General features: G+C 46.4%; 75 protein-coding genes, 1 tRNA gene and 1 CRISPR repeat array (1 of these 77 only partly in view). Of the genes, 69 read left to right on the plus strand and 7 right to left on the minus strand.

Going from position 1 to position 54,871, the window contains the following annotated elements; genetic code table 11:
* The 54 genes from CZ379_RS06540 to CZ379_RS06795 all read left to right on the plus strand — a co-directional run.
* A protein-coding gene (locus tag CZ379_RS06540; protein ID WP_234404841.1) for a DnaA ATPase domain-containing protein crosses the window boundary here: on the plus strand, positions 1–426 show its 3' portion. Its footprint begins 309 nt before the window's first position; only the last 426 of its 735 coding nucleotides appear in the window; its start codon lies beyond the left edge, outside the window; its stop codon occupies positions 424–426.
* A gap of 9 nt (positions 427–435) precedes the next feature.
* Positions 436–675: a hypothetical protein gene (locus CZ379_RS06545; RefSeq protein WP_110930925.1), complete on the plus strand. Its 240-nt coding sequence runs from the start codon at positions 436–438 to the stop codon at positions 673–675.
* Between the two features lie 208 nt (positions 676–883).
* The gene (locus tag CZ379_RS06550; RefSeq protein WP_110930926.1) at positions 884–1,072 is read left to right on the plus strand and encodes a hypothetical protein; all 189 of its coding nucleotides are present in this window, start codon (positions 884–886) and stop codon (positions 1,070–1,072) included.
* Positions 1,069–1,617 (plus strand): RuvC family protein, encoded by a 549-nt coding sequence (locus tag CZ379_RS06555; RefSeq protein WP_110930927.1) that lies wholly within the window; start codon positions 1,069–1,071, stop codon positions 1,615–1,617. Before CZ379_RS06550 ends, CZ379_RS06555 begins: the two co-directional genes overlap by 4 nt.
* Before the next feature lie 227 nt (positions 1,618–1,844).
* On the plus strand, positions 1,845–2,387 hold the full coding sequence (locus tag CZ379_RS06565; protein WP_110930929.1) for a dUTP diphosphatase: 543 nt from the start codon (positions 1,845–1,847) through the stop codon (positions 2,385–2,387).
* Positions 2,377–3,027 (plus strand): hypothetical protein, encoded by a 651-nt coding sequence (locus CZ379_RS06570; RefSeq protein ID WP_110930930.1) that lies wholly within the window; start codon positions 2,377–2,379, stop codon positions 3,025–3,027. The genes CZ379_RS06565 and CZ379_RS06570 overlap by 11 nt, the downstream gene beginning before the upstream one ends.
* 158 nt (positions 3,028–3,185) lie before the next feature.
* Entirely contained in the window at positions 3,186–4,034 is an 849-nt protein-coding gene (locus CZ379_RS06575) for a hypothetical protein (protein ID WP_110930931.1), read from the plus strand.
* A gap of 12 nt (positions 4,035–4,046) precedes the next feature.
* Positions 4,047–4,220, plus strand: coding sequence for a hypothetical protein (locus CZ379_RS25985; RefSeq protein WP_199925499.1), 174 nt, complete (start codon positions 4,047–4,049; stop codon positions 4,218–4,220).
* Entirely contained in the window at positions 4,213–4,398 is a 186-nt protein-coding gene (locus CZ379_RS06580; RefSeq protein WP_110930932.1) for a protein NinF, read from the plus strand. Before CZ379_RS25985 ends, CZ379_RS06580 begins: the two co-directional genes overlap by 8 nt.
* 11 nt (positions 4,399–4,409) lie before the next feature.
* Complete coding sequence (locus CZ379_RS06585; RefSeq protein ID WP_110930933.1) at positions 4,410–4,721, plus strand: hypothetical protein; 312 nt, start codon at positions 4,410–4,412, stop codon at positions 4,719–4,721.
* 24 nt (positions 4,722–4,745) lie between these two features.
* Positions 4,746–5,555: a DNA adenine methylase gene (locus tag CZ379_RS06590; RefSeq protein WP_234404842.1), complete on the plus strand. Its 810-nt coding sequence runs from the start codon at positions 4,746–4,748 to the stop codon at positions 5,553–5,555.
* Between the two features lie 17 nt (positions 5,556–5,572).
* On the plus strand, positions 5,573–5,791 hold the full coding sequence (locus tag CZ379_RS06595; RefSeq protein WP_110930934.1) for a hypothetical protein: 219 nt from the start codon (positions 5,573–5,575) through the stop codon (positions 5,789–5,791).
* A 5-nt stretch (positions 5,792–5,796) separates the two neighbouring features.
* Positions 5,797–6,267, plus strand: coding sequence for a hypothetical protein (locus tag CZ379_RS06600; protein WP_110930935.1), 471 nt, complete (start codon positions 5,797–5,799; stop codon positions 6,265–6,267).
* On the plus strand, positions 6,264–6,539 hold the full coding sequence (locus CZ379_RS06605; protein WP_110930936.1) for a hypothetical protein: 276 nt from the start codon (positions 6,264–6,266) through the stop codon (positions 6,537–6,539). Before CZ379_RS06600 ends, CZ379_RS06605 begins: the two co-directional genes overlap by 4 nt.
* A 16-nt stretch (positions 6,540–6,555) precedes the next feature.
* A complete protein-coding gene (locus CZ379_RS06610) occupies positions 6,556–6,792 on the plus strand; it encodes a hypothetical protein (RefSeq protein WP_110930937.1) in 237 nt (78 codons plus the stop codon).
* Between the two features lie 17 nt (positions 6,793–6,809).
* Positions 6,810–7,067: a Lar family restriction alleviation protein gene (locus CZ379_RS06615; protein ID WP_110930938.1), complete on the plus strand. Its 258-nt coding sequence runs from the start codon at positions 6,810–6,812 to the stop codon at positions 7,065–7,067.
* A 50-nt stretch (positions 7,068–7,117) separates the two neighbouring features.
* Positions 7,118–7,372 (plus strand): hypothetical protein, encoded by a 255-nt coding sequence (locus CZ379_RS06620; RefSeq protein WP_110929726.1) that lies wholly within the window; start codon positions 7,118–7,120, stop codon positions 7,370–7,372.
* A gap of 172 nt (positions 7,373–7,544) precedes the next feature.
* Positions 7,545–7,673, plus strand: a complete 129-nt coding sequence (locus tag CZ379_RS26930; RefSeq protein ID WP_267890458.1) for a hypothetical protein — start codon at positions 7,545–7,547, stop codon at positions 7,671–7,673.
* 181 nt (positions 7,674–7,854) lie between these two features.
* On the plus strand, positions 7,855–7,995 hold the full coding sequence (locus tag CZ379_RS25990; protein ID WP_199925500.1) for a hypothetical protein: 141 nt from the start codon (positions 7,855–7,857) through the stop codon (positions 7,993–7,995).
* Positions 7,988–8,422, plus strand: a complete 435-nt coding sequence (locus CZ379_RS06625) for a hypothetical protein (protein WP_110930940.1) — start codon at positions 7,988–7,990, stop codon at positions 8,420–8,422. The genes CZ379_RS25990 and CZ379_RS06625 overlap by 8 nt, the downstream gene beginning before the upstream one ends.
* The gene (locus CZ379_RS06630) at positions 8,419–8,796 is read left to right on the plus strand and encodes a BC1872 family protein (RefSeq protein WP_110930941.1); all 378 of its coding nucleotides are present in this window, start codon (positions 8,419–8,421) and stop codon (positions 8,794–8,796) included. Before CZ379_RS06625 ends, CZ379_RS06630 begins: the two co-directional genes overlap by 4 nt.
* A gap of 297 nt (positions 8,797–9,093) precedes the next feature.
* Positions 9,094–9,294, plus strand: a complete 201-nt coding sequence (locus tag CZ379_RS06640) for a hypothetical protein (RefSeq protein ID WP_110930943.1) — start codon at positions 9,094–9,096, stop codon at positions 9,292–9,294.
* Positions 9,278–9,484, plus strand: a complete 207-nt coding sequence (locus tag CZ379_RS06645) for a hypothetical protein (RefSeq protein ID WP_110930944.1) — start codon at positions 9,278–9,280, stop codon at positions 9,482–9,484. The genes CZ379_RS06640 and CZ379_RS06645 overlap by 17 nt, the downstream gene beginning before the upstream one ends.
* A 298-nt stretch (positions 9,485–9,782) precedes the next feature.
* Positions 9,783–10,232 (plus strand): ArpU family phage packaging/lysis transcriptional regulator, encoded by a 450-nt coding sequence (locus tag CZ379_RS06650; protein WP_234404843.1) that lies wholly within the window; start codon positions 9,783–9,785, stop codon positions 10,230–10,232.
* A 553-nt stretch (positions 10,233–10,785) separates the two neighbouring features.
* A tRNA-OTHER gene (locus tag CZ379_RS25995) sits at positions 10,786–10,905 on the plus strand.
* Positions 10,861–11,256: a sigma factor-like helix-turn-helix DNA-binding protein gene (locus tag CZ379_RS06655; RefSeq protein WP_199925501.1), complete on the plus strand. Its 396-nt coding sequence runs from the start codon at positions 10,861–10,863 to the stop codon at positions 11,254–11,256. Before CZ379_RS25995 ends, CZ379_RS06655 begins: the two co-directional genes overlap by 45 nt.
* A 143-nt stretch (positions 11,257–11,399) precedes the next feature.
* Positions 11,400–11,792 (plus strand): hypothetical protein, encoded by a 393-nt coding sequence (locus CZ379_RS06660; RefSeq protein ID WP_110930946.1) that lies wholly within the window; start codon positions 11,400–11,402, stop codon positions 11,790–11,792.
* A gap of 36 nt (positions 11,793–11,828) precedes the next feature.
* Complete coding sequence (locus CZ379_RS26000; RefSeq protein ID WP_199925502.1) at positions 11,829–11,999, plus strand: hypothetical protein; 171 nt, start codon at positions 11,829–11,831, stop codon at positions 11,997–11,999.
* A gap of 234 nt (positions 12,000–12,233) precedes the next feature.
* Complete coding sequence (locus CZ379_RS27145; protein WP_199925503.1) at positions 12,234–12,491, plus strand: HNH endonuclease; 258 nt, start codon at positions 12,234–12,236, stop codon at positions 12,489–12,491.
* A 190-nt stretch (positions 12,492–12,681) separates the two neighbouring features.
* Entirely contained in the window at positions 12,682–13,272 is a 591-nt protein-coding gene (locus CZ379_RS06670) for a P27 family phage terminase small subunit (protein ID WP_110930948.1), read from the plus strand.
* Entirely contained in the window at positions 13,265–15,034 is a 1,770-nt protein-coding gene (locus tag CZ379_RS06675) for a terminase large subunit (protein ID WP_110930949.1), read from the plus strand. Before CZ379_RS06670 ends, CZ379_RS06675 begins: the two co-directional genes overlap by 8 nt.
* Positions 15,035–15,038: 4 nt before the next feature.
* The gene (locus tag CZ379_RS06680; protein WP_110930950.1) at positions 15,039–15,218 is read left to right on the plus strand and encodes a hypothetical protein; all 180 of its coding nucleotides are present in this window, start codon (positions 15,039–15,041) and stop codon (positions 15,216–15,218) included.
* A 9-nt stretch (positions 15,219–15,227) separates the two neighbouring features.
* Positions 15,228–16,559: a phage portal protein gene (locus tag CZ379_RS06685; RefSeq protein ID WP_110930951.1), complete on the plus strand. Its 1,332-nt coding sequence runs from the start codon at positions 15,228–15,230 to the stop codon at positions 16,557–16,559.
* The gene (locus tag CZ379_RS06690) at positions 16,480–17,115 is read left to right on the plus strand and encodes an HK97 family phage prohead protease (protein ID WP_110930952.1); all 636 of its coding nucleotides are present in this window, start codon (positions 16,480–16,482) and stop codon (positions 17,113–17,115) included. The genes CZ379_RS06685 and CZ379_RS06690 overlap by 80 nt, the downstream gene beginning before the upstream one ends.
* A gap of 38 nt (positions 17,116–17,153) precedes the next feature.
* A complete protein-coding gene (locus tag CZ379_RS06695; RefSeq protein WP_110930953.1) occupies positions 17,154–18,341 on the plus strand; it encodes a phage major capsid protein in 1,188 nt (395 codons plus the stop codon).
* Positions 18,342–18,398: 57 nt separating this feature from the next.
* Positions 18,399–18,587 carry a hypothetical protein gene (locus CZ379_RS06700; protein WP_110930954.1) on the plus strand — a complete coding sequence of 63 codons (189 nt, stop codon included), beginning with the start codon at positions 18,399–18,401 and terminating at the stop codon, positions 18,585–18,587.
* Positions 18,568–18,858, plus strand: coding sequence for a head-tail connector protein (locus CZ379_RS06705; RefSeq protein ID WP_110930955.1), 291 nt, complete (start codon positions 18,568–18,570; stop codon positions 18,856–18,858). Before CZ379_RS06700 ends, CZ379_RS06705 begins: the two co-directional genes overlap by 20 nt.
* 5 nt (positions 18,859–18,863) lie before the next feature.
* A complete protein-coding gene (locus tag CZ379_RS06710) occupies positions 18,864–19,199 on the plus strand; it encodes a phage head closure protein (protein WP_110930956.1) in 336 nt (111 codons plus the stop codon).
* Positions 19,199–19,645, plus strand: coding sequence for an HK97 gp10 family phage protein (locus CZ379_RS06715; RefSeq protein ID WP_110930957.1), 447 nt, complete (start codon positions 19,199–19,201; stop codon positions 19,643–19,645). Before CZ379_RS06710 ends, CZ379_RS06715 begins: the two co-directional genes overlap by 1 nt.
* Before the next feature lie 4 nt (positions 19,646–19,649).
* Positions 19,650–20,039, plus strand: coding sequence for a DUF3168 domain-containing protein (locus tag CZ379_RS06720; protein ID WP_110930958.1), 390 nt, complete (start codon positions 19,650–19,652; stop codon positions 20,037–20,039).
* Positions 20,036–20,467 (plus strand): phage tail tube protein, encoded by a 432-nt coding sequence (locus tag CZ379_RS06725; RefSeq protein ID WP_110930959.1) that lies wholly within the window; start codon positions 20,036–20,038, stop codon positions 20,465–20,467. Before CZ379_RS06720 ends, CZ379_RS06725 begins: the two co-directional genes overlap by 4 nt.
* Positions 20,468–20,515: 48 nt before the next feature.
* Entirely contained in the window at positions 20,516–20,845 is a 330-nt protein-coding gene (locus CZ379_RS06730; protein ID WP_110930960.1) for a hypothetical protein, read from the plus strand.
* Between the two features lie 373 nt (positions 20,846–21,218).
* Positions 21,219–23,753, plus strand: a complete 2,535-nt coding sequence (locus tag CZ379_RS06740; RefSeq protein WP_110930962.1) for a phage tail protein — start codon at positions 21,219–21,221, stop codon at positions 23,751–23,753.
* Positions 23,754–23,765: 12 nt separating this feature from the next.
* On the plus strand, positions 23,766–24,125 hold the full coding sequence (locus tag CZ379_RS06745; protein ID WP_110930963.1) for a DUF6711 family protein: 360 nt from the start codon (positions 23,766–23,768) through the stop codon (positions 24,123–24,125).
* Between the two features lies 1 nt (position 24,126).
* The gene (locus CZ379_RS06750; protein ID WP_110930964.1) at positions 24,127–25,962 is read left to right on the plus strand and encodes a hypothetical protein; all 1,836 of its coding nucleotides are present in this window, start codon (positions 24,127–24,129) and stop codon (positions 25,960–25,962) included.
* 54 nt (positions 25,963–26,016) lie between these two features.
* Positions 26,017–26,583 carry a stalk domain-containing protein gene (locus CZ379_RS06755; protein WP_110930965.1) on the plus strand — a complete coding sequence of 189 codons (567 nt, stop codon included), beginning with the start codon at positions 26,017–26,019 and terminating at the stop codon, positions 26,581–26,583.
* A 57-nt stretch (positions 26,584–26,640) separates the two neighbouring features.
* Positions 26,641–26,868 carry a hypothetical protein gene (locus tag CZ379_RS06760; protein ID WP_110930966.1) on the plus strand — a complete coding sequence of 76 codons (228 nt, stop codon included), beginning with the start codon at positions 26,641–26,643 and terminating at the stop codon, positions 26,866–26,868.
* 221 nt (positions 26,869–27,089) lie between these two features.
* Entirely contained in the window at positions 27,090–27,293 is a 204-nt protein-coding gene (locus tag CZ379_RS06765; RefSeq protein ID WP_110930967.1) for a hypothetical protein, read from the plus strand.
* On the plus strand, positions 27,280–28,125 hold the full coding sequence (locus tag CZ379_RS06770) for a hypothetical protein (protein WP_110930968.1): 846 nt from the start codon (positions 27,280–27,282) through the stop codon (positions 28,123–28,125). The genes CZ379_RS06765 and CZ379_RS06770 overlap by 14 nt, the downstream gene beginning before the upstream one ends.
* Position 28,126: 1 nt before the next feature.
* Positions 28,127–28,363: a hypothetical protein gene (locus tag CZ379_RS06775; protein ID WP_110930969.1), complete on the plus strand. Its 237-nt coding sequence runs from the start codon at positions 28,127–28,129 to the stop codon at positions 28,361–28,363.
* Between the two features lie 158 nt (positions 28,364–28,521).
* Entirely contained in the window at positions 28,522–28,803 is a 282-nt protein-coding gene (locus CZ379_RS06780; protein WP_110930970.1) for a hypothetical protein, read from the plus strand.
* 19 nt (positions 28,804–28,822) lie between these two features.
* Positions 28,823–29,017 (plus strand): holin, encoded by a 195-nt coding sequence (locus tag CZ379_RS06785; protein WP_110930971.1) that lies wholly within the window; start codon positions 28,823–28,825, stop codon positions 29,015–29,017.
* Positions 29,014–29,670, plus strand: coding sequence for an N-acetylmuramoyl-L-alanine amidase (locus CZ379_RS06790; protein WP_110930972.1), 657 nt, complete (start codon positions 29,014–29,016; stop codon positions 29,668–29,670). Before CZ379_RS06785 ends, CZ379_RS06790 begins: the two co-directional genes overlap by 4 nt.
* Positions 29,671–29,939: 269 nt before the next feature.
* Positions 29,940–30,659 (plus strand): BRO family protein, encoded by a 720-nt coding sequence (locus CZ379_RS06795; RefSeq protein WP_110929732.1) that lies wholly within the window; start codon positions 29,940–29,942, stop codon positions 30,657–30,659.
* Between the two features lie 42 nt (positions 30,660–30,701).
* Here the strand turns inward: CZ379_RS06795 and CZ379_RS06800 are convergent, their stop codons facing one another.
* From CZ379_RS06800 to CZ379_RS06820, 6 genes are all read right to left on the minus strand, one after another.
* Positions 30,702–30,923, minus strand: a complete 222-nt coding sequence (locus CZ379_RS06800) for a hypothetical protein (RefSeq protein ID WP_110929733.1) — start codon at positions 30,921–30,923, stop codon at positions 30,702–30,704.
* 19 nt (positions 30,924–30,942) lie between these two features.
* Positions 30,943–31,107, minus strand: coding sequence for a hypothetical protein (locus CZ379_RS26005; protein ID WP_199925379.1), 165 nt, complete (start codon positions 31,105–31,107; stop codon positions 30,943–30,945).
* 113 nt (positions 31,108–31,220) lie between these two features.
* A complete protein-coding gene (locus CZ379_RS06805; protein ID WP_110929734.1) occupies positions 31,221–31,466 on the minus strand; it encodes a helix-turn-helix domain-containing protein in 246 nt (81 codons plus the stop codon).
* On the minus strand, positions 31,459–31,920 hold the full coding sequence (locus tag CZ379_RS06810; RefSeq protein ID WP_110929735.1) for an HNH endonuclease: 462 nt from the start codon (positions 31,918–31,920) through the stop codon (positions 31,459–31,461). The genes CZ379_RS06805 and CZ379_RS06810 overlap by 8 nt, the downstream gene beginning before the upstream one ends.
* The gene (locus CZ379_RS06815; RefSeq protein WP_110930973.1) at positions 31,920–32,306 is read right to left on the minus strand and encodes a hypothetical protein; all 387 of its coding nucleotides are present in this window, start codon (positions 32,304–32,306) and stop codon (positions 31,920–31,922) included. Before CZ379_RS06815 ends, CZ379_RS06810 begins: the two co-directional genes overlap by 1 nt.
* 131 nt (positions 32,307–32,437) lie before the next feature.
* Positions 32,438–32,842, minus strand: coding sequence for a YhjD family protein (locus CZ379_RS06820; protein ID WP_110930974.1), 405 nt, complete (start codon positions 32,840–32,842; stop codon positions 32,438–32,440).
* A 738-nt stretch (positions 32,843–33,580) separates the two neighbouring features.
* Between CZ379_RS06820 and CZ379_RS06830 the strand changes: the two genes are divergently transcribed.
* Together CZ379_RS06830 and ychF are read left to right on the plus strand one after the other, a co-directional pair.
* Complete coding sequence (locus CZ379_RS06830) at positions 33,581–33,865, plus strand: hypothetical protein (RefSeq protein ID WP_110930976.1); 285 nt, start codon at positions 33,581–33,583, stop codon at positions 33,863–33,865.
* 43 nt (positions 33,866–33,908) lie between these two features.
* A complete protein-coding gene (ychF, locus tag CZ379_RS06835) occupies positions 33,909–35,009 on the plus strand; it encodes a redox-regulated ATPase YchF (RefSeq protein ID WP_110930977.1) in 1,101 nt (366 codons plus the stop codon).
* 375 nt (positions 35,010–35,384) lie between these two features.
* Positions 35,385–35,682: a CRISPR direct-repeat array (repeat unit 32 nt; unit sequence GTCGCACTCTATGTGAGTGCGTGGATTGAAAT).
* A gap of 1,202 nt (positions 35,683–36,884) precedes the next feature.
* On the opposite strand, the gene CZ379_RS06845 is transcribed toward ychF, so the two are convergent.
* Positions 36,885–37,826 (minus strand): sugar-binding transcriptional regulator, encoded by a 942-nt coding sequence (locus CZ379_RS06845; protein WP_110930979.1) that lies wholly within the window; start codon positions 37,824–37,826, stop codon positions 36,885–36,887.
* Between the two features lie 253 nt (positions 37,827–38,079).
* Here CZ379_RS06845 and CZ379_RS06850 point away from each other — a divergent pair, with 253 nt between their 5' ends.
* From CZ379_RS06850 to CZ379_RS06915, 13 genes are all read left to right on the plus strand, one after another.
* A complete protein-coding gene (locus CZ379_RS06850; protein ID WP_110930980.1) occupies positions 38,080–38,814 on the plus strand; it encodes an MBL fold metallo-hydrolase in 735 nt (244 codons plus the stop codon).
* Between the two features lie 77 nt (positions 38,815–38,891).
* Positions 38,892–39,860 (plus strand): HAD family hydrolase, encoded by a 969-nt coding sequence (locus tag CZ379_RS06855; protein ID WP_234405027.1) that lies wholly within the window; start codon positions 38,892–38,894, stop codon positions 39,858–39,860.
* Positions 39,861–39,880: 20 nt separating this feature from the next.
* Positions 39,881–40,987, plus strand: coding sequence for an ABC transporter substrate-binding protein (locus CZ379_RS06860; protein WP_110930982.1), 1,107 nt, complete (start codon positions 39,881–39,883; stop codon positions 40,985–40,987).
* A gap of 19 nt (positions 40,988–41,006) precedes the next feature.
* Complete coding sequence (locus tag CZ379_RS06865; RefSeq protein ID WP_110930983.1) at positions 41,007–42,761, plus strand: ABC transporter permease; 1,755 nt, start codon at positions 41,007–41,009, stop codon at positions 42,759–42,761.
* Complete coding sequence (locus tag CZ379_RS06870; protein WP_234404845.1) at positions 42,758–44,110, plus strand: ABC transporter ATP-binding protein; 1,353 nt, start codon at positions 42,758–42,760, stop codon at positions 44,108–44,110. Before CZ379_RS06865 ends, CZ379_RS06870 begins: the two co-directional genes overlap by 4 nt.
* Before the next feature lie 28 nt (positions 44,111–44,138).
* Positions 44,139–44,960, plus strand: coding sequence for a Cof-type HAD-IIB family hydrolase (locus CZ379_RS06875; RefSeq protein WP_110934267.1), 822 nt, complete (start codon positions 44,139–44,141; stop codon positions 44,958–44,960).
* A gap of 1,096 nt (positions 44,961–46,056) precedes the next feature.
* Entirely contained in the window at positions 46,057–47,124 is a 1,068-nt protein-coding gene (gene prfA, locus CZ379_RS06885) for a peptide chain release factor 1 (protein ID WP_110930984.1), read from the plus strand.
* 4 nt (positions 47,125–47,128) lie between these two features.
* Complete coding sequence (gene prmC, locus CZ379_RS06890; protein ID WP_110930985.1) at positions 47,129–48,025, plus strand: peptide chain release factor N(5)-glutamine methyltransferase; 897 nt, start codon at positions 47,129–47,131, stop codon at positions 48,023–48,025.
* A gap of 212 nt (positions 48,026–48,237) precedes the next feature.
* Entirely contained in the window at positions 48,238–49,596 is a 1,359-nt protein-coding gene (locus CZ379_RS06895; RefSeq protein ID WP_110930986.1) for an FAD-dependent oxidoreductase, read from the plus strand.
* A 51-nt stretch (positions 49,597–49,647) separates the two neighbouring features.
* A complete protein-coding gene (locus tag CZ379_RS06900; RefSeq protein ID WP_234404846.1) occupies positions 49,648–50,940 on the plus strand; it encodes a transporter permease in 1,293 nt (430 codons plus the stop codon).
* A 59-nt stretch (positions 50,941–50,999) separates the two neighbouring features.
* Positions 51,000–53,147, plus strand: coding sequence for a hydantoinase/oxoprolinase family protein (locus tag CZ379_RS06905; RefSeq protein WP_110930987.1), 2,148 nt, complete (start codon positions 51,000–51,002; stop codon positions 53,145–53,147).
* Positions 53,148–53,234: 87 nt separating this feature from the next.
* Positions 53,235–53,888: a hypothetical protein gene (locus CZ379_RS06910; RefSeq protein ID WP_110930988.1), complete on the plus strand. Its 654-nt coding sequence runs from the start codon at positions 53,235–53,237 to the stop codon at positions 53,886–53,888.
* A gap of 103 nt (positions 53,889–53,991) precedes the next feature.
* Complete coding sequence (locus tag CZ379_RS06915) at positions 53,992–54,852, plus strand: MurR/RpiR family transcriptional regulator (RefSeq protein WP_110930989.1); 861 nt, start codon at positions 53,992–53,994, stop codon at positions 54,850–54,852.
* The last annotated feature ends 19 nt before the right edge of the window (positions 54,853–54,871 follow it).

Raw genomic sequence — 54,871 nt, forward strand, 5'->3', positions numbered from 1 at the left:
CTTGGTCGCCCCGGATGTGGAAAAACACATCTTCTCATGGCGATATCAAACAACTTGATTTCAAAAGGAGTGGGCGTGATTTACTTCCCTTGGGTCGAGGGGTTCAACGAGCTTCGCAACAATCTGGATTCTCTTGACGATAGAATCCGGGTTCTGCAACAAGCGGACGTGCTTTTCCTGGATGATCTTTTCAAAGGACAAGACAACACTCCTGAAAAGCGGCCTACTAGATTCCAACTTGAACAGCTATTCGCAATTATCAATTATCGCTATCTAGAAGATAAGCCTATCCTGATCAGTTCGGAAAAGACTATATCGCAGTTATGCCAAATGGACGAAGCGATAGGCAGCCGCATAAACGAAATGTGTCGAGACTACAAAGTAACCCTAACAGGTGGAATAGAGCTAAATTACAGACTGCAATAGGAGGTAACCATGGAACACATTGACGATTACGAATTGTTCGACAAGGACTTTGCGGAATTTGTTCGCCGGGGACGGGAAGCATTTGGATTTGATGCGGAAGAAGTAGCCCAGGACACAAGTCGGAGCTGGGATGAACGGATAAGAGCTACAGCAGAGATATTGCATAAAGAGAGGGGTGCGGAAATTGCCTACAGGTTACAGGATGGAAACACAGTTCGTATCCCGAAGGAAAATTTACTTAGCCTGTGAAGAACTAAATTTTGTTTGGGACAGGACGGAGGTTAGCAATTTCCGCAACATGTGGGATGACGGGAAAAGTATACGCCAAATAGCCGAGGTCTTAGGTCGAGACCCAGACGAGGTTTTGATACTGGCAATAGATCAATCGAAGCGTGATCTGATACAACCACGAGACGGCGGATTACTAGGAAGAATGGCGTAAAGGGAGGGCGAGGACATGAACCGTTGTAAGATGCCGAAGTGCAGAGGGGTTGCAACGAAAACATGGGCGATGATGGGTTTGTGTAAACAGTGTCATGCGGATATCAAGAAAGAAACGAACTTATTCTATAGCGGAAAGATTCTGGCAAATGATCGGGTTTTTCATAAGAAATTGCAGATGGCAAAAGGGGAGAGGATTGTATGACACGTTTTGTAGGGATAGACCCGAGTACAAATACCGGGGTTGTGGAGTTAGATGCACTAGGCAACGTTATTCGCGAGGAAGAGATCACACTCGAAACCGGAATGCACTCGACAGTAGCTGAGATAAGGAAATACGGAAAAGAGATAGTTAACTATTTAGAGCAAGATAGCCTAGTTTGCGTGGAAGGCTTCTCCTTCAACTCCAAAGGGCAAGCGGTTAGCACGCAATACGGAATCGGATATGCGATTAGGTTTGCATTGATCGAGCGTGGGATGGTTTGGATCGAGCCAACACCGAGCCAAGTCAAAAAGTATGCAACGGGCAAAGGGAATGCTCACAAAAGCGAGATGATTTTACCCTTGTATAAACGGTGGGGATACGAGCATAAGTCAGACAACGTGCGAGACGCATTTATTTTAGCTCAGATCGCACGGGCGGTGCGAATGGACACAGCAGATACTAAACAGCAGAAAGAGGTTGTAAAAGCCATCCTAGAGCCTCAGGAAACGAAAGAAAAATCGAAGAAATCTAAGAAGGCGGTGTAAAGCATGCAGATGGTTATAAGATTTCTCGTTTGCTTGGGTTTAGCCTTAATACCAGTAAGTTTCTACATGTTCGTGTTGGGCGTGTTTTTGAATAAGGAATCGGCGGTGATTGCTGGGATGAATGTAGTAATTGGAATTATGTCAATTGCTCTCATTCCAATGTACAAGGCAGAGGCGAAGAACATCTGGCGAAATATCAAACGTAACTTTTGGAAAGGGAGATAAACATGGACATTGTAAAACTATACAACATGCAAAGAGAACTAGACGAGAGGATTATAAAGCAACACGGGCTGGAAGGGCAGGACTTATTGCCGCAAAAGATTCTAGCGTTGCAAGTGGAGCTAGGAGAATGCGCAAATGAATGGCGAGGTTTCAAGTATTGGAGTAAAGACCAGCAGCCGCGATATATAAAAAATTCAATTGCATTCGCCAATCCCGGAGGTCCATTTGAATACACAACCTACCCACTCCTAGAAGAATACATTGATTGCCTACACTTCATTTTGTCGATTGGCATTGAAATTGGAATCGATATTTATGAATTCGGATTTGTAGCAGTGGTGGACGCAACAACTACCGATACATTTCTCTCAGTTTTTGAAAAGATAAGCGAATTTTCTTACACCCCTGACTCTTGGAATTATGAGGGGATGTTCAATAGCTTCGCTGGACTTGGTAAAATGCTTGGCTTCACTTGGGAACAGATCGAAGAGGCATACATGAGCAAAAATTCGGAAAATCATAGGAGGCAAGACAATGGGTATTGAGAGGCCAATATATATATGTCAATGCGGTTGCGATGAGGAAATACCTTATTCACCAAGACATCAATATCCATCAAAAAAGCCTAAATATAAAGTCGGTCATTTTCATCGTAATAAGTTTTTTCTAAATCGAAATACAATCGAAAATGAATACAAAAAGGCTGGAAGTGGGGCGAAGTTGGCGGAGAAATATGGTATTACTCCAGTCGCAGTTTACAACATGCTGAGGAAAATAAAAGCTTCAACCATACCTAAGGAAGAGCTTGCTGAACCAAAACAAAGGACAGGTAGGTATTGGGAATTGAAATGTCTTGATTTTTTGGAAGGGGCCGAGGATTTTTCAGGAATGGACTGGCGATCTCCATTCGATTTGATATTTAACGGATATAGAGTGAATGTAAAAGTCTCTAACCCAGTAAATCAAGGAAAAACATGGACATTTAATACAAGATCAAAACAACAGATAGATTACTTTTTGTGTATTGGGCTTAACGAAAGTGGAGAAGTCGAAAAGTTGTATTGGATACCATCTGACAAGGCGAAAAAACAAACAACTATCAGACGTGGTTCAAAAACCAAATATGACGAATATGCAACAACATTTGAATTATTAAACCACAAACGCCAAGACACAGGATATTAATAACACGCCGTCTGAGCGCCAAGAACGCTGATTCTAGCGACTTACAGATCGAATGAGTATAAATGGAAGGGTAGAGACTTAGAGGGGCTTAAACAAGCTCCCAGGACGCGCGCAAATGTAAAGCTGAGTTTTCGGGGAAGAATAGGAGGTTGAAAAAGATGGATAAAGAGACTATTCATGTCGGGTTATACGGTGGAAAAGGGTTGTTCGGGGGCAAAGAAAAGCCGCTGGAAGCCAGTGTCATACATTGCGATAAACACAGCAAATGCTCTTATTACAATAATAATCAATGTCTAAGAGTGCGGAGCTTCGGCGGTATGGGGTGTAAATTCGGACGAAATACGACTCATACGGGGTATACCAGCCGAGCGAGGAAATACGGAGAATTCAAGGCTCAATGGCAGGGTCATGAATGCTATGGAAAATTGAATTATCCACCTAGAAAGTTGGGTTTGGTCAATGGTTATGTGGTATTTCCTTACCCTCATATCAAGATTTCAGAAGAGGAAGGATATGAGGTTGAATCTCCTTTTCTATTCGCAAGTGACGGAGCATTTATACAAGAACGGTATTTCACGGTGGAACTGATTCGGAAGATATGCCTGTTTAGACCACAAGCGGTTTTTGGTGGAGAAATAACAGATTATCAAAACAAGATTGTTCCCTTGTTTCTCTCGCACCTGAAGGAAGTTATGCCGGTAAGGTATCAAGAATATATCCAAACTTATCCTAGCGAGGAGCAAAGCATTAGTTATGTGGGAAGAAGGGCGAAATTGAAAACCGTAGCACCATCCAAGGTTAATTATGAATCTTCGCAATACCCACAGTTCAACGAGGCGTGGAATTGGGACGGGGAACGATTGATATATGAATCAGGCAATCTAAGTGGATTCAAAGTGATAAAAGATTACACCATTGAAACTTTAAGCATCATTCCAGGCGATCAGTCCATTATCACCATTACGAGCAATGATCAAGTAACGGATAAAACTGTATTTGTTGATTAAGGAGGACTGAGCATGTTAGGTAAAGCAAGTGAAATCAAAATATCAGACGCTCTCAAAGGCGCTGGATCGGTAAGAGGATGGATAAATGATCATCCAACGGCAATGGTCGAAGATATTAAAGTAGCTGCTACAGAGGACGGAGATTATTTTTACATCATTTTCAAGGAGGCTAAAGAGGATGAATAAGCGGCAGCGGAAGAAAGTGCGAAAAAAGGCTGCAATTCAACATTACAAGGAATCAGGAGAAGACTTACTCCATTGCGAACAGTGCGGAAAAAAACTTGATGTGCTGAATGAATATCACTGGAAATGGGGTACATGTGGCAGTTATTGCTACGGGAAATTAGTAGGAGTCTATTACTAGGAGGGATACCCATGAGTAACCATATAGACCGGATACAAGAAGTTAAAGACTTAACAGAATATGCAGAAAGAAATACATGCAGCGCAACAATGGTTCCGACAGAAGCGTTAAGAGCGCTCCTATCCGAATATAAACGACTACAAACGATCATAGAGACACAAGGTAAATTGATTGAATCATATCAGCGGATTGAGATGGACATGGAAAGCGATCACGTACAACTGTTGGAGCTCATAAAAAGGAATGAGTTATGCACACACATGAGAAAGACAGAAACTTATAAACTCGTTGATTCTGCTTTATCCCACCTGAAAGGGGAATAAACAACAGAGAGGGGAGAGAAGAACGTGAGCGTCGTATCTCCACTGATTTGGTTTGGTGGAAAGGGGAAGCAAGCCGAGCGCATCATTAACAAAATGCCAGCTCATAAGGTTTATATTGAACCGTTCGGCGGAGCTGCGCACGTGATTTCCCAAAAGCCAAGAATCAACCACGAAGTGTACAACGACATAGACGGGATTGTTGTGAACTTCATTATGCAAAGCATAGAGAATACGGAAAGATTGATTGAAAAATGCGCTGCGCTTCCTTATAGCAGAGAGCTTTATGAGAAGTGGCGGCGCGAGGAGCTCCCTTCGGATCCGTTAGAAAAGGCAGTCCGATTCTTTTATCTCAACCGCTCGGCCATCTCGAAAGGAAACGCGGAACAAGTGCCGCGGACAGGATGGAGACATTCAACAACATCAAGTCAAAATCCATCAAAGGGGTATGCGAACGCTTGCCAACGAATAAGGGAATTCGCTGAAAGAATGAAAGGCGTAATGATTGAACGATTGGACTTTAGAACAATAATCGAGAAATACGACTCAGAAGAAGCGCTGTTCTATGTGGATCCTCCATACGTTGGGCGTGAAAAATTCTATGCTGGTGGTTTCGCTCTAAATGATCACTATGAACTAGGTGAGATGTTGAATAAATGCAAAGCGAAAGTGATTGTCTCGTATTACGAGGATCCGATCATCCATGAGTTGTATGGGAATTGGAATATCGAGCGTCACGAAGCATTCAAACAGGCTGTAGGCGATCAAAATGTAGGCGGCAAGGCAGAGGAGCTTTTGATTATGAATTTTGACAATGGCCAGCTAACTCTATTTTAGAGGGGAGAGGTAAAGAAATGAAAAGACAACCAAAGTATAAGAAATCAGGATTAAAACCCGGCGATCAAGTGGTGATGCACACCTGTTATGAATCGCGGAAAGAAAAATACAAGGATAAGGTATGGACGGTAGAATCTGAGCCTTGGGATTTGTGCGGATCGGAAGTAGTGCGTCTGGATGGTTTTAGTGGTGGTTTCGCTACGGAATATCTCAAAAAGGTTAGAGGGGAGAGGTGAAAAGGATGTCTGAAAAAGGAAGCTATGCACATGTAGGATTACCGGGGTTAGGTCAGTTATTTGCTTATGTAGAGGGGAAGCCGCTGGAGGAAGAAAAACGCGATTTAGAAGCGGATTTGAAGGTACTGACAATCATACCTAAAGATCCGAGGGGGCCCGTTAACATGGTGCATGACGTTGTAGCTCCTCATGCGCTCCGTAGAGCCATTGAAGCAGAGCGGCAGCTTACCGAGAAGGACGCAATCATACAGCGTGAATACGCTTTGAAGCACGAGGCATACAACAATATAACTCGCGCACATGAAACGATGGCGGACAATGCAGAAGAAATCGCCAATCTACGTAAAGCGCTAGAAATACAACAGAACTATCTCATGGAATTAAGAGACGTTACACCTTACGAGCTATATCAAGAGCAGATAACGAATGTTTTAAATGAGTCTAACGCTGCTTTAGGGGAAGGGGATAAGGAATGAACTATTACATTCTTAGTCTTAAGTGGTCAGAAGGAAAAGGCGAGTACGTTTGGTGGCGTCCAGATAACAGCGGATACACCAACAACTTAAATCAGGCTGGGATCTACAGCGAAGAAACGATAAAGGCAATGCCGCATTACTACAAAAATACCTCAACCTATCCAATTCCAGTTGAGACGGTGGAAAAGATGATCATAAGCAAGGTTGTTCCTACGCTAGACGACAATTGGAGCTTGATGGGGATCGATCTAGGGGCACTACAACATTATTGAGGGAAGGTGATAAGGAATGAAAGAAGGAGATCGCGTTGTACTGAATGCCGACATAGACTGCTTCCACATGTTCCCCAAGAAGTACACCGACCCCGACCAAATAACTTTACCATCCGGTTCAATTGGCACGGTTACATCCGCTTATTCTAGCGGAGGTGGAATTGTACAGATGGATGCAGGAAAGAAGATATTCTCATTAAATTTAAGCGGATCTTTTAGCCCCTATACGGCTATAGAAGGGGAGACACAATAAGTAAAGGGGATGAAAATATGAAAGAATATCTTAAACCATGCCCGTTTTGCGGCGGAGAAGCGAAATTTGGTGTAACTGATCACGAAGGAAATGATAGAGATGATGAATACGAAAACGATCCGTGGTCAGGGCTGGCATTCCGTATCCTCCACATTCACGAAGAAAATGAAGGTTGCCCAATAGCTAACTATGAAATCGACGGGGCTGCAATAGGCGTGTATCTGTACGATAGCCGAAAGGAAGCTGCTGAAGCTTGGAATAAACGACAAGGGTAATGTCACCTTACGGCCTCGGGGCCAATAAACCAAAGGGAGAGATAAAATGTATGGCAAAAGAATTGATTTGGTCGGAAGAGAGCGATTTTGTATATGGCAGAGCAGTAGAATTTGAGAACAAAGAAGACTTTATCAATACAGTTAAAGATCAGTACGAAGACGGAGAATGTGAAGTGGCTGACGTTAAAATTCAGCCTTGTGTCTGGACTGAAAGGACTATACCTAAAGAGTGTCTCGTAACTCTTTCTTCAGCATATGCAGTAATTGAAAACTACTACACGGCATCTGTAAGCGATATAGAGTAAAACAGCCGAAGGCCCTCGACTCGACCGCAATACCCAGCGAAGCGGGGGCCGATAATGGTGCATTTACTTTAGGAGGACAACCAATCTATGAAGATCCTGAATATATCAGTGAAGAATGCGAAGTGATAGGCACACGCTTTGACAATCCAGAGCTATTAGGGGAGGTAAGAATATGAACGAGCTGTTAGAAGAAGGTGTGTGTCCTGTATGCGGCGGCGATATAAAACACTGGAATCAAGGGATATATGAATGCCAGGATTGCGGCGCAATGATTCCGGACGATGACGAAGATGATGAGTAGGGGAGGTAAGAGAGTAATGAGAGTGACAGTAGATCGTCAATGTAATTGCCATAACTGTTTTAGATTCTCGCATTATGTGATTGAAATATCGTATGGAACTAGCGGCTGTTTTTATCTATGTGCCAGATGTGCTGACGCGCTAAAGGACGAGTTGAAAGAGATTAGGGAGGAATAGAGAGTAATGGATAAAAGAGAGTGTTTGGAATGCATACATGCCGCTTCGAACGATAATGACGAAATGGTTTGTATGGTCGATGAAAAACATGTAATTGTTGCAGACGATTACTGCTGTGACAGCTTTAAGGAGGTATCCCATGACTGAGGTTAGAGACTGGCATAAGGATAAAGAACTGGTCAAAGAGTACGGAAACAGCGACATGCCATACAACCTAACGGAGTTTGCTAAAATGCTTCCCTATTATCTCCAACAATACGGCGTTGAATTAAGGGGCAGAAAGAGATGGGCAGCAGTCGCGAAAGGACTTAATGATGATCTAAGCGCAGCAGAAGCCCGGGAAAAGAAACTACGTGAAGCGATAGAAGAGGCAATCAACGAAAAATCGCAATGGGGTGATGCGGAGAATGCGCTAGACGTTGTGACAAGACATTTGTCTAAAACGTTGACATCCCTTTATCCAGAGAAGGAAGGACCTGAGATCATATCCTCCATAGAAGGGAAATTAACTCCTGATAAGGCGCGGATCATCAACGCTGCAATCAATGCGGCATTTGAGGAGGATGAATCATGACACGTGAAGAGATCGAAGCCAAATGGGAAGGCATGACACCGCGCGAACGTGATGCCTGGATTGCTACGGATGTAATGGGATACGAGAGAGTCAGGGGAAATGACTCATATGTGCGAAAAAACAACATGGCAAGTTTCCCTAAAATGTACAGTTCCGACATATCCGCAGCATGGGAAGTGGAGGCGCGTATTCTTGAAACATACCGACTTTCATATGCGATGTCATTAGCGGAAGTAGTAAGCGGAAAAAGGGTGAATCTCCCTGATGAACTTGATGACTTTATAACAGAATGTTCAGATAACTTGCTTGCACTTATCCACGCAACCCCGGCGCAACGTTGTAAGGCTGCTTTATTAGCTGTATTGGAGGGATAGATATATGAGATGTGTAGATTGTGGAATGAAAGAAGCGCCTCACGAACAGGAGTTATGCGACGAATGCTATGAAAACAACAACACAGATACAGTGATATATAAAATACCGTGGCAGAAATACGATCCAGAGAATCCGCCAGAGTTGGGGAAGACGTTTCTGGTGTGCATAGGATCAAAAACGATGGAGGCGGAGTTACGAGTATCATTTAACGGCAGGTTGCTTTGGTGGACAGATCACGGTTTTGATGACACAGTGTCGCATTACGCACCTATTAACCTACCAGGGGAGGAATAAACATGGCTCAATGGTGGAGAGAGGTAAAAATACCAAACGAAACGCCGGAGCAGCGAGAGAGAGCGCTGCGTGAAGCTTTAGAGGAGATATGGATACAAGGTAAAGACCGTGGCACATCATCTATACCGTGGCGTATGGCTTACAAGGCAGAAAAAACATTAAAACTACTTTACGGGGAAAAACCATATGAAAATATCAGCTAAATCGTATTGGGTGTGGACGGAGAAGGCCGAGAAGGAGAATCCGCAACGTTCCCGAGCGGGCGAGATGATTCGGCCTCACTATGCCAAGGAAGCGCCGAAAGAATGGCTAGAACAGGGTCTAATCGTGGACAAGTCCGAATATGCAGCAGAGGGGCAAGTGGAGCTGTTTGATTTATTGGAGGAGGTGTAAGAGAGTGAGACGAGGATTAAATAGGCATTTACGTATACAGTCGGTTGTTAATTTTTCATATGTCGTTAATGGAGAATTGAGAACTGGACGAATGTCAGCAGCTGTGACAGGATCGGTAACACAAAGAACTTACAAAATCCTACAAGATGCTATTGCTGAACACGCTGATATAAGAGGTGTTGTTGTATCATCTATCATTCCGATTGTTTAGCGATATGTAGTATAATACAAGTAAATGACCAGAAAAATGACTGTTGTATCAATAAACATGTAAAAAAGTACAAACGGGGGTGAGACGATGGGAGCAAAACAACTCACAATGGGTATTTACGAGGTAGATGAAAAGGCAACAACAGCGGCGGTGGAAGAATACTTAAATGACGCAAGAGAGTACAGCATAACCGAGTTTGTCCCAATCGAGCCGACAACGACAGCAGAATACAGCGACATGCCAAGGGGCTACACAGGCACTACAAGTGATCAAACAGGCGACATAGCAATATACAACACAGACGAGCAGGAGCGGCGCAAGAGGCACATAGAACGGGTAGAGAGAGCGGTTAGTAGACTACCGCAGCGGCAACAGAAGTTAATACGCACTAAGTACCTGGAGGCGGACGGGGAAGAAAAGTGGGATTACGAAATAGCAGATGAAATAGGATACAGTTACAGGCACTATAAGCGCATCAAATCCTTTGCGATATACCGCTTAGCTACATCGTTAAGGCTAATTAAGCTGAAAGAATAAAAATGGCCCTTTTTTGTCAGTACCAAGTCAGTTTTTATGAAATTAACCATGGTACAATGATAGTGTGGGAGATTGACCAAAGGACACCGATAGGGCATGAATGCCCTGGATACCCGCATGGACGGTAAAAGGATTCGGTGCAAAGTTCCTTATCATTTCCCAGCACGATTGATTATGTAAAATCCGATATGTAGTGTGCAAACTCATTCGGGAGGTGTAATCAATCAATTAATAGCTACACGCAGCAGTTGAAATAGTAACTTGTGTAGTGTGGCTAACAAGCCCGAAGCCCGGATGGTACGACAGGAGCGCGTATTGTCCGGTGTGGGGCACATACGGTGATAACGTGACTAGGCTTACCTGGGCACGATTCACATATAAGCCAAGAGAGGACGAAACAGAACGCCCTTGTATATGGGCAGGGAGTTAAATTCCGCAGCACCAGAGTGATAATCCAGAAAGCGATATACGGCGAGTATGGGAAGGATCGTGGGGTTCACGGTCGGCGCGGCTCCTGGGAGGAAAGGTTCTGCCTTGAGGCTCATTCGTTATCGATGTGGTGGCGGAATGGTAGACGCAACAAGGAACACAGTGGATAGTACGTTGAGTCAGTCATTTGGCTGGTAGCGTGAGTACAAATCTATCCGTGCAGGTTCGAATCCTGCCCACATCATTAATTCTAACCTTTTTTCTTGGCCGCTCCTTTGGGGGCGGTAATTTTGTTTCTTCGGAGGTGGTTAATATCGATAAAAAGCAGCTTACGAAAAAACTAGAGCGCTATCACGCTTACAAGTTTGCAAACAGTCCTATAGCTAGTCTAATAGAGCAGGCGATAGATACTTTAACCGATGAAGAGGAACAAGTGGTTAAATTAGCCTACATGAGTAAAAAACGCTGGTACGAATGGGAAATAGCTGGCGAACTGGGTGTGAGCGATAGAACCGCGAGAAGGATAAAGGCGAGTGCCTTAAACAAATTAATCATAGCCTTATCTGAACGCCTAGAGGAGGTTGAGAGCGCGTGATGGGACTTGAACATGCGATATTAAACCAAATGCCTTGGTATCACAAACTATGGTTTATACCTGGGGTATTGATTGGTTTAATCGTGCTTACATTATGGGAATTCATTAAATCAAAGTTGAATGTCATTCGAGGTGGTGTTTGAATGTGTACCCACGGAACAACCCGACTTGTTAAGTTAAAAAAACGTCGATCGGTCTCCGGAAGTTTGTCCGTACCGGTGGATGATTGCATTGCAGATGAGATTCAATCTTTAAACGATAACGGCGTTATTACTTTGGGGTGTTGTTGCGGGCATGGTCAAGCTGGTAAAATCATTGAGTGGACGAATGAAGTTGGCAAATGGAAAGGATATGAGTCTCCGCCTCATGCGCTAGTTGACCAGAAGAGTATAGAAAAATGCAAGGAGCTGGGATATCGCCCGTTCCCCTATTATTATGCAGATGGAAGTCAAAATGGAGTATGGCAAATACAATTAAAAACTGGGTGTTTAACTCCTGAAGATGTAGTTATGTGGGAATTGGGTGGTCGCCAATAAGGCGGCTTTTTTATTTTATATGAGAGGGTGAAGGTGATGAAAAAACCAACAGTACTTCCGCCACCAGGACACCAGCCAAAAGGAGAAGCGGAAAAGGAAGAAACGGTGTCAAGCTACGCCGCAGAATGGTGTGGAATGGTTATCTTTATGTGCATTGCTGTATTAGCTGTAGCGGGAACGTATAAGCTCCTGACGATGATGTTCTAACAATAGTAATTAACATGGGGTGATAAGGTTGGTTGATATTATAGCTGGTGCGATGTTTTCCATGAATGTGGCCGCTTTAGTCTTTTTAGCCTACAACAAGCATCAAGGATAAAGATGGACGCGATGGCTCTTAAACGATTCTGTTCCAAGTCTGGATGCAAGAGACTGACAGAGGGAAGGTACTGCTCAGAACACAAGGATTTTGTAGCAGAGGATAAGGCAACGCGCAATAGAATGTATGACCAACACATAAGAGACCAAGACGCAAAGAAGTTCTATAACTCCAAAGAGTGGAAGGCAGCAAGGGTAGAGAGACTACGTAAGGACAAGGGACTATGTCAGCAGTGCTTAAGAGAACGCCGCATCAAGACAGCAGACATGGTACACCATAAGAAGCCCATAAGAGAGTATTGGGAGCTGCGCCTTGTTGTGGCGTACATGGAAAGCTTGTGTAATAGGTGCCATACTAAGATTGATCATAGCAAACTTTAACCAACAACGCTTTACAGCGGTAAAGCATGAAATCAAAATAGGGTAAAAATAGAGTAGAAAAAAATGGAAAATAGAGGGAGGGGGAGGGGCAAAAAGTTTTCGAAGGGCAACCCGAAGACCGCGTCCCCCCTTTTTTCACGCATAAATTCGTTTTTTGAATTTTTCAATGACTTTTTAGGAGGTGAACCCTGTGGGAAGGAACGCAAAACCAGTGTCTCTGCAACTTGCGCAGGGGAATCCAAACCGACTCACAAAGGAAGAAATCGCAGCTAGGTTGGAAAGTGAAGTTAAGCTTGGGAAGACAGAACTAGATCGCTTGAAACCCCCGTCATTCGTGAAAGATGACACTATAGCCTTCGCGTATTGGAAACAGTTTCTGAAAGAATATAGAGAGGCTGCCAAACAAGGGATTGAATTGTTGACGAGTTCTGATGTCAGCATGTTGGCACTTTATTGTAAGACATATTCTGAGTATGAAAGACTGTTAAAATCGTACCAAACTATCGATAAAATCGCTTATAACAGCGTTGAATTGGATGAATATATCGAGGAAAGTGAAGAGTTTAATACCCGTGTTAAAAAGCAATTGAGGGCGATGGTTGCCGTAGATGGATTGCTGAGAATAGAAACAGCCATCAACAAAAAGATGGACATGCTCATCAAAATGCAGGATCGTTTATTCCTGAACCCACTTGCTAAAGTGAAGAACGTACCTAAACCTAAGAAGGAAGAAAAACCACCAAGCAAGTTTAGTAAGTTCGGTGGTGGACGCATTGGATAATTATCCTTTAAACGTCTTAGATTACGATGATAGAGTTACTAGGTACGCTCTTGATGTGGTAAACGGACGACTGAATAGACGTGTAGGGCAATCTGAAATACAAGCCTGTCAAAGACATTTGAATGATCTCGAAAGGCAGGGTTCTGATGATTTTCCTTATGTATGGAATCCGACAGCGGGACATGAATTAATTGAGTTTGCAGAAAGTCTGACATTAGCAGAAGGTGAAGAACCTAAACCATTAACTCTATGGGGATTTCAAGATTTTATATTTGGATCGTGGCATGGTTGGAGAACGCTTGATGGTTATAGGCGGTTCCGCACTTCATATGTACAAGTTGCTAGGCAGAATGGTAAGTCTATTGGAAATGCAATACCGGCTAAATACTATGGTAATTTTGACGAGTATCAGTACCCGCAGGTTTACTGTACAGCTACAAAAGAGTTACAAGCTAGGATTGTTCTAAAAGAGTGTATTAAGTTCATAGATGCAGATCCTGAACTGAGTGGTAGTAAATACGAAGAAGGGCTATTCACAGTAAAAGAATATGCAGGAAAGATCGAATGTAACCTTTCAAAAGGTGAAATAAGAGCCCTTGGTCGTGACACTAAGTCGATAGACGGCTTTAGACCATACTTTGCCAGCGTCGACGAATATCACTTGCATAAGGATAACCAGATGTACAAGCTCCTGTCGGACGGTACGAAGAAGCTCAAGCAGTGTCTTATATCCGTTATTACAACGGCTGGATTTGATCTTAATGGGCCCTGTTACGAGCTATATCAATACTGCAAAAAGATACTTGCAGGAGTGGTTGTTGACGAGACTCAGTTCGTGTTCATCTGTGAACTTGATAGGGAAGACGATCTATGGGATGAGGACAACTGGGGCAAGGCTAATCCGCTTTGGACTGACCAAACATTAATCAGCCTTCGTACTGATGCTATCAAAGCAAAGGAAATGCAAGGCGCTGAGCTGCGAAACTTTATGACCAAGTCGCTTAATGAGTGGGTGCAGTTCGCAGATGATCAGTACATGAATCTTGAACATTGGAAGAATTGCGAATCCGACATGACACTAGAAGATGTTCGAGGTCAAGATTGCTATTTAGGGCTTGATTTATCGAGTGGCGGTGACCTTACATCCGGGGTATTGGAGTTCCCGTTAACTATTGATGGGGAAAGAAAATACTTCATTCATTCACATAGTTTCATCCCGGTGAAGCGAGTAGTTGAGCACGTTAGGACAGACCATGCCCCTTACGACATGTGGATCAGGGCTGGACTGTTAACGCCCACGGAAACAATGGGCGGCGTAAAAACAGACTACAAATATATTCTCAGTTACTTCAAAGGACTTATAGACGAATACGATCTACAACTCAAAGGCATCGCTTATGACCCTCATAATGCGGATGCTTTTTTATCTGACTTGGATGAAACGTTTGGTGTTGATTGCATCGAGATAAAACAAAGCGCGCGCAGTCTGAATGATGCCACTGTCGATTTTAAGTTGGAAGTCGAAGCTGGAAACGTGATCTATAACAAGGGCGAAAAACTTCTGTCGTGGAGTATAGCGAACGCTAAGACGGAAAGTAACAGTTTCGGAGAAATTAAGATCGTGAAGGGCGAACCCGGAAAACGAATCGACCCTGTGGATGCTGTTATTGATGCGCACAAGCTTACTTTAAGTATGGTGGAAAGTGAAGTTGATGTTTCGGAATTTGCTGAATCTGATTTCTTAGACAAACTTTGGGGGTGAGGATTTGAGAAACATTATTTATTTACTACGGGATTTTGCGGAAGACATTTTCATCCTTGCTGGGATGGCGTTAATTAACGTGGCGACATTCCAACTTCATCAAACGGCTGGCATGTACTCTTTAGGAGTGACATTAGCCGTCATTGGGTTAACCATTGCTCGGCAGCCGCCAAAAAAGGAGTGATGGATATAAATGCTTTTCAGACGAGCAGTAAAAACCGAAAAGAGAGAGCGCGAGGTTCTAGAACTCAATGTAGATGAGAGGCGCTTACTTGAGGTTCTTGGTGTTGATCCTGACGGTATCAATGTTAAAGGAAAGAATGCCCTCAAAATCGACACTGTATATGCATGTATTAGAATTCTGTCTGAGTCTGTCGCAAAACTACCGATCAAGGTATACCAGGAAGACGAAAACGGGGTGCAGCGATCAGCGAAGCATCCTGTGCATCAATTGCTTAAACTGCGACCAAACCCATATATGAGCGCTTATGATTTCTGGAAGTGTATTGAAGCTCAAAATGATTTATATGGAAATGCTTATGCGTCGATTGAGTTTAATCGAAAAGGTCAAATCGTGGGTTTATGGCCGATGGATACTAATCTAGTCAAGATAGTAGTAGATGATGATACGGCGGCTAGTGGGCTTGTTACAAACCGTTCTAACGTGGCATATCAAGTTAACCTTGGATATGAACAGCGGAAATTAACACCACATGAAGTTCTTCACTTTAAAGGTGGAGTAACACTTGATGGAATCGTGGGTTTATCACCCTTGGACTACCTTAAGGGGACGCTTGAAAATGGAGGCGCTGCGAGTCAATTTGTCAATAAATTTTTCAAGCAGGGTCTACAAGCACGTGGTATTGTGCAGTACGTTGGTGATCTAGACGAGAAAGCGAAGAAAAACTTCCGGGATAAATTCGAATCTATGGCTAGCGGACTAAACAATGCTCACCGCGTGGCTCTCTTGCCGATTGGGTACCAGTATCAACAAATCGCACTAAACCTAGTGGATGCACAGTTTTTAGAGAACACACAACTAACAATTCGTCAGATTGCAGCGGCCTATGGGGTTAAAATGCATCAGTTAAACGACCTGTCCAGGGCTACGTATGCCAATGTGACGGAAACGCAAAGGGAATTTTACACGGATACCTTGCAACCCAAATTGACTGGTTACGAGCAGGAGTTAACTTGGAAGTTGTTTCTGAACGAAGAAATCGACGCTGGGGTGTTTATACGGTTTAATGTCGATGCAATCCTTCGGGCTGACCTTAAGACTCGATACGAGGCATACCGCATGGGAGTCCAAGGAGGATTTATTACACCCAATGAGTCGCGTGCGCTTGAGAATCTTCCACCTAAGGAAGGAGGCGACCAGCTTCTTGTAAACGGAAGCTACGTTCCAATTACACAAGCTGGAGCTGCTTATAAGAAAGGGGGTGATGGAACTGGACAAGGAGAAGAGGATGACGGATCAGAAGGAAGTTCGGGCGCTTCCGATAACTTTGGAAGTGAGGAATAGCGAAGGTGAAGAGGGGAAGCGAACCATCACTGGGGCGATTAAATATAGCACGGAAAGTGCTGAGATGCGAGATTATTGGGGCGATTCATTCATCGAGACGATTGACAAAGAGGCTTTCAAGGATAGTTTGGCCGCTCGAAACGTTGTGGGGTTGTGGAGTCATGACACTGCACAGGTGCTAGGAAACACAAAATCAGGAACCCTTCGTTTGACCAATATGGAAAACGAATTACGTTTTGAACTTGATATCCCAAATACAACCGTAGGAAACGATGCTTGGGAGCTTATCCAGCGAGGCGATGTTGATGGAGTTAGTTTCGGGATGAAAGTAACCAAGGATAAGTGGTCAAGCGAGAAGCGAGAAAATGATCGCCTATACAAACGCAACATCTTAAGCGCCGAACTATACGAAATAAGCCCCGTTGCCTTCCCTGCGTATCCTGCGAACGAAGTAGCAACTAGATCGTTAGCTGAATTTAAAGAGTCGGAAAAGCGATCAGCGGATGAACAACAATTAAAAGAAAAGTTACTTATTGAGCTTGACCTAATTGGTTAGGCTCTTTTTATTTCCCAAAAATTATATGAGGTGATCAAATGACTAAGGAATTACGTGCACTCTTGCAAAAACTTGAAGGGGCAAAAGGAGAAGTAAGAACGCTTTTGGCCGAAGATAAGACGGCAGAAGCTAAGGATAAAATGGATGAAGTTCGTTCGCTGCAGACGAAAGTTGATTTGCAACGCGAGTTGGAGGAGACAGAAGCGCGGGGGCTTGGCGGAAAAGAGTTGAACGATGTAGGTAATATCGAAGAACGTGACATGAAAGAACTGGAACAGGAATATACAGGTTTGGTGTTGCGTGGCATACGGCGAAGAAAAGTATCAGAAGAACAACGCAGCGTTATTGCCGAATACGAGAAACGAGCATTGATGAATGAAGGTGGGACAGTACCAGCTATCACTGACGGTGATGTAGGTATCCTTGTGCCGCAAGATATTCAAACAAAAATTAATGCGTTAATGCGTGCGCACGGCGACCTTGCTCAATACGTAAATATCCAAAATGTAACCACGCTTTCGGGTACGCGTGTCCTAGAAAAAGACGAAGACATGACACCTTTGGCGGACGTGGACGAGTACGGCATCATTCAGGAAACGGACAACCCGAAATTCACACCAGTAAGTTACAAAGTAAAAAAGCGTGCTGGTTATTTGCCGCTTACCAACGAATTGTTGGCTGACAATGATGTGAATCTGTGGGATTACGTCGTGAACTGGATGGCGAGAAAAGCAGCGTTTACCCGCAACTATCACATTATTAACCTATTACGAACGCTACCGCCGCAAACGCTGGCGGACGTTAAAGCAATTAATACTGTGTTAAATGTAGGACTTGACCCAGCGATCAGCTTAACATCTATGTTGTTGACAAATCAGGATGGATTTAATTGGCTGGATAACCAAGAAGACGGAAACGGCAAACCTATTTTGCAAGAGGATATTACAAAGCCCGGGCGCAAACTATTCAAAGGGCGACCAATTGAGGTTGTGCCGAATCGCTTGCTTGCAACAACAGGCGATCAAGCACCTTTGGTAATCGGTAATATGAATCAATTTGAAGTACTGTTCAATCGCCGCTTCTTCGAATTGGCATCTACTCGCGAGGGCGGGGATGCGTGGAGACGAGACACGACTGAAATGCGCTTGCTGATGCGTGATGATCATGTGAAGTGGGACGACAAGGCGGTTGTATTTGGTCAGATTGATCTAACGCCAACGCCATAATTTGAGGAATTAGGAGGCCGAGAAATCGGCCTCTTTTAATATTCGGAGGTGATACCTATGGCGATTGTCATTCAAGCATTTAGAGAGCGTTTTGAAAACTATAAGCGCTATGAAATCGGCGATGAATATCCAGAGACCAATAAAGAGCGCGTAAAATATCTAGCAAAATTAGGGTTTATAGAAGTCGTAGGAAAGCCGAAGCGCGTAAAGAAAGGCGCTGATGCAAATGGCGATACTGACGCTTGAAGAAACAAAGATGTGGCTGCGAGTTGACGATGACGAGGATGACATTGTCGAAATCCTTAAAGGTGCGGCGGAAACATACTTACACAATGCTGTGGACGTAGAGTTCGACGGCACCAACCAACTTGCAAAGCTATATTGCCTTGTCTTGTGCGCCGATTGGTACGAAAACCGAGATCTAATAGGCCAGCAACCATCGGAAAAGGTAAGGTTCACAGTTCAATCCATTATGACGCAATTACAAAACGCCTACGATCCTACAGATACGGGGTGATTTAAATGAGTTATAAGTTACTAGTAAATCGCCTTGATAAGCGTGTGGAGTTCCTGCGCCCACCAGGAGTGGATGATGTGGACGAATACGGCGAACCGTTGGATGATCTAATACCCGTTTGCACTACATGGGCGGCAATAGAACCGTTAAGAGGCCAAGACAGGTACGCTGCGAAACAAGAAAATGCAGAGGTAACAACGAGAATACGCATTCGTTACAGGAAAGACGTTGATCGAACGATGTTTGCACAGTACCAGGATCAAACATTTGAAATACTTTACATCATACATCCGCATCTAGCTAAAAAAGAATTACAACTCATGTGTAAGGAGCGTCAGTGATGGCTAGAGGGACTAAGATCGAAGGAATGAAAGAGCTTCAAGCGATGTTTAAGAAGCTTGAGAGAGTTCCTCAGACCGTAGCGACAAAGTCGGCTAGAGCTGGCGCCACAATCGCATTAAGAGCAGCTAGAGCGAACGCTCCAGTTGATGAAGGTAACCTAAAATCAGGGATGATCCTAAAGCGAGAACGTAGAGTGAAGCCTGGGAAAGCTGTTTATGATGTCATGATGGATCCAGCCAAGAATGATATTTTTGTTAAAACCACAGCGGACGGCAAGAGATACTATTACCCCGCGTCACAAGAGTATGGTTTTCTCACGGCTGATGGTGGATATATACCGGGTTATCGCTATCTTCGTAAATCCATAACAGATAACGTAGATACCATCGAAAAGAAAGTCATAGATACAGCCAAAGTTACAGTAGAAAAGATTTTGAGGGGGTGATGGAGTGGATTTTGAAGCCGCGCTGACAATGGAGCTTAAAACAGTCCCCGAGGTTGAGAACAGGGTTTATCCACTCACCGCTCCAGAAAAAACAACTAGCCCCTATATCATCTACACATCATCTGATGGTTTGAGGGTAAACACCGTTACAAACGGTTACCTTCCTGACAAATCAGTTGAAGGAGAAATCAACATAATCGCTCCTAGGTATTCTACCATGAAGCAAATAACTAGCCAGGTGATTGATTTGCTAGTTAGCATGAGTCAACGAGAAATCGGAACGGGCGGCCCTTATATCAATGAAATGATCTATGAAAAGCCAGTTGAACTATACGAAGCGCAAGTAAATCTCTATAGATGCTTAATAGACTACAAAGCACATTTTAAGGAGTGATCAAATTGACACAAAGAGCACTAGGAACGAAGTTAAAAATCGGTGATGCAGCATCGGCAGTACCTATCGGATTCCTGACCTCTATTTCTTCCCCGTCTATGTCCCAGGAGACAATTGACGTAACGACCTTGGACAGCGATGGTGAATACCGTGAGTTTATCGGCGGGTTTAAGGATGGCGGCGAGGTATCCGCATCAGGTTTCTTTAACCCGGACGACCCTGGACAAGCGGCTGTATATGATGCATTAGAAAACAGTACAACTGAGGACTTTACAATAGAGTTTCCAGCAGAGATGGGAGCTAAGTGGATATTTAAGGGCGTTGTAACTGCTTATCAAACCTCGGCAGAGTTGGAGGATGCTATTAGTTTTGAAATAACAATTAAAGTATCTGGAAAGCCTGTTTTGGAAATTACACCAACACCATAACAAAGTCGGGATATGATCCCCGGCTTATTTTGATAGGAGGACTTTAATTTGAGCACAGATAAAAACGATGTTGTAATTGTTGAGCTTGATCGACCGCGAGAACTGCGTTTTGGACATAAAGCGCTTAAGAAGATGTCCGCGCTAATGGGAAAAAGCGTAGAGGATATCGGCGGGGATGAATTGAATCTGGAGGAAATTGAAAAAGTCTTTTTCTACGGTTTGTCCAAGGATGCCAGCGACAACGGGGAAACACTCACACTTGAAATGATGGAGGATATCCTCGATCATGCACCTTCATACCCATATCTAATGCAGAAAATGAATGAAGCTTTTGCTGTTGCTTTCGGCGGAATGGGTGACGAGGGAAACCAGCAGTAGCCGGAGAAGAATCCGGCACAAAATCAAAATTTGATTGGCAGGAATCTAAAAAGGCGGCGTTTGCAGTCGGATTGTCGCTTAGTGAATACGACGAGTTGACGCCGCATGAACTTAATTTACACATACAGGCATACAACGAGAAATTAACGAGAGAGAGCAAGGAAAGAATAACTGCTGCTTATTTGGTTGCCGGGTGGAGCAGAACGAAGAAACTTCCAGACTTAAAGAAGATTCTTGGAGAAGATAAGCGAAACAATCAAACGGATAAGCAAATGTTACAAACAATCAGAATGCTAAACGCTGCCTTTGGTGGTGTTGTCAGGAAAGACGGTTAACAGCCGTCTTTTTTTGTTGTGTGCAAGGGGGTGAGTAGATGGCAGTAGTAAAAAACCTAATGGTGCGCGCGGGAGCCGATTTTTCCTCGATGCGCAAGGAAATGCAGAAGGCACAAAAAAGCCTGGATGCATTTAAATCAAACGTTTCAATTGCAGTTAAGGGCATTGTAGCGGCACTAGCAACTATTGGTGTTGGCGGAGCTATAAAGGATGCCACGAAGGATGCTATGCAGTTTGAAGCAGCTATAACACAGATAAACCGCACTTTGGGGAGTAGCGCCGGGGCTTTCAGGAAGTGGTCAAAGGAAAACGCTTCTGCTTTAGGTATGAGTCAGTTGGAAATGGCAAAGTATGGCGCTATTTATTCCAACCTCCTAAGTTCGTTCACTGGCGGCATGGAAGAGACTGCCCAAAAAACACAAGATCTCTTGAAAGCTTCGGCGGTGGTCGCGGCAGCTACAGGGCGAACCATGGAAGACACCATGGAACGTATCCGCTCCGGTTTGCTAGGTAACACAGAGGCAATTGAAGACCTTGGGATAAACGTTAACGTTGCCATGATCGAGTCTACGAAAGCATTCCAACAATTTGCGAACGGTAAGAGCTGGCAACAACTCAATTTCCAAACCCAGCAACAAATTAGGCTTATGGCGATCCTGGAGCAAGCTAATGTGAAGTATGGCGACACAATAGCCAGTACCACAATCGCAAGACAAAACCAATTTATAGCCCAACTAAAAAACGTCAAGTTGGCACTTGGTCAAGCCTTTTTGCCAATCTACAATGCTGTGCTCCCTGCCTTAATACGTATGGCAACAGCGCTAGCAACGGTCATGAACTATATAGCACAATTTACAACTGCCTTGTTCGGTGGGTCTGTTAAGACTCAGCAAGCGCAGTCGAAAGCCACAAACGCGCAAGCATCGGCAGTGGCTGGATTAGGCGATGAATACAAGAAGGCTGGTAAGAGCGCTGAAAAGGCGGGGAAGAAGGCTAAAGGTGCTATAGGTTCCTTTGACCAGCTCAACCTAGTCGGCGGCACTGATTCTGGAGGTAAGAAATCCAAGGATGATGACGACGGAATAGGTGACATTGGCGGGGCTGGAGGAGGGTTATTCGGTGATCTGACTGATGGCATGATCGATGTCTCCCAAGAAGCGCAGACGATGGCCAATAGGGTGAGGGATGCTTTTTCCAATACCTTCAATTCATTAAAATCGAATTGGCAAAATCTAATGCGTTCGCTCTACCCATCTTTACAGCAAGCATGGAGTCAAATCCAACCCGAGTTAGAGGCTTGGAAATTGCAATTTGGAAAGATGTTTACCGACATCCTATCTCTTGGTGAACCCCTGAAAAACTGGACTTTGACAGGATTGATTCCAAATTTAAGGCAAGGCATTGAGTTGGCTGGTCATGTATTAGCCGGTCTATCGGAAAGCTTTAGATCGGTAGTGGGCAGTTTGTGGGAGTTTGCGTTCCCTATCCTGGATAAATTCGTGCAAGAAGGTTTGCCGCGCCTATCTGAATTTGCCGATGGCGTCATGAGTATATTTAGAGGCTTGTTTGATCTCGCAAAACAGATTTTCGATGACATCTGGAAAGATGCCGTTGACCCTGCAATGCAATTTGTTTCGAAAATAATCAGGGATACGCTAGACATCATCTTTAAATGGTGGGATGACTGGGGCGGAAAAATAATTGATGGGTTAAAAAGGGCTCTCGATAACATCAAGCAGCTCTGGAATAACCTTTGGGTTAACTTTTTGGAGCCGTTTGTGAAAAACATGCTTGAAATGTTGCAGTGGCTTTGGGATAAGCACCTTAAAGACCTAATCGCAGAAATCGGCAATTTCATCGGCAAACTAATAACAGCCGCTACGGACATTTACAATGAGTTTATCATGCCAATCGTCAATTGGTTGGTAAAAACTCTTGGCCCTACTTGGGCAAACATGGCATCGTTTATCGGTGATGTTATCGGTACCGCGCTTGGGGTTATATCTGATGTGGCAAAGGGCATCATCAAATCTCTTGGCGGCATTGTGGATTTTGTTGCTGGCGTGTTTACAGGTGACTGGAAACGTGCCTGGAACGGCATCCAGGACTTTATGGGCGGTTTCTCCGACGCTCTGGTCGGCATCTTTAAAGGCGCGGTCAATTTGATTATTGACGCACTTAATTACATGATTAGACAGGTCAACAAAGTTAAGATCGACGTACCGGAATGGGTGCCGGGGATTGGTGGGGAGACATTAGGTTTTACTGTCCCTGAGATTCCTAAACTCGCAAAAGGCGCACTTGCGTTCGGGCCGACTCTAGCAGTCGTCGGAGATAACAAAGGAGCTGCTGCTGATCCAGAGGTAATTGCCCCACTTTCGAAACTCCAAGATTATATGGATGGTGGTGGAGATAATCCACAAACACTATCGGCACTTAATGCCATCCTATCTGCTATTAAATCCGGTCAAAACATAAACGTCACTATCAGTCAAAGGGATGTAGCTCGTGCTGCAATCAACGGAATCAATGACGAAACACGAAGAACGGGAGTCATACCAATCACGGTATAGGAGGGTTGAATCATGCAACTAAAGGTGAATGGAACGCCGCTTGTAGCGTCCCCAAGTGAGTTCAAAGTCACTCTACTTGACCTGGACGATGCGGATTCAACTGTCCGCACTTCGGATGGTAGATTAAACCGTGATAGAGTTCGGGTTATTAGACAGGTTGAAATTGGTTGGAACGCTTTAACTAGCATTCAAATCAAGCAAGTATTAGACGCTATGGAAAATGTATTCTTCGACTTTACCTTTCCCGACCCTAAGGCCGGGGGATACATTACACGTCGCATGTATGTAGGTGACCGCCCTTCTCCTGTTGCATTTGAGCGCAACGGTGTGCTGTGGTGGAAAGACTTAAAATTCATTTTAACGGAGCAATGACATGTATCCAATATCACCGCTTTATGCTGATTTCTTAAGAAAACCGGATCGGGAATTTAAAGTTAAAGTTAATATAAACGGCAAGGAATACGACAATCGAACAATCGTTGATTTTGTAATAGAAAACGATTTAAGTAATATAAATGAATTTACTATCGGTACAGCTATCCCGTCCAAACTAGTAATCACGCTTCGGACATTCGATGAAATACCAGCAAACGCTAAGTTCATTCCTTATGTATCGTTATCAACTGCTTCTATGACGTGGAATGAAGCGACATATCCATGGAATCAAATGAATGTGCCGTGGAACGGCGGGGGTACAGACTGGTTACCGCTTGGTGAGTTTTATGTAGATTCCCGTGAAAAATTACATGACGTATGGACATTTACCTGCTATGACAAGCTTGTGTTCGCCGATCAAGCCTATGTATCTCAACTTACCTATCCAACAACACAAAAGGCAGTGTGGGACGAGATCATAGGACGGCTAGGATGGATGTATGACAGCAGTGTAGTTATTAACCCATCCTATACCATTCAAGCGGGGCCAGCGGGCTATAGTATGCGTCAGGTGCTTGCGTACATTGCCGGGGCTAACAATGCTAGTATTTACATTAATAAGGCTGGAACGCTCAAATTCAAGCGTTTTAGCGCGTCTGAACAGCCTGTATTCCGTATGACGCTCAGCGACTACATCCGAGCCAAACAGACTAACCCGGTTAAGATGTACACTAGGGTTGTGGTTACGTATAACACCGAAGATCAACTCACATTTGAGGCTGGAACAGGCGACGAGAATCACACGCTATATTTAGAGAATCCATTTGCAACACAAGCCATTACCAACAACCTTCTATCATCTTTGAATGGGTTTGCCTATATACCGCTTCAAATGGACGCTAGAGGCTTCCCGCAGCTAGAACAGGGGGATATCATAGGGTTCGAACAAGACGACGGTGCAACATGGCTGGAGACCGTTACAGCATGGAAAGACACTCATATACCATGGAACGGGATAAGAGAATATAAATCCATTATCTTACACCAGTCGTTTGGATTTAAAGGCGGACTGAAAATGAGCATCGAAGCGCCGTCTGTGAGCGAACAGCAAAGAGAGTTCCAGGTGGATGGTACACTTACAACAGCGGTCAATAATCTTAACAAAACGGCAGTAAAAGAAGGCAAACCATATTACGGAGCCACCATTACACGCACTGAGGGGGTTTTAGTCCAGCGAGAAGATCAGCTTTCTAAAGCCGTGTTTAACTCCGATGAACTGAGCTTTTACGCTAACGGACAACGCGCCTTGTGGTTCGATCTTCCAAACCGCAAGTTTAAGTTCTCAGGCGATTTAGAAGCAGCAACAGGCACGTTCTCAGGCAACCTATCAGCAGCTGGCGGTACATTCAAAGGCACCTTACAGGGGGTTAATGGTACTTTCAGTGGATCACTACAAGCAGCAACAGGCACGTTCTCAGGCAACCTATCAGCAGCTGGTGGTACGTTTACCGGGACATTAGTCGGGGTTAATGGCACTTTTTCCGGGACGCTTAACGCTGCTACGATTAACGGCGGCACCATTACCGGGGTAACTGTTACTGGTTCCACAATTAGCACACGAAGCGGCAATGGTAAAGGTATTGTGATGAATTCTGGATGGGCAGACCTTGAAGTTTATTCTGGTGTTTCTAGTATCGGTTTAACTTTTGCGATAGAAGACTTGGCTAATGATGTCGGATTATGGTTTGCTAGGGACGGTAAAATAAGAGCAGGGAGAGAAATTCACATCAACGCCCCTGGGGGAGTATTTGTTAATGATGTACAAATAGGATGATTTTCCCTGTGTGATAATGTACAATGTTGTCAAAAGCACAGGGAGGATTGTCCTATGAAAAAAACAATTCACATTATTATTGCACTATGTTTGGGTATGATGATTGGCATGACTACAACGGCGCTAGGCGCTCCAATAAAAGAGACTGTACAAGCGTCATTTGAAAAAATTAAATTCGTAGTCAATGGCGAGGAAAAACCGCTCGACGCAGATCCATTGGTATACCAGGGTAGTACTTATTTACCAGTTAGAACCGTTTTAAATACACTTGGATATGACGTTGGTTATAAAGCTGACACGAAGACGGTTACGGCGGATAAAAGTTTAGACGCCATTCTAAGTGAAATGGACTCCCTAAAAAAAGAGGAGGGAGAACAAATGGATGTGAGTTCGAATAATTCTCAAAGTGTTGAAAAACAAATCGAAACTTTAAACCACTTGATAACCAGAGAACGAGAATTGATAGAAAATATTGAAACAATGATACAAGAATCTAAAAAACGTACAGATGTTTCTGAGGAATCGAAAAATGAAAGAATAAAAGAATTTAACGAACGTATAGAACGATCAAATGAAATTATTAAAAGGCATCAAGACAAACTAACTGAATTGCAGAAATAACACATAAGGTCTCCACGCAGTGGGGGCCTTTTATTATGCCTTGAAAGGGTGAGGAAAATGGAAATCATAGGCGGAACAATTAAGGGTAGTGTAATTCAAAAATCACAATATGAATTGGACAAGGAAAAGGATTGCCCGTTGCGGGGCTACATTCGGGAAATCGTGAGAGAAGAAATAGCCGCTCGCGAGGAACGGCTAATTGATGATGTGAAGAAATCACTACATTCGGATGTTACTGATTTTCTTGCTGTGACAGATGGAATTCTTCGTGGTACTTCTGAATAGCGACGACGGCCACACGAGCGGCTATGGAAACTATGTCGCCGGGGTATATTGTTTTGCCAGCTCTTTTATTGTGTTCTGCAAACTCGTTGATAACTTTTCTTTCTATTTCTGAAAAATCTATATCGATACGCAAGTATTTAACCTCCCTTCCATCGATAGTAGGCATAACAACCTACATTTCGACATTATGGGAGGTTTTTCCTTTAAGGAGGTGTCTTATCTTGGCACAAATAAAAGCATTGTTACAATGCGAGCTTGACCCTTTTAATCCTGTGCCTGAAATATGTCAGGTCATAGACGCTATGATAGCAAATAACCAAATGTATGAAGATGCAATATTGTTGGGCGTAATAGAATCTGCACAAAATAGATTGCGTCAATTGGACAGTATGAAGAGTGGAGGTGCAGGGAATGGCACTGAGTAGATACGGCGGCGTTACGGGAACAAAAAACATAAGTGAAGACTTCGAGAATATTAACATTGCATTTAATAATGTGGCTACTGAAAATGATGGGATTAAATCCGACATCAATCAAAACAATCAGGATTTGGAGGATCACAAAAACTCAACAACTGCTCATGCGGCCCAAAATATTACTTATTCCGGTTCGGCGGCAGGTACAAACGTTAAAGAGGCTGTAGAAGGCGTTAACGAACGTATCAACCAAATCATTCAAGGCGGCGGTCCAGATAAAGACGCTGAACTTGTTGATATTAGAACGCCAGACCCTTCATATACGCCATCAAGAGAAATTACCGTTGCTGGAGACATTGTAAGGGATATGCAGGCGCAGTTTGGCACGCAGTTGGCGGATTATGCGAAGAAAAATTATATACGCTGTACTACCATGAATTATACCGTGATACCTGGGGACGGAACGGCTACAAAAATCATTTACGACTATCAAGACGCTATCACTGATGCCGGTTTATACGAACTTGCCGGAGGAAATTTAAAAGTAATGGAAGAGGGGTTATACTCCATATTTGCAAACACGGCTTTTGAATCAAATGGGAGTGGTTTGCGGACTGCCAAAATAGTAGTTAGCTATGACAATGGCTTAACCTTTCAAAGGATCGCGGCCGTCGAGCAAATTAGTCCATCTGCCGAATACTCTACTATTATAAATGTCTCCGCCCCTGTTTTTCCACTTCCTTCGGGAGCGGTAATCGCAATCTTTTGCGAACAAACATCTAGTTTTAATTTGAGTGTTGCTGACACTATAGGTTTGCAAGTCGCGAAAGTGAGGGGTTAAAGTGAAAATTAAAGAGACAGTCATTTATAACTTTAATCCGAGTCAGCTCATGAATGAAATGATAACTCATGGTTTGGATGTATCAGTCACTTATGACAGTCTTGTGAATGGGATAGCGCCAACCACGAAAGTATATTTTGATGAATCAATAGAATACCAAACGATAGCCGTAATCGATAATCATGTGCCTGTCGAGGAGTCAGGTAAAAACCGCAAGCCTTTAGGTGATACAGATTAGGCCGAAACTACGCAGCAAGCCCTGATTAACTTCGGGGCTTATTTGCATTGAAGGTGATACATTGATAACTGTCCTAGATTAAACACAATGTAATTATATGAATTTTATTTTGCCCCCGGGTGTCCGAGGGCTATTTATATTGGATTGGAGCGAGAGATATGGAGTACACGGTTATTATCTCTATTGTCGCAGCGGTCAGCGGCATTATTTTAGGTTGGATGGGAAGGACACGGACACTTAAACAAGACGTAGCACAGGAAGCTAGTGCGGATGGCATGTTACGCGCAGACGTGGGTTATATCAAACACGGCATAGATGATGTGAGGTCAGAACAACGGCAGCAAGGTAAGAAGTTTGATTTATTGTCTGAGCGTGTTACACGAGTGGAAGAGTCGGCAAAACAAGCACATAAACGGCTAGATGATTTACAAATCAAATGATAAGAAAGGTTGATATTAAATGACAACAAAATGGATTAAAGCGGCTGGAATCCGCGCAATTAAGACGGCAGCACAGACAGCAATCGGGGTAATTGGAGCGACTACGGTATTCAGTGACGTTGAATGGTACGTAGTGGGTGGTACAGTTTTGCTAGCGACTATCACCAGCTTATTGATGAGCTTAGCAGGGTTACCAGAGGTTGAAGAGCAATGAATTACCGCAAGGATCACATACCAAAGGGGACGGCGTATAACCGCCGCCCTGGGCATTCTATGACTCCAACGACAATTACTATACACAACACCGGAAATCCATCCAGTACGGCAGCAGGAGAGCGTAACTGGCTCACTAATCCAACCAACAATAGGCAAGCGTCATATCACATTGTAGTGGATGAGCGAGAAGCTATTGAGTGCCTACCCCTTAATGAGTCAGCTTGGCATGCAGGGGATGGCAGCGGGGTTAAGAGCGGCAACAGGACGAGTATAGGCGTGGAGATATGTGAGAGCGGCAATTACGTTAAGACGCTGGATAACGCCGTGAAGTTGGTCGCCTCCATGTTGAAGGAGAGAGGCTGGGGCGTAGATCGGTTGCGGCGCCATTACGATTGGTCGGGTAAGATATGCCCTAGGCTCATGTATGATGGCGGCAAGTGGACAGGCTGGAACGAATTCAAAAGCCGTGTAGCGGCAGAATTGGAGGCTGGTATCGTGGACAAAGCAAAGGTATATGTAAACGACCGGAAGATCGAGGATGGGTTTATCCTAGAGGGCCGTGTATATGTCCCGCTGCGTGCAGCAGGAGAAGCGCTGGGGGCTAAGGTGAGTTGGGATAATAAAACAAAAACAGCTGTACTTACAAAATGATCCATGCTATAATCAAATTCAAATCCGAAAGCATCGGTGAAGCCCTGTCAGCGTCCTGCTGGTGGGGCTTTTTGTGTTTATATGATACTGGACTGAATTGAGCATTAAAACATCAAATAAACATCAGGAACCCTTATGTATCAACGGCTTGTGTGCCGGACTGATAAACCGAACGTTTCATCCTCTGTTTACAAATCGAACCAATTGAGGTAATGTTATTGTAGGGGCGAGCAATCGTCCTATTTTATATTTGAGAGGGGTAATGTTAATTGAAATTGAGACTGGTCAAGCAAGGCGAGTTCCTGGGGATCAAATGTGACTTTTGGATGGACGAGCATGGTGAAGTTTACATGACGCGGGAGCAGATTGGGAGAGCGTTGCAATATCGCGACCCGGCGAGTTCTATTGAAGTCATCCACCGTCGGAACGCCGATCGCTTAGACCGACTATCAAGTACCGTCAAACTGACGGGGGTTGACGGACGCGAACGCGAACACATCGTTTATAAAGTAAAAGGTATCTTTGATGTGATTCGTTATAGTAGGCAACCTATCGCAGACGACTTTATGGATTGGGTGTATGATATTCTCGATGCCATCCGTGTAGGCCGTATCAGTCAACAGGTGTTGCGCGATGCAGGCATTACTATTAGACGCACAATGACCGATTCAATCCGTGATTACGTCGAAGAAAGCCCTAACAAGAAATTTCAATACAGGAACTACACAGAACTCGTCTATAAGCACTTGTTCGGGATGAGTGCAAAAGATTTGCGCTTAGAACTCGGACTGAAAAAAGACGAAAAAATAAGAGATCACCTAACAGCCGAAGAACTTGAGGCAGTTCTTACAGCAGAAAGGCAAATCTCTACGCTTCTTGAAATGAATTTATCCTACCACGATATTAAAGCAATCCTGTCAAAAAAGCAAGTGTCTCGCGCTTTGCCACGTACTGGACGCGACCGGGACGCAGCAGAACAAGCGAATTAATATATACAAGCCCACTAACCTATATGGTCGGTGGGCTTGATTCTATCTTACCGATTTAGTTGTTAGGTATGTGTAAACGTTGTTGTCGTAGTCGTCAAAGCTGTGTTCGTAGAGGTGGACGCGAGTAGCACCCTTTTCAGCGGCGTGTTCGTAGATTTCTTTTTCAGCACCTTCGATGAGGTCTAAACGAAGATCATTGTCCTCGTCGATCTTGGAGGCTGGGGCGCCTGTGTTGTCGTTGATTATTGCATAATACTTTTTCACTTAAATCACCCTTCCCTTATTAATACACAAGTTTGAAATCGTTATAATCAATGTCATCAAACCCGTTAGCTTCGATAAACTCCTGTTCGTTAAACCCGATCAATTCCAGCGCTTCATAAACCGTCATGCTGCGATTTGTAACTACCTCGCCTACCACGATATCCTCATACATTACTTTTACCATTTTCATTCGCTCCTTTGATTTTAATTTTGTCTGCCGTCCCTTGCTGTTAATACAAATATACCACTCCTACACTCTGTTGTATAGGGGAACAGATGGGAACGAATTGTGAACAATTATAGCAAGTGCTTAATGGTATCATATCGCCAAGTTTTATCTTTATCGTAAGGCGGTAACGTTCCGCGTCTCATACGATCTGCTATAGCGCCTCTGGTTACGCCAAGGAGCCGCGCTAAGTCGGATTGTGTGTAAAACTCCGGTTCGATGTCGCTAGGCTTGTACCCGCGTCCTGTGGGACTTATTAGCGTGTCATCTTTTATTGTCCAACCGTCCCATATTCCCGATCCTGTCCAGTTACTCATCTTGTCCCTCCAAATATGGTTTATGATATTTTTCCTCTGCTGCCTTACGTAGAGTTATTGCATCTTCTTTGTTTTTTCGATATCCCAGCGTGATATTTTTGCCCTTAAATCCAATGTAAGATTTCCATTCTTGCCGGGACTCCATCCAAATAACCCCCTTGTGTCCGCTCTTATTATCTTTATGTAATTTGGCTTTAAGAGCTGTCTTGCGTGTACCATCTATACGATCCGCGGCTATGTGCTTTAATGCACCTTTATTCCGCTTTGCAACTCTCTTACAGCCGCAACTTTTATAATACCCGGCGTTTAAGCTGCCAGTAGGTACATGTGTAGTTTTACCGCAGGTGCAAAGACATTCCCAAAGAAGGTTGTTATTTTTGTCCCTTCGGTCGCTCAGTCGAATTACCTCCAGATCTCCAAACATTTTCCCCGTTAAATCAATACGCCTAACCATTACGCAATCGCCGCCAGTACGCTGTTTTGATCAACATTGCGGATTTCTCCATTAACTACTTCAAACATTCCACGACGGCGACCGTCGTTGTACTCGTAAAAACCATTGTTTAAGCGGAATACTTTCTCGCCGTACTCGTTGCTGTAATCCTCGTTCAGAAACTTCCGATCCAATTTGTATGTAGGATGCGTTCCAACGATTTGAGCCAGCCATGTGCGAGCCTTGCGAGTGTCAGCAGCCAGTTCAAACGTAGCCTTTGCCGCCCAGGCTTTAACGTTAGCCCACGCTTGCTTTAAAGCTGCTGCAAAGTATTCTTTAGCCGTTCCTCCGAATTGTGCCGCCCCTTGTCTTGCAATCGCCCATGCCGCCGTCATAATGTTTTTCATTTTCGTTTCCCCCTTTGATTTGTTATATATATAATAACATCGCTACACATAATTGTATAGGGGAACAGAAGCGAACATAGTGTAAAATATTTAAACGACCACCGAGGCATAAGCCAAAGTGGTCATTTTTTTTATATCTCCTGTCTCATGCCCTCCGGTAAATCGGTTTTAATGTACTGAGTTATATCCAACCCCAAATACTTTTCCATTAAAACTTGGGACTCCGCAGCTATCAGGCTAGAGAGCATGCTAAAGTTGTGATGGTATCCCCTGACTAGATATTTCGCGTCTAACCCTGTAAAGGTCAGGTGTTCCTCGTATACCTTGATCCCCAGCTCCCGGAACTTCTTCCGCACTTCCTTCAAATCCGCTTCAACCTTTCGCTGTGCTGCATCGATCATACGCATGTACGGCTCGGGCGTGCGAAACGTGTAGCTGGCTAATTCCTTGTCTCGCTCAAATGCGCTTAAAACCAGCGGTAGGAGCAAATACAGCCTTACCAAAGACATATCTTCACTTGTCTGCTGTTTACTCAAATTAATCACCCCATTGACGAACGTTTGTTCTTATTTTATCCCCCGGTTAAGAGAAAATCAAGACTGGTTTATTGTACCGACTCGACAAGATACGACATCGTAATAGTTATTACCTATGGGGTAAGTTTTGATGCCGAATCGGTAATTTTACTATTGAATACGAACTAACGTTCGGTTATAATCTAGTTACGCAATGCAGATGGGGAGATGAATATTTTTAATAATTAGGGTGATAATTAAGCGGTTACATTAAATTATTTTAATAAACATAATTCGACGGCATTCGACAATCTAAAAGCGTAGAATGGGAAGTAATACTATCTAAAAGGGGTGGTCAGAAAAGACGATTAAAAGTAGCGTAAAATGTTGATTTGGAACAATTTGTTCCAATGTATCCCGGGGAGATGCGGAATTTTCCGCCGCTCACTCATATTTCCATTCGTATAAGTCTTCCATCCTACAATCAAGCAACATAGATGCTACATACATATCCTCAGGCAGCATTGCCCGTTCACCGTTGCAGAAATAGGATATCATTCGAATGGATCGCCCTGAACGTTTAGCGTAATATGTTTGACTCCATTCTTTTTTATGGAGTAGATCAGGTAGCAAGCATCTCCCTCGGGAGATTTTTAGCAACTTTCTAACTCCTTTCAATTATTAAACAAGACGAACGCATTCGCGGTAAATTGTAACATGTCAAGTGAACGATAAACAACATGATTTAGGAGGATGGACATGAGCCAATTTGAACTTATTACAGTTGATCTTGAGGAAAGTTTGGAGGAACTGTATAGCATCGTTCTTGATAAAGAGTTAAAAGATTCCCATCAACACATACTAAATATTGTAAGGCGAGATTCTCTACTAAATGAAGATGATGCATTCGACATAGAAAATATTTTTTTACTATGTGTGAAACGATCTATACTAATAGCGTATTCAGAAGGTTTTAACCATGGAGTAAATGAAAAAAACAGGCGGCACGACGTCTCGCATTCCGCCTTGTTATCACTTTTTTGATAAGTTATAATATACAGACTATCATATAAGGGGTTGTTAATATATGCCACTCTCTTGTGGTATCGTAGGTTTGCCGAACGTTGGAAAATCTACGCTGTTTAATGCAATAACGCAAGCGGGTGCGGAATCCGCAAACTATCCGTTCTGTACGATTGATCCTAACGTTGGGGTGGTTGAGGTTCCGGACGAGCGTCTTGATAAATTAACGGAGCTGGTCGTGCCGAACCGTACGGTGCCGACAGCTTTTGAGTTCGTAGACATCGCGGGATTGGTGCGCGGTGCGAGCAAGGGCGAGGGTCTTGGCAACAAGTTCTTGGCTCATATTCGCGAAGTGGATGCAATCGTGCATGTCGTGCGCTGCTTTGAGGATGAGAATATCACTCATGTGGACGGGAAAATCAATCCGATCAGCGACATTCAGACGATCAATCTGGAATTGATTCTGGCGGATTTGGACAGTGTGGAGAAACGGATCGAGCGTTCCCGTAAAAATATGAAGGGCGGCAACAAGCAATACGCCCAGGAAGTCGAAGTACTGGAGCGCGTGAAAGAAGCGCTCTACAACGACATGCCTGCACGCAGCGTAGAGCTATCCGATGACGAGAAGCTGATCATTCGCGATCTGCATCTGCTGACGATGAAGCCGGTTCTGTATGCGGCAAATGTGAGCGAGGACGGCGTAACTGATGCGGACAATAACCCGTTTGTACAGCAGGTGAAGGAATTCGCCGCGGCAGAGAATGCCGAAGTTGTACCGATCAGCGCCAAGGTCGAAGCCGAAATCGCCGAGCTGGAGGGCGAGGACAAGGCGATGTTCTTGGAGGAGCTGGGTCTTGAAGCGTCCGGTCTTGATCGGCTGATTAATGCGGCGTACCGCCTGCTAGGTCTGTACACTTACTTTACGGCCGGGGTACAGGAAGTCCGTGCCTGGACGATCCGTAAAGGAACGAAGGCGCCGGGGGCTGCCGGAGTGATTCACACGGATTTCGAACGCGGATTCATCCGGGCCGAGGTCGTATCCTATGACGATCTGTTAGCGGCGGGTTCGATGAACGTGGTTAAAGAACGCGGTCAGCTTCGTCTAGAGGGCAAGGAATACGTTGTTCAAGACGGAGACATTATGCATTTCCGTTTTAATGTGTAGGTCAGAGATCACAATAAATGTAATAGAAAAGCTTGCCGAGTCGGCAAGCTTTTTGTGTGTTGTTGCGAGTCCAGACAAGGTGCGTCTTCTAGCTGGTGAGAGTTCGGCCAGGGGAGGAATCAAGTCCCCCGTAGCTTGATACTTGCGTATGGAGAAATCTGTACGTAGTATATATACTTAAGGATAAGCTATATCCCAAAGCAACTGGTGCGAACCCCAAGCTCACATGAAATCCCTAGGGGATTCGCACCTCGCATTGCAACAGGGCGCAGCGTCATTATGGTGTAAAATACAAGTGAAAAAAGCCCTGAAAAAAATCGGTTCGCAATTTTCGGCCTGTGAGCCCTTGATACGGCTGGGCCTACAGGTGCCGCAGTCGCACTCTATGTGAGTGCGTGGATTGAAATCTCGACCTACAGCCAACTTGGCTAGGTGGCGAGACAAGGTCGCACTCTATGTGAGTGCGTGGATTGAAATGGTTACCCTAAAATGATCAAGAAGGATCAAATGAGTCGCACTCTATGTAAGTGCGTGGATTGAAATGCGCCAGCAATGGGCAGATGCATGTGGTTAAGGTCGCACTCTACGTGAGTGCGTGGATTGAAATTATAAAGCAGTTTCCAAGGCTGGGGATACGTACAGTCGCACTCTATGTAAGTGCGTGGATTGAAATAGAAACGAGTGCAGCCGGGGGCATTGCTTTGGTTTTTAGAGAGTATGCTAAGCATGAGATCATAAAGAAGAGTAAGCATCTCGTCCAAGATGGTTGAATCAGTGAGTTAGCAGAAATTGAGGTGAACGGCGAGAAACAATACATCTTCATCGAAGGAGCCGATAGAACGGAGCCGTTCTGTATGTTTATTCATGGAGGGTTGGGCTCTCCTTTTTTTCTGGTGTAAGTGCCCGTGCCTTGTATTCAGAAATTACAGAAAACTGTGTAGCAGTATATTACGATCAAACAGGAGCAGGGAAAAGCTAAAAGAGGCTCGCAGTCAAAGCAATGCGGAAATTACAAAAGCTGGACAAGGCCGGGGAAGCCCCCTATTTTGGAAAACGAGAGGATCATTCAGCACCCTCATTTATGAGTACAAAGGACTCAATATATTAGAATAAATTTCTTTGAAACTGTCCTACAATTCAAGCACCTGTATATGTCATACAGGGCAGACATGACAAGCAAGCGAGCTATGATTTAGCAAAAGAATACTACGAAACGCTAGATGTGGCTCAAGGAAAATCCCTCTTAATACTTAAAATTCAGCGCATATCCCTAACAAAACAGATGAGAAGATATTTGTCGAATACATAAAAGAATCATCACAAATCGGCGGATTGAGGATTTACACAGCCAGGGTTCGCCTTACCCACAAGAACACCATTCGCATGAGAGTGGTGTTCTTATGGTATTACGCCCAGCAAGGAATCTCTAGGGTTGGGTGTAAGTGTGTAAGTGCCGTACGGAGGCTGGAGAGCGACTACCGCAAGCCAAGGGCAAGCGTGTCCGTCGGGGATTAGCTGAATGAGTTCCCTCACACAATGAAATCCGAAGCTTCCAGAATTTACTGAAATGTCGAGTTCTTCGTAGGCGCAAAGTCGTTCCTTCCTCTCGCGAAGCGAATGACGACTTGTTGAAACAAATGCTCGAAGTGAAAAACCTTCGACCTGCTTACAAGCGACTGGTGCAAAACAGAGAAGCTCCCGGTATGGACGGAGTAACGTTAGGGAGCTACAGATTTACCTGAAAACACACTGGGAAAGAGTGAAAACGGAACTCCAAACGGGAAGCTTCAAACCGGCGCCTGTCAAATGGTTGGGATTCTCAAAATCCGAAGGCTGTACACGGCCGCTGGGCATCCTGACCGTCATTATAGTCGCTTATTTTTCCATGATCTTATATGCCGTTGCTTCATCCGTAACAAGCATCTTAATGTAGCCGCCTTTCAAGGCCGCTTTGATACTCTCAATTTTGTGCAGCCCGAAGGCTAAGCCAACCACGTTAGGCACCTGCTTCAATTGCTCCAGCCCGATGCCGATGACCTTATGGTTAATCGGGTGATCGACAATTTCCCCGTCCCGGTTAATGAATCTCGAGTTAATGTCGGCTACGGTATCCAGTTTGTTTAGTTCGCTAAGCACGGTTTCGTCTAGATAGCCGTACCGTTCCATCGTCGACATAGAGTAGGGGTTTCCGATCCCTACAAGCGCCAAGTCAATCTGCTCGCCTTCCCGCAGAACCGATGCGATATTGGGCAGTTGAATGATTTGCTCATGCAATTCATTTGTCTCGACAATCGACGGGGCGTATAGAGATTCGCATTTCCCACCCAGCCTCTTGGACAGCTCATAGGCGATTTGATTCGAGTGCACCTCGGTTCGCTCATTGCCTGTTCCTCCGATCAGCGGAATGATTTTGACATCATCCTTCTTATCGAGCGGAAATTCTCTCACCATATGATATAACGAGTTCCCCCAAGATACGCCAATCCGATCACCGTTCTTGATCAGCCTCTGTATGAACTGAGCGGCAGCTTTACCTACCGCGCTGGTGACAAGCTCTTTATTTAAATCCCGAGTTGGCACGACGAGCACCTGCTGCAGTTGATAGGTCATTTCCAGCTCTTTTTCCAGCTCGGTGGTTTGCTGGGGATCATCATGAACGATGATTTCTACGACGCCGATCTCCCGCGCCTTCTGAATCATTTTGGAAATGATCGGGCGGGATACTCCGAACTTCTCCGCGATTTTCTCCTGTGTCCAGGATTCATAGTAATAGAGTTTGCAAATTTTAGTCATCATTTTGATGTTGTCGTCAGTCACATGCAAAGCCCCTTTATCATTAAAAAATCAACATTTACTCAGGGTTACAAAAAATAGTATACACGATTATTTCACGAAAGAGAGGAACATCAATTTGCTGGTCGCAGATTTTACAATCGGATGACGCAGCTTTAACGTACCAAAAACAATGGCGATTTACAATTGTGTTGTGTCGGAACAAATGTAAAAGATGAATATGAAATGATGAACAATTGCTATTTCCGCATAAGAAGAGCTTGAGGTGAATGAAGACATGGAGGTCAAGATTTTAGGCTACTGGGGAGGCTACCCATCGGCTGGCGGAGCGACGGCGGGGTATTTGATCCACACGGGCGAAGGACAGATTTTGCTTGATTGCGGCAGCGGGGTGATGAGCCGGCTCGTTCAATATACGAGCGTGGACAAGCTGGATGGGGTCATCCTGTCACATCTTCATTATGATCATATGGCGGATATCGGCATTTTGCAGTATGCGGCGGTAAGCGCCATTCGCAATGGCCGGATGAAGAAGAAGCTGACGCTGTTTGCTCCGGATGAGCCAGTTAATATTTTAAATACGCTGTACGGAGATCATTCTGAAATTTACCAAATTGATTCAAATCGTAAAGTTCATCTTGCCGGAGCTGAAATCGAGTTCGTCTCTGTGTCTCATACGATTCCATGCTATGCAGTGAAAGTGACGTATCGCGGCAAGGTGCTTGTTTACTCCGGTGACACTTCCTATTGTGATGCACTGATCGAGCTGGCAAGAGATGCAGACATATTTCTCTGTGAAGCTACGATCTGCGAAGGAAGCGTGCATACGACCGGGGCGGGACATATGAACGCCAGTCAGGCGGGAATGATTGCGGATCAGGCGAAGGTCAAAAGACTGGTGCTCGTCCACTTGCCCGGCGATGGCGATTTGGAGTTCATGCGTCAATCGGCTAGTGAAATGTTTGGTGGTCCCGTCGAGCTTCCCGATACCTCGGTGATGTATTCCGTGTAAGGACTTGTGTTGAGGCGCAATGGAAGCATTGCAAATCCACAAATAATCGAGAGAAAGCAGGGGATGCAAAGTTGCAGATGAGATTGCGCACCCAAGAACCAGAAGCTGCGTCGTTGCAAAATATCTATCAGCTGCTGGCGCTGGATATGGACGGAACGCTGCTTAATCGGAAAAAGATGATCACACCAGCGGTTCATGAAGCGATCAGCGGATACATGCACCGAGGAGGAAGGGTCACCATCGCCTCCGGCCGCTTTCCAGGCTCGGTCTGGCTGCATGCTCAGGCGGCGAAGATGAATACACCGTTGATCGCTCTCAATGGTGCGGTGATTTTGGATGAGGTGACAGGTGAGCTTAAGCAAGGGACAGCGCTCCCTCCGGAGCAGGTCTGTGAATTAATCCGATTTGTGGAAGGACATGGCGCCTACATTCAACTGTACGGCTATAACAAACTCTATGTCGTCGAGCTCAATGAAATGAATGCCCGCTGGCCGCTGGCGAATGTCGTTATTTTGCCAGATAAGGAGCTGAACGAGGAGAATTACGCACAACAGCTCAAAATGATCGAAGTCGTAGCGGTCGGCGATTTGCAGCAATTCATGGAAGGTTCGTTATCGCCAGCACCGCCGATTTACAAGGCAACGGTCATTGGGCAAACTCCAGAGTTAATTACCGAATTGATGGAGCAGTTGGAGAGGCAGCCCGACCCGCAACTGCAAATGCCACTGCAGCCTCCGACGTTGGCCCAGCCGCAAAGCGAAAAAGTCTTCACGTTGACTCGAACCGGCAGACACCGCTTCGATGTGAATGCTTACGGAGTAAGCAAACGCACGGCGCTTGAAACGCTTTGTCGCGAGCTGCATATCCCCAGCACAGAGGTGGCAGCGGTTGGCGATTATGACAATGATATCGACATGCTGTCCTGGGCGGGGCTCGGTGTGGCCATGGGCAATGCAGGGCCGCATATCAAGCAGTTGGCCAAGGTTGTGACAAGCAGCAATGAGGAAGACGGAGTAGCGAGAGTCATACAAAATTATTTGTTTTAGGATAAGGGGAGAAACCTGCGATGTTTATAAACCAAGAGAGATTGTTTACGTTAAAAAGGATTTCGGTCATTGCCGTTATAACGGCAGTTGTGATGATGCTCAGCGCTTGCGGTTCACCGGCGAAGCCGGCCGCTAGCGGCAATGGCAACACTGGAAACCCGGCTTCTGGTATGGAGCAGACCCAGACACCGGAGGCGGAGCCAGCCAAAGTAACAGGACAGCTTATGTTCTATACGTCTCAGCCGGAAGAGGATGCTGCACAGTTAGTTCAAGCGTTCAACAAAAAGTACCCGGGTGTTAAAGTGGAGACCTTCCGCTCGGGAACAGAAGAGGTTACCGCCAAAATTCAGGCGGAGAAGCAAGCGGGCAGCGTGCAGGCCGACGTCCTGCTGCTGGCGGATGCCGTCACCTTTGAAGGCTTGAAGCAGCAGGATTTACTGTTGTCCTACAAGTCGCCGGAAGCGGAGCATATTTCGGATGAGCTCGTAGACCCGGACGGCATGTATGCCGGAACAAAAGTCATTGCCACAATTCTGGCAGCCAATACCGATAAGGTGCCTAATCTGCCGACATCCTGGCAGGCGTTGGCTTCGGCAGACAGCAAGGATGCCGCGATCATGCCGAGCCCGCTGTATTCCGGTGCCGCTGCATATAATATTGGCGTATTTTCACGGACGGATGGCTTTGGCTGGGATTACCTGCAGGTGCTGAAGGACAATAACATGTCGGTCATCAAAGGGAATGGCGCTGTATTAAAGGCGGTCGCTAGCGGAGAGAAATCCTACGGCATGGTTGTGGACTATATGGTTGTACGCGAGAAAGCAAAGGGTTCCCCGATCGATTTAAGCTATCCGTCCGAAGGCGTGCCGATCATTACGGAGCCGATTGCAATCATGAAGGGTACGGATAATGAGAAAGCGGCGCAAGCCTTTGTAGACTTCGTTCTGTCCGAGGAAGGTCAGAAGCTGTCCGTGGAGATTGGATACACGCCGATTCGCGAAGGCGTTGCACCGCCGGAAGGATTAAAGGGGATTGCCGACATAAAAATCCTATCCGGCGACCTGAACACGCTGACCCAAGAACGCGAAGCAGATAAGAAGAAATTCACGGAATTATTCGGTAACTAAAAAAGGTGCGTGACAGCTTATGGCGGACATCAATACTTCTGGCATGGAGCTGAGGGCTAGGAAGGGGAACGGGGGCTCCCCCTATTCTCTTCCCGGCACATCCTCGGCAGGTCATAAAATAGGTATAGCTCTAGGAATTATCGCGACATTGTTCTTCTTTGTATTGCCGATCGCTAAGCTGATACTGCTTAGTGTGCAGGGGGAAGAGGGCTTCTCCCTTCATTATTACACGGAGCTGCTGCAGCAGGAGCGCTTCTGGCGAACGATGAGGTATACGTTTGTCATCGTCATCGGATCAACCTTGCTGTCTATCGTCATGGGTGTAACGGCTGCCTGGCTGATGGCTTACACCGATTTATCCCATAAAAGACTGCTGCATTTGCTGATGCTGCTGTGCTTCGTGCTGCCGTCCTACGTCCTGACTCTATCCTGGTCATCCTTTATGAGCCCGCAGGGCTGGGTGGCTGCTGTGCTGCAGTGGTTCCAGCCGGGGGCAAAGCCATGGAGCATGTACAGCGTGGGCGGCATTATTTTTGTCATGGGCATTCATCATTTTCCACTGGTCTATTTATTTACGGTCAATGTGTTGAAAAAAATCCCCCGCGATCTGGAATGGGCTGCGAGCACGGGCGGTGCGGGGAGATGGAAGACCTTCGCCCGGATTACAATGCCTTTGGCATTGCCTGGCGTAACGGCAGGCGGGCTGCTCGTCTTTCTCGCCTCCCTGGATAATTTCGGCATTCCGGCCTTTCTCGGGACACCGGTCAATATCAGCGTACTCAGCACGCTCATTTACGAGGAAATTATCGGCTTCGGCCCGTCTGCCTTCGGGCGGGGTGCCTCATTATCCGTCATTCTCGGCTTGATTGCCGTCGTTGGAACAACTCTTCAATGGCTATCCGTCCGCAAAAGCAAGCAGGCTGAAGCGCTGCGGGCCGACGAAGAGCCGCGATACGCGCTCGGCAAGCATCGGTATTGGCTTAACCCGCTGCTGTGGGGGAGCCTGATTTTCATTACGCTTATACCGCTGTTTGCCATGATTTCTCTTTCCCTTAAAAAATCGTATGGAGGGAAGGGCTTTGGCAATCTCACACTCGACAACTACCGATATATTTTGCTCGACAATCCGTCTACCTGGAAATCCGTACAGAACAGTCTGGCGCTTTCCTTCTCGACGCTGCTCGCCTGTTTGATCATCGGTACTTTGTTTGCTTATTTCCGGGTGCGCAGACCCTCGAAAATAAATCGACTCGCCGAGCTGGCCATATCGGTTCCATATACGCTGCCGGGCATCGTCTTTGCCCTGTCGATGATTCTTGTCTGGATGGAGCCGATCCCCGGCTGGAATCCGGGCATTTACGGAACGACGACGATTCTATTTATCGCCTATGTCTGCCGCTTTCTTGTTCTGCAGATTCGGGCGGGCGTAACGGCATTTACTCAGGTGGATGTCTCTATGGAGGAGGCGGCTCGTGTCTCGGGAGCAGGTGTCTGGCGGCGCTGGCGAAGAATTCTGCTGCCTATGCTGCTGCCGGGGCTGCTTAGCGGGGCTCTGCTCGTCTTTCTGACTGCGCTGACCGAATTAACGGTCTCCGCGCTGCTCTACTCCTCCGGTTCCCAGACGATCGGAGTGACTATATTCGGCTTTGAGCAGGCCGGAAATACGCTTTATTCTACGGCTCTATCCAGCTTAATCGTATTCCTGATCTTTGCGGGTGCCGGATTGCTAGGGCTTCTACAGAAGTTTACTTTACGAAAAGGGGTGCGGTCATGACCATTCAATTGAAACAGGTGAGCAAGACGTTTGGGAGCTTTCAGGCTCTAAAATCCGTCGATCTTAACATTGCGGACGGTGAGTTCGTGGCGATTCTGGGCCCCTCCGGCTGCGGAAAAACGACCTTGCTCCGCATGCTGGCGGGGTTTGAACAGCCGACCTCGGGGGAAATCGCCATCGACGGCAGCGTCGTCGCCAACTCCAAATCGAGCGTCCCTCCAGAGAAAAGGCGAATCGGCATGGTGTTCCAGAACTTTGCTCTGTGGCCGCATATGAATATTTATGAGCATGTCCGCTTTCCGATTCGCACCCATAAAGAGACGCCGAGAACAATCCGCGAACGGGAGGTCGAGCGGATAAACGAGGTGCTCCGACTGGTAGGACTCTCCGCGCTGGCGAAGCGGATGCCACATGAACTGTCTGGCGGCCAGAAGCAGAGAGTCGCTATTGCTAGGGCGATCGCCCCCGAGCCATCGCTGCTGCTGATGGATGAACCGCTAAGCAGCCTGGATGCGATGCTGCGGATGGACATGCGGCGGGAAATTCAGTCCGTGCACCGGGAGACTGGCTCCGCCATCATTTATGTCACGCATGATCAGGGAGAGGCTTTATCCATGGCTGACCGGATCGTCGTTATGAAGGATGGACAAATCGAGCAGGTTGGCACACCGCAGGAAATTTACTTGCGCCCGGAGACTGAGTTCGTCGCCCGCTTCGTATCCAAGGCCAATCTAATCCAGGGGAGCTGGTGCGATAACCGCTTTACGCCGCTTGGCGCCGACCCTGCGACTTATTGGCCCGGCGAGGCCGTAGCGGATTTCTTCAAATCACAAGGCCTCTATCCGGTGCGGCCGGATCAATTCCGGCTCGAGCCAGCTCAAGCCGGGGGGCTGTACGGAGAGATCGTCAATGTTCAGTTCCAGGGGAGGGAGTTCAATTATGACGTTCGTGCAGCCGGCCAGCAATGGGAAGTGATTTCTCCTGTACCGTTTAAGCTCCATGACCAGGTATCGCTGCATATTCCCGCCGTGGCCTCTGGCCCGTTATCCCCAGCAGTTGCAGGCACGGCTCTGGGGGCAGCTTCTGTTGAAGTTGGGGGTGGAGTATTAGGAGCAGTCTCAGGTGGAACTGTGGGTGGAGCTACAGGTGGAGTATTAGAAGCAGTTTCCGGTGGAGCAGAGACTTCTGGCGAAGCTGCAGGTGAGACGCTAGGGACAGCTTCCGATCGAGCTGCGGGCGAAACATTAGAGAAAGGTTCCGGTGCTGCGGATGAAACATTAGAGAAAGCCTCCGGTGCCGCGGATGGAGTGTTAGAGGCGGTAATGCCGCAAGGAACATCAGGGTGGTGAGTAAGGAATGGCAAGTAATCTCGTAGGAATGGGTATTGCCGAAAGCGGCGTATTAGGAACTGGAACAACGGCTAATCGTACAAAATTGATTTTCTTTGACATTGACGGGACGCTGCTGGATCATCGCAAGCAGTTGCCCGGCTCGGCTAAGACAGCCATTCAAACCTTGCAGCGGCTTGGTCATGAGGTAGCTTTGGCGACAGGACGTTCCCCGTTTATGCTGCAACGGGTAGCCGACGAATTGGACATTGACTCCTATGTCGGTTTTAACGGCCAGTATGTGGTGAAGAGGGGGGAACGCATCTATGCGAATCCTTTTCGGGAGGAAGAACTGGACGAACTGTCCCGATTCGCTGCGGTCAGCGGTCATCCGCTGGTCTATTTGAATGAAGAATCGATGCGCAGCAGCATGAAGCATCATACCTTCGTGGAACAGTGTATTTCGTCGCTGGAATATCCGTATCCCGAATATGACCCCGAGTATTTCAGGGGGCGTTCCATTTATCAAGCGATGCTGTTCTGCGAGGAAGTGGAGGAGCAGCAGTATCGCGATCGCTTTGCGGGACTTCGCTTCGTGCGCTGGCATCCTTATTCGCTGGATGTGCTTCCAAGCGGAGGATCAAAGGCGAACGGGATCGCTCAGCTCATCCGCAGCATGGGCTTCGAGCCAGAGGAGATCTATGCGTTCGGCGACAATCTGAACGATCTGGAGATGCTGCAGTATGTCGGCCACGGCATTGCCATGGGGAATGCGCCGGAATGCGTAAAGCAAGCCGCAAAGTATGTGACCACGGATGTGGACCGGCACGGAATAGCCCGCGGACTTGCCATGGTCGGGCTGCTTTCCTGAATTTGTAAGGTTACCTTAAAAGGTTACCATAAAAATAATGAAGCACGCCGTTATTAATGATGAAATGTGCCATGATTTTTGGGAGGGCCCCCTTCAGAAGTATTAGCCTCCATCCATTTTATTAGTTCAACTTGTGTGGGTGGATTTGTAGTAGTTAATTTCGGTGGCAAAGAAAATAAAGTGGATTTAAATGGATTTCATGTCATTAGAAAAGGTGAAATTGCCAATCTTGGCCCGGGTTCTGATTTTAGGTGCATAAAATCCATCTGCTCCCCTGAAACATTCGTTTTGAGCATAAATAGATACACAAATTCCATTTAGTATACGACACGACAGCTTACTATACGCGATCTATTCTGCCGCACCTAATTATACGAAAGTTTGGTGTATGGGGCTTGGTGTACGCATTTTAGTAAATGAAAGTTTGGTGTAAGCATAGTGTACGGCATCTTAGTGATGGGTGTTTTGGTGTATGGAGCTTGGTTTAGACTGCTTAGTATAGAACTGCTCAGTATACGCAGCTTATATAGATGATTCATGATCTTTCGGCCCGCAAACCCGGCAGGAAAATAGTAAGCTTTAGAGGTGCCGCTACAATTCCATTCCCACACTGCTAATACATGAGTGACGACGCTCTACTTTTTGGTGGCACGTAAAAGTAGAGGGGAGAGGTGGAAGTAGGAGGTAGAAAACGGGTTTAGAGATAGCGTGTAGAAACAGTAATAGTAACGGTAACAGTAATAGAAATAGAAACAGAAACAGAAACGGTAACAACAGCAGCAGCAACAACAGCAACAAACAGCAACAACAGCAACAACAGCAACAACAGTAACAACAGTAACAACAACAACAATAACAACAATAACAGTAATAGTAACAGTAACAGTAAGAGAAATAGAAAGTACAAATAGATTCATTAAATTAAAGGCAAAAAGTGGAATATGGACTAGGATTAGAAAGTGGGAAGCCAGGTCTGGTCAGGGCTGTTCAAATGCGGGAAGTTATGATATAATAAACAGTCGTTTGCTCTTAATGTGCTGAACGTTGAGGGACGGCTATTTTCAGGAAACTTCCATGTAAAGAGAGGTGGCTTCCCTTGTTAGATCGACTTCAATCCCTGGCTGATCGCTATGAGAAATTGAGCGAATTGCTCTGCGATCCGGATGTGGCGAGTGACACGAAGAAATTAAGGGATTATTCCAAGGAACAATCGGATTTACAGCCTGCTTATGAGGCTTATACCGAATATAAGAAAGTTATCGAAGAGCTAGAAGCGGCAAAAGCGATGCAAGCCGAGAAGCTGGACGATGAAATGCGCGAAATGGTTAAGATGGAAATCGAGGAGCTGTCTGCGCGCCAGCAAGAGCTGGAAGAGACGATCCGCATCCTGCTGCTGCCCAAGGATCCTAACGATGACAAGAACGTTATCGTGGAAATTCGCGGTGCCGCAGGCGGCGACGAGGCGGCTTTGTTTGCTGCTGACCTGTATCGCATGTATACGCGCTTTGCGGATAACCATGGCTGGAAAGTGGATGTCATGGACGTCAACGAGAGCGATCTCGGCGGCTTCAAGGAGATTATTTTCATGATTAATGGCCGCGGCGCATACAGCAAAATGAAATACGAAAGCGGTGCGCATCGCGTACAGCGTATTCCTGCAACGGAGTCGGGCGGTCGTATCCATACTTCCACTTCAACGGTTGCAGTGATGCCGGAAGCCGAGGAAGTCGACGTTGAGATTCTCGATAAAGACATCCGCGTCGATACGTTCTGTTCGAGCGGTGCCGGAGGGCAGTCCGTCAACACGACGAAATCGGCGGTGCGGGTGACGCATCTTCCGACGGGAATCGTGGCAACATGCCAGGACGGAAAATCGCAGAACTCCAATAAGGAGAAGGCGCTGCAGGTACTGCGCGCTCGTATTTCCGACGCAATGCGTCAAGAGGAAGAGGCGAAGTACGCCGGTGAGCGGAAGAGCAAGGTAGGAACGGGCGACCGCAGTGAGCGGATTCGGACGTACAACTTTCCGCAAAGCCGGGTGACGGATCACCGGATTGGCTTGACAATCCATAAGCTCGATCAAGTAATGAATGGGGATATCGAGGAGTTCGTGTCCGCGCTGACTATAGCCGAGCAGGCCGAATTGATGGAAAAAGGAGAATAACGCTTTGAACAGAGACGGCGTAAGCTTTACCCTATCTGACAAGCATAATATTTCGGAAGCCCGCAGAGAGGCTTCTTCTTTTTTAGCGGCGGCGGGCGTGCAGGAGCCGGACTCGAATGCCGAGCTATTGATTCGGCATGTGCTGGGTCTGGAGGGCGCCGCTTATTTAGCGGCGCTGCGTGATCCTTTCCCGCGCGACAAGAAGGAGGCGTGGGAGGAAGTGATCCGCCGCAAAGCGGCGGGCGAGCCAGCGCAGTACATTATCGGGGAACAGGAGTTTTACGGCTTGACCTTGCAGGTCACGCCGGCTGTGCTGATTCCCCGGCCGGAAACGGAGCTGCTCGTGGAGGCGATCGTGCAGCTTGCCGATCGCCTCACAGTCGGCGCGCCGTACGCCGCCGACATCGGCACCGGCAGCGGCGCGATTGCCGCTGCCCTAAAGCATCTGCGCCCGGGGTGGCGCGTGGCGGCGAGCGATATCTCGCCGGACGCGCTGGCGGTGGCGCAGGGCAATGTCCGGCGGCTCGGCCTGGACGTAGCGTTCAAGCAGGGCAACCTGCTTGAACCGTTTGCGGGCGAGCCGCTGGACATTGTGGTGTCCAATCCGCCGTATATTCCGGCGGATGTGATCGCGGGCCTTCAGTCGGAGGTGCGCGACTATGAGCCGCGCACCGCGCTCGACGGAGGCCCGGACGGCTTGGCGCCATACCGCGAGATGATGGCGCAGCTATCGCTGCTTCCGCAGCCGCCCCGCTTGATCGGCTTTGAGCTCGGGATGGGGCAGGCAGCTGATGTAGCCGACCTGCTGCGTGCAGCGGGACATTGGCAGGAAATTGTCACAATCCCGGATTTGGCGGGGATTGATCGGCATGTGTTAGGTATCGCGGCTTTTTTAAGATAAATAGGGTAACGTGGAGAGAGTAAGTTCCTCGGACGGAATAACGGGTGTGAAGCCTGTTGAAACCGGACGAGGATTTTTTTGTTCGAAAATGATTTACTATAAATCCGGAAATTTAGAAAATTATTTTCCTGAAAGCATTTACAGGCATCGTTTTTTTTGTTAGCCTAGGATTAGGAAGTGAATAATTCTTATCTGGGGAGAGGAGTTTGGAAATGGAAAATACACAACAATTTGATGTGGTTGTCGTGGGCGGCGGCATTTCAGGCGCCATGGCGGCGATAGCTGCTTCCAGTACAGGCGCGAGGACATTGATCATTGAATCGCATGGCTTCTTGGGAGGAACGCTTACCGCAAACGGGGTAGGGCCGATGATGACGTTTCATGCGGGCGAGAAGCTGGCGATTCAAGGGTTTACGAATCAGCTCATTGAGCGCCTTCAGAAGCTGGGTAAATCGCCAGGCCATATTCTTGATACGGTAGGCTTTACGTATTCCGTTACACCATTTGATGCAGAGGCGATGAAGCATGAGCTGGAATTGATGGTAGTCGAAAACGGCGGCGAAATTCTTTATCATACGATGCTGGCTGGGGTGAAGACGGAAGACGGAAAAATTACCGGCATTACAGTATGCAATAAATCAGGACTCAGCGAAATTCGTGCCCGTATATTCATCGATGCTACGGGGGACGGCGATTTATCCGCCGGAGCAGGAGCCGAGTACACGGTCGGCCGGGAATCGGATGGAGCTACACAGCCGATGACGCTAAAAATGAAGATGTACAACGTGGATATTCCGCGAGTGAAGCAATATATCCACGAGCATCCCGAGGATTTCCCGCTGTATAACGGCGACACCTCGATCATCGAGAAATCACCGCGTTTGTCGGTAGGCGGCTTCGATAGCCTGTTCAAGGAGGCGAAGGCGAAGGGAGAAATCTCGATTCCGCGGGAGAATATTTTATTCTTTGAGACGAACAATCCAGGCGAGGTGATAATGAATACGACCCGGATTCTAGGCCATGACGCGACGGATGCGTACAGCTTAAGCAAGGCGGAGATGGAAGGCCGCAAGCAGTGTCGGGAACTGGAGTTATTTTTACATAAATATGTTCCCGGCTTCGAGAATGCTGTCGTAGAATCGACGGGGCCTTCCATAGGCGTGAGGGGCTCGAGACAGATCAAAGGAGTTTATACGCTGACGACGGAGGATCTTCTGGAGCAGCGGAAATTTGAGGACACGATCGCCCATTCGGGATACCCGATCGATATCCATAGTCCGGACGGAGAGGGAACGAAGCATCAGAAGCTGGAATGGGGCGGCATGTACAGCATACCGTATTCCTGCATGATTACGGAGTCGGTCGAGAACCTCATTGTCATTGGCCGGTGTATTTCGGCAACATTTGAAGCTCAATCCGCGATGAGAACAACACCTACCACGGGAGCGATTGGCCATGCTGGAGGCGTAGCTGCAGCGATGGCGGCTAAGCAGGGGATACCGGTTCAGGATGTAGACATCAAGAAAGTGCAGAAAGTGCTGAAAGAGCAAGGAGCCTATCTGGAGGTTTAAAAAAGTGCAAATTGAAGTAAAGATGCATCTAATTCGAGAGGGGAAATTACAGTGACATCTTTGATGTGGTTTCAAGCTATTGGAATTCTAGTCGTCTTCCTAGTATTCGTAGGGCTAATGATGACAAGGAAGCTTCCGACGATTCTAGCTTTACCGGCCATGGCGATTCTGTTCGCGGTAATTGCCGGGGTTCCATGGATATCGAATGATCCGGAAGCAACCTCAATCGCTAAGACCATTTTATCCGCTGGCTCGATGCGACTGTCGGGGGCCATCGCGGGTCTGGTGTTTGGTGCCTGGTTCGGGCAAATTCTCAATAAGGTGGGCATTACGAAATCGATTATCCGGAAAGCTGCAGAGCTTGCCGGGGATAAGCCAGTCATGATTGCCATTCTGTTCTTTGTTACTGCTTCTATTATTTTCTCGGCAGCGGGTGGCCTGGGCATGGTTATTCTGGTCGGTACCATTGTTATTCCGATTATGCTGACCGCCGGAATATCCCAGTTCGTCGCCTCCATCGTCGTTATTTCAGCCGTTGGAGTAGGCGCCTTGTTCAACGTGTCGAACTGGGCTGTATATGTAGACGTGCTTGGTCTTTCTGTTCAGACGATTGCGGATTACACGCTCGTTGCCGCACTGCCATTAATTATCGTCTCTTTGGCCATGATTGTTTTCTATATCAAAAAAGACGGCAAAGGCCGCAAAGCGTGGGCGATGCCGACCGCTAGCGGAGGGGAGGGCAAGAAGGTTCCCGCCTTTGCCCTGATTAGCCCGCTCGTTCCGGTTATCCTTGTCTTTGCGTTCAAGATTGATATCGTACCGGCTGTTATTATCGGAGCACTTGTAACGATTCTGTTGACCTTGCCGAAACGACCTATTCATGTGCTTTCCAGTGCCCTTGTAGAAGGTATTCAAGATGTGGCGGGAGCTATGGCCCTGATGATCGGTATCGGTATTTTGCTGAATTCCGTTATGGCTCCGCAGGTGGCATCGCTCATTTCGCCGCTGATTGAGAGCGTGCTTCCAAGCAGTCCGTTGATGTATATTATTTTCTTCACCCTGTTATCGCCTCTAGCGATTTATCGCGGGCCTCTGAATGTGTGGGGACTCGGCAGCGGGATTGCCGCCCTGTTCGTCACTGCGGGAATGACCCCGGTGGCGGCTATGCTGGCTCTGCGTGTCGTAAGTAACGTTCAGGCGGTATCGGATCCGACGAACTCGCACAACGTATGGGTTGCTGATTTTACGAAGAGCGATATTAACGAAATATTGAAAAAGACGCTGCCTTGGATGATGGTTGCTGTACTCATTTCCATGATTTTCGGGTCATTCATGGTCTTCTAATTGTAGAGATTAGCCCGGGCGGGGAGCCTTGCCTCCGCCCGTCATTCCAGGAGGAGAATATGGAGAGAAGAAAGGTTAGAGTTGGGATCGATGTCGGGGGTACGTTTACCGATGCTGCTGTTATAGACAATGAAACGTTTGAAGTTATTGAGAAAATGAAAATTCCGACCACTCACCACGACGAGGATGGCGTGGCGAAGGGGATCGTTCAAATTTTGAATCAGATTTTGGAAAGCCGGGGTATTTTGCCGGAGGATGTGGCCTTCATCGCCCATGGAACGACCCAGGCGACGAATGCGCTGCTGGAGGGTGATGTAGCCAGGGTAGGCATTATCGGCATGGGCTCGGGACTCGACGGGATCAGCGCTCGCTCAGAATCGAATCCGGGTGATATCGAGCTCGCACCAGGCAAATTTTTAAAGACTTATCATACGTATCTGGATTCCAAGGATTTGAAGGAGGAACAGATTGCTGCGGCGATCGATGAGCTCTCCAAGCAAGGGGCAGAGGTTATTGTCGCTTCCGAGGCATATAGCGTGGATGACCCGACGAATGAGCTCCGTGTCGTCGAAATCGCGAACAGGAAAGGGATTTATGCTACCGGTGGTCATGAAATATCCCAGCTATACGGACTAAAGACTCGTACCAGAACCGCTGTCGTCAACGCCTCCCTCATTCCGAAAATGATGGAGACCGCCAACATGACCGAGAAATCCGTCAAGAATGCGAGCATCCAATCCCAGCTGATGATTATGCGCTGCGATGGCGGTGTGATGAGCATTGATGAGGTGCGGAAACGGCCGATTCTTACGATGCTTTCCGGCCTTGCGGCAGGCGTTGCCGGAGCCTTGATGTATGAGAAAATTTCGGACGGGATTTTCTTTGAGGTCGGCGGGACAAGCGTGGATATTTCCGTGATCAAAAACGGGAAGGTCATGATCAAGAATGCCCAGGTTGGCGGGCATCGAACGTATTTGCAATCGCTGGATGTGCGTACCCTGGGAATCGCCGGGGGCAGCATGATCAAAGTGGTAGATGGCAAAATTACCGATGTCGGGCCGCGAAGCGCCCATATTGCCGGCAAAGAATATGAGTCGTTTGCGCCTAGTGATCAGATCGTGAACCCTAAAGTAAAATTCCTTAGTCCCAGGGAGGGAGATCCGCAGGAATATATCATTTGTGAATGCGAAAATGGGCAGGAATATTCTTATACCCTGGCAGGAGCGGCAAATATTCTCGGATACATTCCCGAGGGGGACTATGCCCAGGGGAATACGGAAGCGGCTATCAAGGCTTGGGAAGCGCTCGCCTCTCATGTCGGCTTAACGGTCGAGGAAGCGGCAAGACAGGTGATGAATATCGCGATCGACAAGACGATGAAGACGGTCAATGAAATGATCGAGGATTATGAATTGGATCGCTCCTTTACAACCCTGGTCGGCGGGGGCGGGAGCGGGACGGTTCTCATTCCGGCCATGGCGGAGCGGGAGAACATGAAATGCAAAATCGCAAGCAATGCTCCGTATATATCGACAATCGGCGTAGCTTTGGCCATGGTGAAGGAGCAGCTTGAGAGAACCATCGTCAATCCGACGGAGGATGATATTAAACGGATTCGTGCCGATATTGTGGAGCGGATCGTGAAGTCTGGAGCCAATGAAGATACCGTTGAGGTTACGATTGAAATTGACAGCCAGAAAAATATCCTACGTGCAGTTGCGACGGGCTCGACGGAGCTCCGCTCCAAGGATTTAGGGCAGGATGCCATGGCTGAAGCGGACATGCGCGTCATTGCGGCCAAATCGGTAGACCAGCCGCTGGAATCCACGAAGCTGGCTGCACAAACCGGAAGATGGAGCCTTTTCAGCAGCGAGAGCGTGAAGAAATCATTTTTCGGCTTGCTGAAGAAGAGATCGACCTATGCGAGCGTGCTGGATCGTGAGGGTGTCGTACGCTTCAAAAAAGGGAATGTCCATTTTACGAAAATCGCCAAATCCCAGTTTGGAGGGGAACTCAGTCATTTCCTAGACGAAAATACGATCTATTCCGATGCCAATGCGACACTGCCTAAAGTATTTGTTTTCTATAAGGAGAAGATGCTGGATTTAACGGGGATGCAGACGAAGGAGCAGCTGATGTCGATTTTGGAGATCGAGACCGAGATGCTGGCAGCGGGAGATGAACTCATCGTCGTCGCATATCAATAGGAGGCTTATGCTTGTCGTGTGCTAACCGCCGCGTCCAATAGAAAGCTTATCGTAGAATCGCGTATCATATAGGAAGGGGATGGAGCCATGCTGCAGGAAGCGATAGACGCTCTTTCTGATGAGGTGCTGGCTTGTGCGGAGCTAGCGCAGGATCCTTTGTTTCATAAAATCCCTAAGGATAGAATTCCGTACTATGTCAGGGCTTCACTGGACAGGGGAAAGCAAATGGCCGGGAACTACACTGGCGGTTCAATAAAAGCGTTGTGCCAGCGTGAAGGGTTGAGGTATGAAATTTCGGGCAAGTCCGGCAAATTCCATCATGTATCCTTTCGGGCCCAGATTGACTTTGCAAAGAATCCCCCGGAAATCATCGTATATTCCTCTTCCTTATCAGAAATGCAGCAGGCTCTGGAGACTATCCTGGGGCATGAGGAGAGCCCGGATATGGATCGGCTCATCGATATCCATTTGGCGCATGAATTCTATCATTACCTCGAATATAAGGCGGGGCGGTTCACCAATGAATTGCTGGAGCCGATAGAAGTTCTGAGACTGGGCTTCTATACAAAACGATCCAGTGTCGTAAAATGCAGCGAAATTGCGGCGCATGCCTTCTGCAAGGAATTGATCGGGCTTCCCTACCTGCCGAATTTGCTGGACTATGCATACCTGATTAAGACCCAGGCGATGCCGCTGGAACAATTTCAGCAAAGTATGGAAGAATGGCAGGGTTGGTTATAATTTACTTTCGGTACTCTTAATACCTTACTCGGTATGATATAATGAAGGATGCTAGCGGGGATACCGGATAGCATTATCCATCGTTAGATCAGGAGGAGGTAGCATGTCTTCACAAGTTCCTGCAGTCATTGCAAAGATCGTATCGCAAACGCAAAAGCTGACATTTGGAGAGAATCAGATTGCTAATTTTGTCATCCATAATCCGGAGTTCATTACTCGCAATACGATCACGGCTATTGCTAATGAGATCGGCGTGTCGGAGACAAGTATTAACCGTTTCTGTAAAAAGGTAGGCTTTAAAGGCTTCAATGATTTCAAAATAGCCTTTGCCCAGGACTCTTTTTACCGGGAAATGCAGGCGAAGAAGAAAGAGCGGCGTGAGATCAATCCGATTGACGCGCTCGCGCTTGATTATAATGAGCTGATTGTAAATACTTCGGCGCTTATTACGGAGGAGCAGCTCAAACGCGTGGTGGATGTTCTGAAGAACGCACGCAGGATCTTTATATTCGGGCTGTTCGACTCTTATTTGGCGGCTATTGCGCTAAAGAATCGCTTGTCTATTATCGGCATCATGTCCGAGGCGATCAGTGATAGCAGAGCGATGCGGATAGCAGCCTCCCAGTGCACCTCCCAAGATGTAGTCATTGCTTTCTCGCGCTCGGGGTCGACAAATGAGATCGTCGATGCGGTGTCGATGGCTCAGGTGAATCAGGTGAAGACGATCGCAATAACCTGCTATGATTCTTCACCGATTACGGAAAATGCGGATGTCGATATTATTGTCCCGGATAAAATATCCGTGAATAACAGTGCTTTAATGTCAAACCATATCACGTTCTTGTTCGTCGTGGATTTGATTATGAGTGTCTTCATTTCCTCCGACAAGTCCTACTTGAAAAAGAAGCTGGATAGTGAAGCGGTATTGGCTCAAGGTCAATCCATTACCAATTATTTCCTATAGTCCAAGAGAGGGCACTTTG

Source organism: Paenibacillus bouchesdurhonensis (assembly GCF_900155685.1).
GTDB classification, from domain to species: Bacteria; Bacillota; Bacilli; order Paenibacillales; family Paenibacillaceae; genus Fontibacillus; species Fontibacillus bouchesdurhonensis.

Coding starts and splice junctions, on each gene's coding strand:
- CZ379_RS06545 (WP_110930925.1), top strand. CDS start 436: ATGGAACACATTGACGATTACGAATTGTTCGACAAGGACTTTGCGGAA.
- CZ379_RS06550 (WP_110930926.1), top strand. CDS start 884: ATGAACCGTTGTAAGATGCCGAAGTGCAGAGGGGTTGCAACGAAAACA.
- CZ379_RS06555 (WP_110930927.1), top strand. CDS start 1,069: ATGACACGTTTTGTAGGGATAGACCCGAGTACAAATACCGGGGTTGTG.
- CZ379_RS06565 (WP_110930929.1), top strand. CDS start 1,845: ATGGACATTGTAAAACTATACAACATGCAAAGAGAACTAGACGAGAGG.
- CZ379_RS06570 (WP_110930930.1), top strand. CDS start 2,377: ATGGGTATTGAGAGGCCAATATATATATGTCAATGCGGTTGCGATGAG.
- CZ379_RS06575 (WP_110930931.1), top strand. CDS start 3,186: ATGGATAAAGAGACTATTCATGTCGGGTTATACGGTGGAAAAGGGTTG.
- CZ379_RS25985 (WP_199925499.1), top strand. CDS start 4,047: ATGTTAGGTAAAGCAAGTGAAATCAAAATATCAGACGCTCTCAAAGGC.
- CZ379_RS06580 (WP_110930932.1), top strand. CDS start 4,213: ATGAATAAGCGGCAGCGGAAGAAAGTGCGAAAAAAGGCTGCAATTCAA.
- CZ379_RS06585 (WP_110930933.1), top strand. CDS start 4,410: ATGAGTAACCATATAGACCGGATACAAGAAGTTAAAGACTTAACAGAA.
- CZ379_RS06595 (WP_110930934.1), top strand. CDS start 5,573: ATGAAAAGACAACCAAAGTATAAGAAATCAGGATTAAAACCCGGCGAT.
- CZ379_RS06600 (WP_110930935.1), top strand. CDS start 5,797: ATGTCTGAAAAAGGAAGCTATGCACATGTAGGATTACCGGGGTTAGGT.
- CZ379_RS06605 (WP_110930936.1), top strand. CDS start 6,264: ATGAACTATTACATTCTTAGTCTTAAGTGGTCAGAAGGAAAAGGCGAG.
- CZ379_RS06610 (WP_110930937.1), top strand. CDS start 6,556: ATGAAAGAAGGAGATCGCGTTGTACTGAATGCCGACATAGACTGCTTC.
- CZ379_RS06615 (WP_110930938.1), top strand. CDS start 6,810: ATGAAAGAATATCTTAAACCATGCCCGTTTTGCGGCGGAGAAGCGAAA.
- CZ379_RS06620 (WP_110929726.1), top strand. CDS start 7,118: ATGGCAAAAGAATTGATTTGGTCGGAAGAGAGCGATTTTGTATATGGC.
- CZ379_RS26930 (WP_267890458.1), top strand. CDS start 7,545: ATGAACGAGCTGTTAGAAGAAGGTGTGTGTCCTGTATGCGGCGGCGAT.
- CZ379_RS25990 (WP_199925500.1), top strand. CDS start 7,855: ATGGATAAAAGAGAGTGTTTGGAATGCATACATGCCGCTTCGAACGAT.
- CZ379_RS06625 (WP_110930940.1), top strand. CDS start 7,988: ATGACTGAGGTTAGAGACTGGCATAAGGATAAAGAACTGGTCAAAGAG.
- CZ379_RS06630 (WP_110930941.1), top strand. CDS start 8,419: ATGACACGTGAAGAGATCGAAGCCAAATGGGAAGGCATGACACCGCGC.
- CZ379_RS06640 (WP_110930943.1), top strand. CDS start 9,094: ATGGCTCAATGGTGGAGAGAGGTAAAAATACCAAACGAAACGCCGGAG.
- CZ379_RS06645 (WP_110930944.1), top strand. CDS start 9,278: ATGAAAATATCAGCTAAATCGTATTGGGTGTGGACGGAGAAGGCCGAG.
- CZ379_RS06650 (WP_234404843.1), top strand. CDS start 9,783: ATGGGAGCAAAACAACTCACAATGGGTATTTACGAGGTAGATGAAAAG.
- CZ379_RS06660 (WP_110930946.1), top strand. CDS start 11,400: ATGTGTACCCACGGAACAACCCGACTTGTTAAGTTAAAAAAACGTCGA.
- CZ379_RS26000 (WP_199925502.1), top strand. CDS start 11,829: ATGAAAAAACCAACAGTACTTCCGCCACCAGGACACCAGCCAAAAGGA.
- CZ379_RS27145 (WP_199925503.1), top strand. CDS start 12,234: ATGTATGACCAACACATAAGAGACCAAGACGCAAAGAAGTTCTATAAC.
- CZ379_RS06685 (WP_110930951.1), top strand. CDS start 15,228: ATGCTTTTCAGACGAGCAGTAAAAACCGAAAAGAGAGAGCGCGAGGTT.
- CZ379_RS06690 (WP_110930952.1), top strand. CDS start 16,480: ATGGAACTGGACAAGGAGAAGAGGATGACGGATCAGAAGGAAGTTCGG.
- CZ379_RS06695 (WP_110930953.1), top strand. CDS start 17,154: ATGACTAAGGAATTACGTGCACTCTTGCAAAAACTTGAAGGGGCAAAA.
- CZ379_RS06700 (WP_110930954.1), top strand. CDS start 18,399: ATGGCGATTGTCATTCAAGCATTTAGAGAGCGTTTTGAAAACTATAAG.
- CZ379_RS06705 (WP_110930955.1), top strand. CDS start 18,568: ATGGCGATACTGACGCTTGAAGAAACAAAGATGTGGCTGCGAGTTGAC.
- CZ379_RS06710 (WP_110930956.1), top strand. CDS start 18,864: ATGAGTTATAAGTTACTAGTAAATCGCCTTGATAAGCGTGTGGAGTTC.
- CZ379_RS06715 (WP_110930957.1), top strand. CDS start 19,199: ATGGCTAGAGGGACTAAGATCGAAGGAATGAAAGAGCTTCAAGCGATG.
- CZ379_RS06740 (WP_110930962.1), top strand. CDS start 21,219: ATGGCAGTAGTAAAAAACCTAATGGTGCGCGCGGGAGCCGATTTTTCC.
- CZ379_RS06745 (WP_110930963.1), top strand. CDS start 23,766: ATGCAACTAAAGGTGAATGGAACGCCGCTTGTAGCGTCCCCAAGTGAG.
- CZ379_RS06750 (WP_110930964.1), top strand. CDS start 24,127: ATGTATCCAATATCACCGCTTTATGCTGATTTCTTAAGAAAACCGGAT.
- CZ379_RS06755 (WP_110930965.1), top strand. CDS start 26,017: ATGAAAAAAACAATTCACATTATTATTGCACTATGTTTGGGTATGATG.
- CZ379_RS06760 (WP_110930966.1), top strand. CDS start 26,641: ATGGAAATCATAGGCGGAACAATTAAGGGTAGTGTAATTCAAAAATCA.
- CZ379_RS06770 (WP_110930968.1), top strand. CDS start 27,280: ATGGCACTGAGTAGATACGGCGGCGTTACGGGAACAAAAAACATAAGT.
- CZ379_RS06780 (WP_110930970.1), top strand. CDS start 28,522: ATGGAGTACACGGTTATTATCTCTATTGTCGCAGCGGTCAGCGGCATT.
- CZ379_RS06785 (WP_110930971.1), top strand. CDS start 28,823: ATGACAACAAAATGGATTAAAGCGGCTGGAATCCGCGCAATTAAGACG.
- CZ379_RS06790 (WP_110930972.1), top strand. CDS start 29,014: ATGAATTACCGCAAGGATCACATACCAAAGGGGACGGCGTATAACCGC.
- CZ379_RS26005 (WP_199925379.1), bottom strand. CDS start 31,107: ATGGTAAAAGTAATGTATGAGGATATCGTGGTAGGCGAGGTAGTTACA.
- CZ379_RS06805 (WP_110929734.1), bottom strand. CDS start 31,466: ATGAGTAACTGGACAGGATCGGGAATATGGGACGGTTGGACAATAAAA.
- CZ379_RS06810 (WP_110929735.1), bottom strand. CDS start 31,920: ATGGTTAGGCGTATTGATTTAACGGGGAAAATGTTTGGAGATCTGGAG.
- CZ379_RS06815 (WP_110930973.1), bottom strand. CDS start 32,306: ATGAAAAACATTATGACGGCGGCATGGGCGATTGCAAGACAAGGGGCG.
- CZ379_RS06830 (WP_110930976.1), top strand. CDS start 33,581: ATGAGCCAATTTGAACTTATTACAGTTGATCTTGAGGAAAGTTTGGAG.
- ychF (WP_110930977.1), top strand. CDS start 33,909: ATGCCACTCTCTTGTGGTATCGTAGGTTTGCCGAACGTTGGAAAATCT.
- CZ379_RS06850 (WP_110930980.1), top strand. CDS start 38,080: ATGGAGGTCAAGATTTTAGGCTACTGGGGAGGCTACCCATCGGCTGGC.
- CZ379_RS06855 (WP_234405027.1), top strand. CDS start 38,892: ATGAGATTGCGCACCCAAGAACCAGAAGCTGCGTCGTTGCAAAATATC.
- CZ379_RS06860 (WP_110930982.1), top strand. CDS start 39,881: ATGTTTATAAACCAAGAGAGATTGTTTACGTTAAAAAGGATTTCGGTC.
- CZ379_RS06865 (WP_110930983.1), top strand. CDS start 41,007: ATGGCGGACATCAATACTTCTGGCATGGAGCTGAGGGCTAGGAAGGGG.
- CZ379_RS06870 (WP_234404845.1), top strand. CDS start 42,758: ATGACCATTCAATTGAAACAGGTGAGCAAGACGTTTGGGAGCTTTCAG.
- CZ379_RS06875 (WP_110934267.1), top strand. CDS start 44,139: ATGGGTATTGCCGAAAGCGGCGTATTAGGAACTGGAACAACGGCTAAT.
- CZ379_RS06895 (WP_110930986.1), top strand. CDS start 48,238: ATGGAAAATACACAACAATTTGATGTGGTTGTCGTGGGCGGCGGCATT.
- CZ379_RS06905 (WP_110930987.1), top strand. CDS start 51,000: ATGGAGAGAAGAAAGGTTAGAGTTGGGATCGATGTCGGGGGTACGTTT.
- CZ379_RS06910 (WP_110930988.1), top strand. CDS start 53,235: ATGCTGCAGGAAGCGATAGACGCTCTTTCTGATGAGGTGCTGGCTTGT.
- CZ379_RS06915 (WP_110930989.1), top strand. CDS start 53,992: ATGTCTTCACAAGTTCCTGCAGTCATTGCAAAGATCGTATCGCAAACG.